Genomic DNA, 52,969 nt, shown 5'->3' with positions numbered 1-52,969 from the left:
AGCCATGGGCCACGAACAACACCGAGGCAGAGGTGGTCACGCCGCTCCTTGCACAACAGGGCAGTCTGGGGGCCAGAACGGGGCGCAGCGGATCAGCCGGCGCACCCCAACATTGATGCGATCCATGGTCGCGGTTGTGCCATTCGATGCCTGCCGCAGTGGCTTTGGGCTGGGGCGGAAAGGACCGGCCGGATCAGGCTGTTGGCCAGCGATTTCAGCCAACGCCATGCTCCGGATCCACGGCAACCGCGACAGCCTGCTGGCAGCCCTGGCCGCCCACTGGGCCGACCAGCAGCTGCAGATTCCGACGATGCTCAAGCCCGTGGTGCAGCCGATCCGCCGCCAGCCTCGGCCGATGCGCTGAACTCACTGTGAGCCTCACGGCAAGGCCCCTCCAGAGGCAGCGCCTCCTGAGGAGATCGGTTCGGTCCGTGACGTGCTGGGACCACTGACCGACGGATGCGGTGGGTTTGGGATGGCCAGCTGGCGAACTTCGCTCCAATCGGCGGACGCCCCCCGCTCAAGGAAGGGGGCCGTAGCCCCCTGCTGCTCAGAGCACCTGCACCCTGCCCTGGCAGCCGAGAACCCTCCGCTGATTGGCGGCCATGATCAGGGCCTCCTCAAGGGCCATGAAGTGGGGCTCGCCGGCGGCATCCAGGAGATGCACCGAGATGATGCGGATCGGGCACGAGCAGCTGAGGGGAATTGCGGCCATGGCTGAGCTGGCGAACGACGCCGCCCCTGAGCCCCGGCGCAGCCAGCGCCGCGCAAGCCGGGGCAGGCCGGGTGGCGTGAACGCCAGACCCCAGGGTCTGCCCTCGAAAAGCAGGCTCAACCCCCATCCGCCTCGGGCTCGGGCGCGTCCGGGCAGACCAGATCGGCGGCTTCGCGGGCATCGCTGAGCACCTGGAGAAGCACCCGCGGGGAAGCCTTGAGCAGCTCCACCCAGTGGCCCAGATAGGCAGCGTGATTGGCCATGGCACTGCCGATCTCCAGGCGATCGCCCACTAGCACCGCCCCCAGCTCGGCCACCAGCTCTTCACGGGCATAGGCCTTGCCGCCATCGCCCTCAGCCCCCATGCCACCGGAGAGATCCCTGGCCAGCCGGGAGCTGTGGCCCGAGGAGTGGATCGCCTCATGGGCCCAGGTGGCATAGAGGGCCGCTGCCGAATGGAAAGCGGCGCGATCCGGCAGCTGGATTCGATCAGGACCCGGCAGATAACAGGCCCGATCGCCGCCATAGCTCACCGGAACCGGCCAGCTGCTGAGCACGGCCTCAGCCGCCGCCAGCCGCTCGGGCTCAGGCCGCTGGATCACCCCCTCGGCCTGGCGGCGCTTCTGGATGAGCCCTTCCAGGGCCTCGCCCTCCAGATCGGCGGCATTGAAGACCGCCACCGGCCGGTAGCTCACCCAGCTGCGCCCAGCCTTAGCCACTTCCTGGCCAGCACTCCCACTCCCGCTCGTGCCAACCGCATCGGCCGGAGCAGCCTCGGCCAGCCGGCCTTCTCCACGCTGATGCACCTGGGGCCGCAGCACATGCACGGCCTTGCTGCCCTTGCGGGGGTAGATTCTGAGCGCCTTGGCCTCGGCAAAGCCGCACCAATAGGGCAGGGCTGAACCCCGCAGGTGCATGCCCAGGGTGAGCAGCACCGGATTGGCACCGCGGTAGCGCCGGCCGGAGAGCAGATTCACGTGGTGCCCGCCAGCGGCGGCATCCCACTCGCGCCGCCAGGGGGTGGTGCCCGCCTCCAGCAGGGCGACCAGGGAGGCCACCAGCTTCTCTTCGGACGAGACCTTGGGGCCGGGAGTGCCTTTCGGTGTTGAGGTGGATCGGGATGTGGAAGCAACAGCCACGGGTGGCAAGCGCAGGACCGCAAGCGCCAGCGCGGCCAGCGTCAGGGGCCGGCCGCAGCGCTTACAGAAACCAATGCCCCCAGGCGTCTCATCTCCTGCGGCGGGCCGGCTTGCAACGCTCTTGCGCGGCCGCTCAAGCTGAGGAGTCCTGCGCGCCCAACCCTTCAAAGATTAAGCCGCTCCGTGCCCTGGCCTCCATCGCGTCGAGCCAGCTGCCCATCAGTTCAACCTCACCACGCCTTTGACGTGCCTGGCATCGAGGCTCTTCTCCAGCAGCTCCCGGGGATCGCAGCGTGGGGGCGCCATCCTTCAGATCACCTCAGGATTCCCACCGCTGACGGTCCTGACGGGGTGACGGTGCATGGCGCCAGGGTGTGCGGCGAGGATCCTGGGCAGAGTGGGCGCTGCAGGCCCCGATCATCCCGGCGTCCCCCCCCCCCCTGATGCCCCGCTCCTCTGCCCTGGATGCCAAGACCCTGCTGGCCCTCGGGCCGGAGCGCCTCGCCGAGCTGCTGCTGGAGCTGGCCGCCAGCGATCCGGCGATCAAGCGGCAGATCAAGCTGGCCGTGGCCTCCTCCTCCAGCCCCCAGCAGGCCGCCGCCCAGGTGCGGCAGCGGCTGGTCACGATCGGCCGTTCCAGGCGTTTCCTCGAGCGCGAGCAGCGCCAGCTGATCCGCAAGGACCTCACAGCCCAGCTCGACGCCATCACCGGGCCGATCGCCCAGGGCGATGCCGCTGCCGCCCTGGAGTTGCTCTGGCAGTTCCTGGAGCTGGGGGACAACGTGCTCGGCCGCTGCGATGACAGCAGCGGCCTGATCGGCGACATCTTCCGCGACGCCATCCGCCAGCTGGGCCCGATCGCCACGGCCGCCAGACCCGAGCCGCTGGCCCTGGCGGAGCAGGTGTTCGAGGCCTTCTGCCACAACGGCTATGGGGTGTTCGACGACGTGATCCAGCAGCTGGCCGAGACCCTCGGCCCGGTGGGACTGGCAGCGCTCAAGCAGCGCTTCCAGCAGCTGGGCGAGCAGCCGGTGCCGGTCCCGCCCCGAGAGGAGAGCTCTCGCCAGTGGACCGTGAAGCTGGGGCTGCAGGCCGTGGCGGAAGCCAGCGGCGATGTGGATGGCTTCATCGCCCAGTACACCCCGGAGCAGCAGCGCTTTCCCCGCATCGCCGCCGAGATCGCCCAGCGCCTGCTGGCCGCTGGCCGCGCCGAGGACGCCCTGGGCTTCCTCACCAGGGCCACCCCCGATCGCTCGCGCTGGCCCGAGATGACCTGGGAGCACACCCACATCGCCGCGCTGCAGGCGCTGGGACGCACAGAGGAGGCCCAGGCGGCCCGCTGGAACTGCTTCGAGCGCTGCCTCGACGGCACCCTGCTGCGCGCCTACCTCGATCAGCTGCCGGCCTTCGAGGACGTGGAGGCCGAGCAGCGGGCGATCGCCCATGCCCTGGCCTATCCGAGCCTCACCCAGAGCCTCTGTTTCCTGCTCAGCTGGCCCTCGGCCCTGGCGCACACCGCCGAGCTCGTGGTGAAGCGGCGCAGCGAACTGGAGGGCGCCCAGTACGGGGTGATGGGGGCGGCGGCCGAGAAGCTGAGCAAGGACCACCCCCTGGCGGCCACGCTGGCGCTGCGGTCGATGGTCGACTTCAGCCTCGCCGAGGCCCGCTCCAGCCGTTACGGCCATGCGGCCCGCCACCTGCAGACCTGCGCGCTGCTCAGCCAACGCATCGACGGCTGGGGCGACATCCCCAGCCACCAGGACTACCTGGCCGCCATCCGCTCGGGCCATGGCCGCAAGAGCGCCTTCTGGCAGCGGATGCGGGAGCTGAGGCAGAGCTGATTCAGTTGCTCTCCTGTGGCGACGGGAGGCCGCTGTCGGCTTGAGATCGCTCGGCATGGCGACCTTGCTCAAGCCGCTCCGCGAGCCAGACCTTGATGATCGACTGGCGGGTCACGCCGAGCCGAGTGGCTTCATGGTCGAGCTGCTCCACCATCCAGAGGGGGAAATCCACGTTCACGCGCTTCTGCTGCAGACGGGATCGACGGGCACCGTCGAGATCGAGCGCCTCCACCACGGACTCGCCGGCATCGAAGCGCCGATCGAATTCAGAGCTGTTCATAGAGCTGGACCTCCTCCAGGCGGGAGCGACGGACGGAAATGAGACGGATCGTCTGGCCGCGATAGGTGATGACGGCCGACCAGTGCTTGCGGTGGATCCGGCCGATCACGAGGAACCGCGGCTCATCGGTGGTTCGGGCTGGGATCTCCAGCAGGGCGGGATCGCTCCAGAGGGCTTGAGCATCGAGGAAATCGATGCCGTGCTTGGCCTGGTTGGCCGCGCTCTTGAGCGGGTCGAACTCAAAGTCCATGCAGTGCAGATTTTATACCTTTTCCGCTCTTCGGTGGTGCTCGTGGTCATGCCGCCACCCGTTGGTGCTGCACCAGGAAGGCCTCAATCCAGTCGTGATGACGCTTCTGGAGGATCCGATCGGCGATGGAGGTGGCCTCCTCCGGCACCTGGAACCGCTTGCGGAAGGCCTTGGTGAAGCCTTCCAGCACCGGCCTGGGCAGGCCGCGCAGGGAGGCCAGGATCTGGCGGATGACGGCCGGGTCGAGCGGCGTGAGGCCAGGGTCGTCGCTGGCGCTTGGGGCAGCAGACGAGGGGCTGCGATGGATCGATCGCATGCCGTTGCTTGCACTTGCAGTCCGAGGAGCGCTGCTCTCCCCTGTCGACTGGGTGACCTCCCGTTGCTGCTTGTCGTAGAGGGCAAGGCCGAAGGGGTTCCCGAAGGTCATCAGCGCCCGCTTCATGGCGTCGGTCTCGGCCTCCTTGAGGGCGGATTCATGGGCCTGGCCCAGGGCGGCGTCGATGCCGTGGCCAGCACCGCAACCCTCCCGGATCACCGCTGCTGCACTGGTGGGGCCGCCGACGGTGACGCGGACACGGGCGGTGTAGTGACGCCCCAGCCGGTCCTCTGGTCCCGCCCAATGGTGCGCTCAGCCTGGCTGACGCAGCGGACCTCGATGGTTTCCCGCTGCCAGCCATCGAACCCGAAGATCCGATTGGCTTCTGCGATCACTTGCCATCCCTCCAGATAGGAGACCTTGGAGCTGCCCTGCTCGCGCTGACGCACCTTGGCGCGATCGAGGGGGGCAGACAGGGAAGCGATCTGCTCGGAGAAGAAGGTGCACGGCATGGCTTCGATGGGGGGTGAGGGGGAACAGGGACCGGAATCAGTGGGTGGAGGTTTGAGGCGGCAGTGGCTCGATCAGCCCCCAGCAGGGCGGCTCGCTGCAGTGGATGTGATCGGGCGAAGGCCGGCGGCCGGGCTTGCGGGTGATCGGCACCACCCAGCTGGCCAGCCGTGTGGACCAGATGTGGCCCCTGCCCCGTCAGTGGATGCGCCAGGAGCGGCGGGAGACGAGCTGGGCGCCGGGGATGAGGTGGCCGGCCTTGAGGGCCTCCTTGATGGCGGTCTTGTCCGGCTGGCTGGGAGAAGCGGGTGGCGGTGGGCTGCGGGCGGGTGAGCACCAGCACCAGCGATTCCTCCAGGGCATCGGCCCGGCCGGCATCGGAGCGCGATAGCTCGGTGAGCCGCTTGGCCTGCTGCTGGCGGTAGGCGGCCTGGCCGCGCAGGTGCTCGATCACCCAGCAAGTGGCGTCGGCCTTGGCAGCGAGGGCCGCTTTGTTGCCCTCTTCGGCCAATAGGGCGGCCTCCAGCTCGGCGAGGGCCTGGGCGCTGGTGTCGTGGTCATCGGCTTCCAGCTGTTCGGCGAGCAGGCCGATGGCGGTGGTGAGCTCCTGGGCCTCAATACCCAGCTGCCAGAGGGAAGCAGATTGGCCAGGCGCACCTTGCGGTGCGACGCGCTGCAGCGAGCAGACCGGACCTGCTGCTTCTGCAGCGGAGGTAGGGACAGAGGAGACCTCGGTGGGGATAGGGGTGAGAACGGGCATCGCAGTGCGTGGGGAATGGATCGGCGGGCGCCCATGGGCGCGGGAGCCTCAGGAGCAGGTGGATGCAGCGGGCACGGCCCAGAGACCGGCGGATGGACTGACCTCCACAACGGCGAGCGGAACCGGGGACCGGGTGGCCATGCGGCGGGCCTGCCGCACCAGTGACGCGGTGCCGGAGCCGCCGGGAAAGGCCACAACCAGCAGTGAGGTGGAGACGACCGGGGAGGAATGGGCCAGGGCCTCGGCAACGGCCAGCCCAGCTGATGGGCAGCCCGGGCGATGGCGGCATCGGCCCCGTGGGCACCGCCATGGAGCAGCAGATGGACAGGCCGACCGCCGCTGCGGGCCAGCAGCTCTGCGGCTACCCGCTGGTGGGGCCAGGCCAGATCACGGCCGCCGCCGGCTGCGATCACAAGGCAGCGGGCGGGGCCTGAGCCCTGCCCGGATGAATGACAAACAACCATGGAATCAGTTGCCTTGAGGGACAACTGATCGGGGCATCATGCTGCTGGTGAGAGTGCGGCGGTGATGGCGAGATCAGGGGATGACGTTGCCGCAGGCGATGGGCTCGGGGCCTTTGGCGCAGCCCCTGTTCTACCAGTACAAGTGCACCCATGGGCGTGCAGAGCCGCTGTGGGGCAAAGGATCTGCACAAAGCGGAGTCACGCGAAGGGGGGCGACTCGCTGAGTATCAGGACAGCTAGATCCGGGCCCAATCGACCGGCGCCCGCGCAGACGCGCGAGCCAACCTGGGACATCCCTCCCTCCCCCCTGCCCGCCACCCCCAGCACCGGCTTCGGAGCCCTGGGGTGCCTGCTCCGGCCTCAGTCAGTGCCTGAATTCAGATCGGGGGTTAGGCAGAGTGATCAAGTGATCAGAGTGGTTCGGTGCCTTCACTAAGGATCGCCAGATAGGCGTCATAGGCGAACAGCCGATTTCGATGCCCTCCAGTGATTTCCCGGGCGATGCCGAGGCCCACCAGGGTTTCGATTGCCTTGCTTGCTGGCTGTTGGAGCACTCAGACCGCTCAACTCCCTGAGCTGGTTGATGCTGGTGAGCGGTCGTCGGCGCAGGGTTCTGTAGCACAGCTGCACACTCACCCCGGAGCGGCCGAGCCCCATCAGTCGTGCCTCATCGACGCGGAACAGCTCCAGCAACCGCTGGGCCTTCGCCACGGCGCCCGATGCCGTGCTCTCGACCCCCTCGAGAAAAAAATCGATCCATGTCTCCCAGTCGCCGTTCTGACGCACGCCGTCCAGCAGCTCGTAGTAGCGGCTTCGGTGCTGCTTGAAGAACAGGCTCAGGTAGAGCAGCGGTTGCCCCAGCACGCCTGCCTCAATCAGCATCAGCACGATCAGCAGCCGGCCAAGGCGGCCGTTGCCGTCGAGGAACGGGTGGATCGTCTCGAACTGCACGTGGGCCAGGGCGGCGCGCACCAGCACCGGCAGGGCGTGCTCGCCCTCGGGCCCGCCATGAATGAACTGCTCCAACGCGGCCATGCAGTCCTCCACCAACCCCGGTGGCGGAGGCACGAAGCTGGCGTTGCCCGGCCGGGTGCCGCCGATCCAGTGGGCCAGCAGCCGGGCGTGGATTTCCCGCAGCAGCCGTGAGGACAGCGGGAATCCTTCCGCATGCCTGGTCAGGCCGTGCTCCAGCGTTTTGCTTGTTGAGAAGTCAGACAGTGCAATGAGACTGGATGATTCATGGTTCAGCCTTCCAGGCTGATGATGCGGGTTCGATTCCCGCCGCCCGCTTCCTGTCTCAACCCCACGTCGCCTCGATCAGATGGGGCGACAGCAGCAGCATCAGGCTGCGGCCCCTGAGGGGGGCCTCGGAGGCCCCCCAGGCTGAGGGGCGCTCGGCCAGCCCGTCGCCCTCCGCCTGGCCGGTGTCGATCACCAGCTGCCAGCCCCCAGCGGCCTCGGGCAGCTGGAAGGTCATCGGCTGGTAGTAGGCGTTCATGCCGCACCAGAGCAGGGGGCCATGGCGCAAGTCGTGCAGGCTCCAGGCCAGGCTGTGGGACCAGCTGCCCCAGTCGGGCTGGAGAAGTTTCACCCCGTGCCATTCGCGCCAGATCAGGTCCCGCTCGCCGGGCCTGGATGGTGGGGCGTCGGCATGGGGGATCTCGGGATTGAGCAGGCCGTCCAGCCGGCGACGCAGCCGCACCAGGCGGGTCACGAACCGTCGCAGGCTCCGGTCGTCCTCATCGGGGCGCCAGTGCATCCAGCCCAGAGGGTTGTTCTGGCACCAGGTGTTGTTGTTCCCCCCCTGGCTGCGGCGCACCTCATCGCCCATCAGCAGCATCGGCACTCCCGGCGCCAGCAGCAGGGTGGTCAGCAGGTTGCGGATCTGGCGGTTGCGCAGCGCGTTGACATCAGGATCGCTGCAGGGCCCCTCCACCCCGTGGTTCCAGCTGTTGTTGTGGTTGTCGCCGTCGCGGTTGTCCTCGCCGTTGGCCAGGTTGTGCTTGCCGTCATAGCTGACCAGATCGGCCAGGGTGAAGCCGTCGTGGGCGGTGATGAAGGTGATGCTCCGCCCCGCCGTGGCCGGTCGTCCGCCGTAGAGATCGGGGCTGCCGGAGAGCCGCTGGGCCAGTGACCAGCTGCAGTGGTCGTCCCCTTTCCAGAAGCGGCGCACGTCGTCGCGGAAGCGGCCGTTCCAGGTGCCCATGCGACGCGCCGGGAAATCCTGGAGCCGGTAGAGACCGCCGCAGTCCCAGGGTTCACTCACCAGCTTGAGGTCGCTGAGCTCGGGGTCGGCCTCGATCTCCTCGAACAGGGGCGGTTTGTCGAGGGGCGCCAGCTCCTCGCCGCGGCTGAGGGCGATGCCGAGATCGAAGCGGAAGCCGTCGATGCCCAGTTCCAGGGCCCAGCACCGCATCGACTCCAGCAGCAGCCGCCGCACCAGGGGGCGGTTGGCGGCGATGGTGTTGCCGCAGCCGGTGACATCGAGGTAGTCGCCCCTGCCGTTCTGGTGGTAGTAAAGACGGTCCGCCAGCCCGCGCCAGCTCAGGGTCGGTCCGTCCTGGTTGCCTTCGCTGGTGTGGTTGTAGACCACGTCGAGCAGCACCTCCATGCCGGCCTGGTGGCAGGCGGTGACCAGCTGCCGCACCTGCTGGCGGCCTTGCAGCGGGTCGTTTCCCACCAGGTAGCCCTGGTGGGGGGCCATCCAGCTCAGGGGGCTGTAGCCCCAGTAGTTCTGGCGGCCGTGGGGAGCGTCCTGGGGATCGAAGGCCATCACCGGCAGCAGCTCCAGGGCGGTGACGCCCAGGCTTCTGAGGTAGGGCAGGGAGTCGATCAGGCCCAGCAGGCTGCCCTGGTGATCCGAGGCCACGGGGCTGCCCAGGCCCCGGCTTAGCCCGCCCACGTGCAGCTCGTAGATCACCGTGTTCTGCCAGCTGTGGCGGGGCCTCGGCGCGGCCACGAAATCGAAGCGATCCCGCTCCGTGACCACACCCTTCAGGCAGCTGGCGGTGTTGGGGATGGCGCCGATGGCGTCACCGCGGCGGTAGACGTCCCAGCCGCTGATCGCCCTGGCGCAGGGATCGAGCAGCACTTTCGACGGATTGAAGCCATGGCCGCCGGGCATCAGAGGCCCATAGACGCGGTAGCCGTAGCAGGTGCCGGCGCCGATCCCCTCCACTTCCACATGCCAGTGGTCGCCAGAGCGATGGTGCAGATCGAGGGGGATGATCCGGAAGGGCTCAGGCGAGCTGCCGCGGGCGAACAGCAGCAGCTCCACCCGGGTGGCCGATGGGGCCACCAGGGAGAAATTCACCCCCCTGGCGGTGAGCGCAGCCCCGAGGGGCCAGGGATGTCCGAGCAGGATCGAAGACAAGGACCCGGGTCACCTGACGTTTCAAACTAGTGCTGTGCAGGGGCGATGGTCCTCGGGAGGCGGCCATGCCGGCGGAGGACAGCGGCGAGATGACCCTGGAGGTCGGCCGGCCGCCCACGCCCGTGCTGACGGGCCTTTGGGTGTTCGCCCCCAACCGCGACACCCTGGGGGGAACCTCCTGGCTGCTGGCGCCCCGGGGCCGGGCACCGCTGCTGATCGATGCACCGGCGTACACGGCCGCCAACCTTGAAGCACTGCGCAGGGCCGGAGCCGGAACGATCCTGCTCACCAGCCGAGAGGGCCATGGCCGCTGCCGCCGCTGGCAGGAGGCGCTGGGCTGGCCGGTGCGGCTCCAGGAACAGGAGGCCTACCTGTTGCCGGGCGTGGCGGATCTCTGCCCCTTCGGCGAGGCGATCGACCTTGGTGAAGGGGTGCGGGCGCTCTGGACACCGGGACCCACCCCGGGGGCCTGTGTGGTCCATGCCGCCGGGGAGATGGACGTGCTGTTCTGCGGCCGTCTGCTGGTGCCGACCGCACCGGGTGAGGCCCGTCCACTGCGCACGGCCCGCACCTTTCACTGGGCCCGGCAGGGGCGCAGCCTCGACGCTTTGCGCCGCTGGCTGCCTTCCGGTTCCCCCCGCTGGATCGCCACGGGAGCGGGTCTGGGGGCTCTGCAGGGGGAGAAGCTGATCGAAGGAGGCCGCGCTCTGCTGGATGGCCTGCTGGATCGTCCCTGAGGCTCCGCTGGGCGGCCAATGGGGGCCGGAATGGGTGCGATCGGAGCGGATTCGGCCCCGAACCGTTGTTCAGGCGTGGTTTCTGGTTGCCCAGACCGTCCTTCCCCCATACGATTGGCGCGCTCTACCGTTCCGGCGCAGGCGAGAGGGTGTTTTTCCGCTCCGCCCAGCTCCCGCACTCTCCTGAAGTTTTCGCCTCCGATGAACAAAGCTGATCTCGTCAACCTCGTTGCGGTCCGCACCGAATTGACCAAGACCGAAGTGTCCAAGGTCGTCGATGCCGCGATCGACACCATCGTCGACTCCGTCGTCGAAGGCAAGAAGGTGTCGATCCTTGGCTTCGGTTCCTTCGAGGCCCGCGAGCGCTCCGCCCGTCAGGGCCTCAACCCCAAGACCGGGGAAAAGATCAAGATCCCGGCCAAGCGCGTGCCGGCCTTCACCGCCGGCAAGCAGTTCAAGGACAAGGTCCAGAGCTGAGCCCTGGGGCTCCCCCTCCCCGCCCATCTCGAGCGACTGATCGAGGCGGCTGATCTGCACCGGCTTGAGGGAGCCACCGGGCGTTTCGCCCCCTCCCCGAGCGGTCCGCTTCACCTGGGCAACCTGCGCACGGCCCTGTTGGCCTGGCTGCAGGCCCGCCTGAGTGGAGGTCGCTTTCTGCTTCGCCACGACGACCTTGACCGCCCCCGCCAGCGTGCCGGGGCCATCGAGGCGATCGAGGCCGACCTGCGTTGGCTGGGGCTCACCTGGGATGGTCCGGCCCTGCGCCAGAGCGAGCGCACCGGGCTCTACGCCACAGTCCTTTCCGCCTTGCGCCGCGGCGGAGCCCTCTATCCCTGCCGCTGCAGCCGCCGGATGCTGGCCCATCTCTCGGCGCCCCATGGGGGCTGGCCTCTCTACCCCGGCACCTGCCGGGATGGGGTCCAGGGGTGGGGGGTTCAGCAGGGGCGGCTGCCCAGCTGGAGGCTGAAGCTGGAGCCCGGCCCCTTGCGCTGGCAGGAGAGGATCGGGGCGGAGGGCTGTCTGGAGTCGGCCACGGAGGTGGGCGATGTGGTGCTGCGCCGCGCCGATGGCTTCCTGGCGTACCACCTGACTTCGGCGGTGGATGACCTGCTGCTGGCCGTGACCACGGTGGTGCGGGGTTCCGACCTGTGGCGCTCCACGGCCCCGCAGGTGGCGGTCAGTGAGCGGCTGGGGCGGCCGTTCGCCACAACCTGGCATGTGCCCCTCTGGCTGGATGAGGCCGGAGAGCGCCTGGCCAAGCGTGGGGGAGCGCAGGGCCTGGATCCCCTGCGTCAGGAGGGTCTTGACGCGGCGGCAGTGATCGGGCGGATGGCCTCCAGCCTGGAGCTGGTGCCCTCGGGCAGCCGCCTGAGCGCCCAGGAACTGCTGCAGGAGCTCGACCTGGACCGCCTCGAGGCGCAGCTGCGACAGACGGGCTGAGGCCTGGGCACTCTTAAGGAAGGTTTCGGGATCAAAGGCGCAGAGTTCTGACCAGACTGGACAGCAACGACTACGAGCCAGTCTTTGTGTCCAGCTCCACCCCGAATCGTCCTGTCAGTGAGCGGGGACCCACGTACGTGGTGGTGTCTTTCCCCACAGCCCCTTTTGCCGCTCCTGAATCGAGCGAACCCTGTTCCTTCACTCACGTTCTCACCCATCCGGCCCGCACTGCCTGTTCAGTGAGGGGTTCCGAACAGACCTCCCTCAGGAGCTGCAACCATTGCGGTGGCAGCGGGGTTCTGCGGCTGGGCGGACACCGCTTCCGGACCTGCCTCGATTGTCTGGGCCAGGGCAGCCTTGCCGATCATGGAGTCGCCCCCCACGACATCAGCGCTGCTTGAGTTTTTTCTGGCGCCAGATGAAGAAGGCGGCGGTGGCCACCACCACGCCAAGGGGGATGGCCGTGAGCAGCAGCAGGATGACGGCGGTCCAGTCGGTGTACATGACTGCTCGAAGGAACAGATCCCATCATCCCAGCCCCCCGGGCGCCGTCACGATGGGGTTGCCTTGGCTGAGCTTCTCCTTCAGCAGATGCGGGGCAACATCTCTCCACGGCCCGGCTCCAGGGGGCGGCGCACCCCCAGGGCGGTCTCCAGCAGCAACGCCTGGCCCTCGATCCGGCCGATGATTGCGGCGCTGGGGTTTTCCTGGCGCAGCAGCTCCAGGGCCGTCGGCGCCTGAGGGGCGGGCAGCACCAGCACGAAGCGTCCCTCGTTGGCCATGGTGAGCGGATCGAGCCCCAGCAGCTCGCAGGCCGCGGCCACTGCGGGGTGGATCGGCACCACAGGCTCATGCACCAGGCCCCCCAGCCCAGCCCCGCGGCAGAGCTCGTGCAGGGCGGCCGCCAGCCCACCGCGGGTGAGATCGCGCAGGGCATGAAGCTCGAGGCCGGCGTCCAGCAGGGCCTGGACACTGCCGTGCAGCGGGGCCAGATCGCTCACCAGGGGAGTGCTGAACCCCAGCTCCTGGCGGGCGGCCAGGATCGCCACCCCGTGCCGGCCCAGGTCGCCACTCACCAGGATCGCGTCGCCGCTGCGGATGGCGGCTGGCCCGATCGCCAGCCCGGGGGGAATGCGGCCGATGCCGGCTGTGGTCATGAACAGACCATCGGCCTTGCCGCGCTCCACCACCTTGGTGTCGCCCGTGACGATCGCCACGCCGCAGCGGGCGGCGGCGGCGGCGGCTGACCTCAGCAACCGGCCAAGGGTGTCCAAGGACAGGCCCTCCTCCAGGATCAGACCGAGGCTCAGCGCGAGGGGTGTGGCCCCCAGCATCGCCAGGTCGTTGACGGTGCCGATCACGGCCAACGCGCCGATGTCGCCGCCGGGAAACTCCAGGGGCCGCACCACATGGCCATCGGTGCTGAAGGCCAGTTGACCGGCCTCCGAGCTCAGGGTGGCGGCATCGAGCAGCACGCCGCCACCGGTGCCGAGGGCGGGCAGGATCACCCGCTCCAGCAGCTGCTGGCTGAGCAGGCCACCGCCCCCGTGGCCGAGCAGGACAGCCGGGCCGTCATCGGGGCTGATGGGACAGGGGAACTCCAGCGGGGTGTCCATGGTTCAGGCCCGGGTGCGGTAGCGCCAGTAGGCCGCGCAGGCCCCCTCGGACGACACCATCGGGGCCCCCAGCGGCCGCTCAGGGCTGCAGCCCCGGCCGAAGCGGGGACAGGCATCGGGGCGGGCCAGGCCCTGCAGCACCTGGCCGCTGATGCAATCCTTGGCGCCGGAGTCCGGATCCGGCCGGGGGACGGGCGGGAAACGGTGTTCCGCATCGAGGGCGTCGTAGGGGCGGCGCAGGCGCAGGCCGCTGCCGGGCAGCACCCCCAGGCCGCGCCAGTGCTGATCACTGATGGCGAAGACCTGCTCGATCAGGGCGCGGGCTGTGGCGTTGCCCTCGCCAGCGCCGGCCCGGGGGTAGGCGTCCTCCACCCGCCCCTCGCCCCGCTCCAGCTGGCGCACGGCCCGCAGCATCCCCTCCAGCAGATCGATGGGCTCGAAGCCGGTGATCACGATCGGCAGCCGGTGACGTGCCGCGATCGGCTCGTACTCCTGGCGGCCCATCACGGTGCAGACATGACCGGCCGCCAGAAAGCCCTGAACCCGGCAGTGGGGAGCGGCCAGGATCGCCTCCATCGCCGGCGGCACGCGCACGTGCGCCACGAGCAGGCTGAGGTTCTGAGTGCCGCTGCTCAAGGCCTGGTGGGCGAGCAGGGCCGTGGCCGGGGCGGTGGTCTCGAAGCCCACGGCGAAGAACACCACCTGCCGCTCGGGATGGGCCCTCGCCAGGGCCAGGGCATCGAGGGGGGCGGTCACCAGGCGCACATCGGCCCCGGCGGCGCGAGCCTGGAGCAGGTGGTCGGGGCCGCTGCCGGGCACCCGCAGCATGTCGCCGTAGGAGCAGAGGATCACCTCCGGCAGGGACGCCAGCTGCAGGGCCCGGTCGATCGTCTCGGCCGCGGTGACGCAGACCGGGCAGCCGGGGCCATGGATCAGCTCCAGCTGCCTGGGGATCAGCTGATCAAGGCCGTGGCGCAGGATCGCGTGGGTCTGGCCGCCGCAGACCTCCATCAGCGTCCAGCTGCGGCTGATCTCGTTGTGCAGCGCGTCGAGCAGGTGGTGCACCGGTGCGCTCGCGCTTGACGAGGGGCAGGTGCTCATGGATCCCAGGCCATGCCCAGGGGTTCAACGGAGATGGCCCGCAGGTACTGGGCCCGCTCGTAGCTGGCGGGGTCGGGGCAGCGGCGCTGGCTCATGCAGCCCAGCAGCTCCCGGGCGGAACCATGGCCATGCTCCTCCAGCCAGTGGCTCAACTCGGTGCGGAGGGTGTGGAGGTGCTGCGGCCCATGGCGCAGCAGCGACGAGACCACCAGCGTTGCCCTGGCGCCCACCATCAGCATTCGCACCACATCGGTGCCATGGCTGATGCCGCCGCTGGCGCCGAACTCGAGGGGCACCCGGCCGTGCAGGAGGGCGATCCAGCGCAGGGGTAGCCGCTGATCCGCCGCTGAGCTCAGCAGCAGGTTCGAGCAGGCCTCCAGGGTCTCGATGTCGATGTCGGGCTGGTAGAAGCGGTTGAACAGCACCAGGGCGCGGGCGCCGGCGGCCTGCAGCGCGTGGGCCAGGTGGCTGAGATTGGTGTAGTAGGGGCTGAGCTTCACCGCCACCGGCAGGCGCGTGGCCGCGCAGACGCTCCGCACGATCGCCACCTGGGCCGCCTCCATGGCGTTGGCGTCGAGGCTGCTGTCGGTGGGGACCGCATAGAGGTTGAGCTCGATCGCGGCGGCACCGGCCTGTTCCACGGCCCGGGCGATCGCTTCCCAGTGGCCCTCCTCCGTGCCGTTGAGGCTGGCGATGATCGGGATGTCGACCTGCCGGCAGGCGGTTTCGATTTCGTGGAGGTAGCCCTCGATTCCGAGGTGGCGCGGCTCGAGGCTGGGCTGGTAGCTGAGGGCTTCGGGGTAGCTCTCGCTGCCCAGGTGCCGGTGGTGGTCCCAGTCCTGCCAGTCGCGCTCGATCTGCTCCAGGAAGAGGGAGTGGAGCACCACCGCGGCGGCGCCGGCCTCGGCCAGGCGGGGGATCCGATCAGGGTCAGCGCTGAGGGGGGCGGCCGCCCCCACCACCAGCGGCGAGTCCAGGGTCAGGCCGAGGTAGTCGATGCTGAGGTCGGGTCCGCTCATGGCTCCGCCATCCGCTGATAGCGCTCCCAGTGCTGGCGCGCCTCCTGCTGGGCCTGACGGGTGAGGTCCCGTGCCTGCTGCGGATGGCTGTAGGTCAGCATCCGGAAGCGGTTCTCGCTGGCCATCGCCTCCGCCATCGGCAGCGATGGGGCCCGCGAATCCAGGACCAGGGGGTTCTCACCCCGCTCGGCCCGGCGCGGGTCGTGGCGGTAGAGCAGCCACCGCCCCGACTCCACCGCCCGCTTCTGCTGCGTCATGCCCTGGGCCATGTCGATGCCGTGGGCGATGCAGTGGGAGTAGGCCAGGATCAGGGAGGGTCCCGGGAAGGATTCCGCCTCCAGAAACGCCCTGAGGGTGTGCTCGTCGCGGGCCCCCATCGCCACGCTGGCCACGTAGACGTGGCCGTACGACATCGCCATCAGCCCCAGGTCCTTCTTGGCGCTGGTCTTGCCCCCGCTGGCGAACTTGGCCACGGCCCCCCGGGGGGTGGCCTTCGACATCTGGCCGCCGGTGTTGGAGTACACCTCGGTGTCGAGCACCAGGATGTTCACGTCGGCGCCGCTGGCCAGCACGTGGTCGATGCCGGCCGAGCCGATGTCGTAGGCCCAGCCGTCGCCGCCGATCAGCCAGACACTGCGCCTGACCAGATCGTCGGTGATGGAGAGCAGGGCGCGGGCGGCTTCCGCCCGGGGATATCTCCCGTTGGACGACTGCGCTTCCTCCAGGCGCCGCTCCAGCAGCGTCCGCAGCTCAACCACCCGCAGCCGCTGCTCGTGCAGGCCCGCCTCATCGCTCTGATCCGCCCCGATCAGGGCCTCCGCCAGAGGCTCCGGAAGCCAGGCTTCAGCGGTGGGGCCGGCGAGCTCCAGCAGCCGTTGCTGGGCGATGGCACGGCGCTGGTCGAAGGCGAGGCGGAAGCCGAGGCCGAATTCGGCGTTGTCTTCGAACAGGGAGTTGCTCCAGGCGGGGCCGCGGCCCTCGCCATTGGCGCTCCAGGGGGTGGTGGGCAGGTTGCCGCCGTAGATCGAGGAGCAGCCGGTGGCGTTGGCCACCACCATGCGGTCGCCGAACAGCTGGGTGGCGAGCTTGATGTAAGGGGTCTCGCCGCAGCCTGCGCAGGCGCCTGAGAATTCGAACAGGGGCTCCTGCAGCTGCTGCTGGCGGATGTGGCGGAGGTCGAGGTCCCGCCGGTCGGGGCTGGGCAGCCCCAGGGCGTAGTCCCAGTGGCGGCGGAGCCTCTGCCGCAGGGGACGCTGGGGGGCCATGTTGATCGCCTTCCGCCGGGGCTCGGTGCGGTCGCGGGCCGGGCAGACCTCCACGCAGAGGCTGCAGCCGGTGCAGTCTTCGCCGGCCACCTGCAGGGTGAAGCTGAGGCCGCTCCAGTGGGGGTCGCGGGCGGCCGTGCTCGCGAAGCCCTCGGGCGCGTCCGCCAGGGCCGACGGCTCCACCACGTTGGCCCGGATCGCGGCGTGGGGACAGACCATCACGCACTTGCCGCACTGCACGCAGAGGTCGGCTTCCCACACCGGGACCGATTCGGCGATGTTGCGCTTCTCCCAGCGGGCTGTCCCGCAGGGGAAGGTGCCATCCGGAGGAAGGGCACTGACGGGCAGGCGATCCCCCTGGCGTGCCAGCTGCGGCGCGATCAGCTCATGAACCCATGCCGGCGCTGAGACCAGGGGGTCCGGCAGTGCCTCCTGCTCGGTCCCTGCCGCGCTCTCGCCCACCGCACCGATCGGCACCGGCCGCAGGCGGCTCAGGGCCGTGCCCACGGCCGCCAGGTTGCTGCGCACCACCCGCTCGCCCTTGCCGCCGTAGCTGTGGCGGATCGCGCCGCGGATCGCCTCGAGGGCCTGCTCCAACGGCAGCACCCCGGCGGCGGCGAAGAAGGCCACCTGCATCACGGTGTTGATGCGCCCGCCCAGACCGAGCTCCCTGGCGATCGCCGAGGCCTCGATCGCCAGCACCCTGAGATCGCGCTCGACGATCCGCTCCTGCACCGCCCGGGGCAGCCGTGCCCAAACCTGCTCCGCTGGCCAGGGACTGTTCAGCAGCAGGGTGGCCCCGGGCAGGGCTTCGGCCAGCAGATCGAAGCGCTCGAGGAAGTCCCAGTGGTGGCAGGCCACCAGGCGGGCCTGGCGCACCAGGTGGGTGGAGCGGATCGGCTCCGGCCCGAAGCGCAGGTGGGAGACCGTGACCGCCCCCGATTTCTTGGAGTCGTAGACGAAATAGCCCTGGGCGTGGAGCGCGGTGGCCGCCCCGATGATCTTGACGGTGGACTTGCTGGCCCCCACCGTGCCATCGGAGCCGAGGCCGTAGAGGATCGCGGCGAAGGGCGCACCGGGGTCATCGCCCGCTTCCCGCTCCTCCTCCAGCGGCAGCGAGCGGTGGGTCACGTCGTCGTCGATGCCGACGCTGAAGGGGTTGGGGGTGCCGGGTCGCTCCAGAGCCGCGAACACGGCCCGCACCATGGCTGGGGTGAATTCCTTGGAGGCCAGGCCGTAGCGGCCGCCCAGCAGGCGCGGCAGGGAGGAGCCGGTCCAGCCCTCGCGCACGGCATTGGAGACATCGAGGTAGAGGGGTTCGCCGCCGCTGCCCGGCTCCTTGCAGCGATCGAGCACCGCGATCGCCCGGGTCGTGGCCGGCAGGGCCCGCAGCAGGCGCGTGCCATCGAACGGCCGGTAGAGCCGCACTTTCAGCACCCCCACCCGGGCGCCGCCGGCCGTGAGCGCGTCGACGGTTTCGTGGGCTGTTTCGCAGCCCGAGCCCATCAGCACCAGCACACGCTCGGCCTGCGGGTGGCCGTGGTACTCGAAGAGCTGATAGGCGCGGCCACTGAGGCCGGCGAAGGCATCCATCGCGTCCTGCACCAGCTGGGGTGCGGCGTCGTGGAAGGGGTTGGCGGCCTCGCGGGCCTGGAAGGCCACATCCGGGTTCTGGCTGGTGCCCCGGATCACCGGGTGATCGGGGCTCAGCCCACGCCCGCGGTGGGCGGCGATCAGTTCCTCGGGGATCAGCGCGCGCAGCAGGTCATCGTCGATCAGCTCCACCGTCTGCAGTTCGTGGGAGGTGCGGAAGCCGTCGAAGAAGTGCACCACCGGCAGACGGCTGCGCAGGCTGGCCAGGCTGGCGATGGCGGCGAAATCACCGGCCTCCTGCACCGAGGCCGAGCAGAGCAGGGCGCAGCCCGTGCCGCGTACGGCCATCACGTCGCTGTGGTCCCCGAAGATCGAGAGGGCCTGGCCGGCGAGCGCGCGGGAGGCCACATGCACCACCGTGGAGGTGAGTTCCCCGGCGATCTTGTAGAGGTTGGGGAGCATCAGCAGCAACCCCTGGGAGGCGGTGAAGGTGGTGGTGAGCACCCCGGCCTGCAGGGCGCCGTGCAGCACCCCCGCGGCCCCGCCCTCGCTCTGCATCTCCACCACCCGGGGCACCGTTCCCCAGAGGTTGGGGCGGCCCTCGGAGGCCCAGCTGTCGGCCCATTCCCCCATCGGCGAGGCCGGTGTGATCGGGTAGATCGCCATCACCTCATGGAGCCGGTAGGCGACGCGCGCCACCGCTTCGTTGCCATCCAGGGTCGCCCGGGTCATGCGCTCACTCGCTTCATGGCGGAAACCTCCTCAGGGGTGGACGATGCTCAGGGCGAAGCCCACGTGCACCAGCAGCCGGTCGCCGATCACCGCTTCGGGCACGCAGGCCAGGCTCACCTCGCGGCGCACGCCCGAGAACTCCACCAGGCCCATGCGCCAGAGGGCGGGGTCCTCCTGGGGGCGATCCGCGGGGTGGCGATCCTCGATCCGGATCAGCTCTCCCGCCATGGCCAGACACATCGGAACCTCCCTGACGCCAGCGCGGCCCTGCCGTGCCTGCCCTGGTTCTAGCCAGAGCGTCCGAGGCTGACCGCCACCAGCTGACCCAGGGCGAGGCCGCCGTCGTTGCAGGGAATCCGCCGGGGCCAGAGCGGCTCGATGCCCACCCGCCGCAGGCCCTCCACCGTCAGGCGAAGCAGCAGGCGGTTCTGGAAGCAGCCACCGCCCAGCAGCAGCCGCTCAAGATCGAGCCTCTGCGCCAGGGCCACCAGGGCTTCGGCGAGGGCGTGGTGGAAGCCCAGGGCGATGGCCTCCGCTTCCACGCCCCGGCGCCGGTCGTCGAGCAGATCCTGGAGCAGGGGCTGCCAGTCGATCAGCCAGGGCCTGGTGGCGGTGCGCAGGGGCAGGGCGTAGGGCCTCCGGGCGCTGGCGGCGGCCTGGCTGGCGGAGGCCTCCAGGCGCAGGGCCGCCTGGCCCTCGAAGCTGCAGCGCTGCTGCAGGCCCAGCAACGAGGCCACCGCATCGAACAGACGACCCACGCTGGAGCAGAACGGGCTCTGCAGCTCCTGCTCCAGCATCCGCGTCAGCACCTGGCGTTCGCCGGCTGTGAAGGCTTCGAGCGGTGCCAGCCCCGCCGCCTGATCCAGCCCCTCCGATCCGCCGACGGCGAAGAGCAGCCCCAGGGCCGCCCGCCGCGGCTCCCGCAGCGCCCGCCCCGCCCCAGGCAGGGGAAAGGGCCTCAGTCGCGCCCCCGCGCAGAAGCCGTTCTGCTCGAGCCGCAGCACCTCTCCGCCCCAGAGGGTGCCGTCGCTGCCCTGACCGGCCCCGTCCCAGGCGGCTCCCGCCTGGGGCGGGGTGAGGCCATGCTCCGCCAGGCAGGCCAGCAGGTGGGCGTGGTGGTGCTGAACCGCCAGCGGCGCGGCGCGGCCGTTGGTGCTCGCCAGCTCAAGGCCGATGCGGCGGGAGCGGTAGCCGGGGTGCTGGTCGACCGCGTAGCTGGCCGGATCGAGACCGTGACGCGCCAGGGCGGCCTTCAGGCTGCGTCGGTAGTGGCGCTCACCGGCCTCCGTGTCGAGATCACCGAGGTGGGGACCCAGCAGGGCCCGCCGGCCCCAGCCGTAGGCGAGAGCGCTCTTGAGCTGCCCGCCCAGCGCCAGTGCGGCGGTGGGGCCTGGCAGGTCCACGGCAGTGGGCGCGTAGCCACGGGCGTGGCGCAGCAGCATCGGCTCGCCGCAGACCACCTGGGCAACGGAGTCATCCACCGGATTGAGGATGGCGCGGTCGTGCACGAGGAACCCATCGGCCAGGCCCGCCAGCTCCTGCCGGGCGGTGGTTTCGTCGTGGCAGAGCGGTTTCCCCGAGCGGTTGCCGCTGGTGGCGACCAGCGGTTCCCCCAGCAACTCCAGAAGCAGCAGATGCAGGGGGCTGGAGGGCAGCATCACCCCCAGCCAGGGATTGCCGGGGGCCACGGCGTCGCAGACCCCGGCCTCTCCGCGGCGGCGCAGCAGCACGATCGGTGCCGCCGGTGAGTCGAGCAGCTGCGCTTCCTCCCGGCTCAGCTGGCAATGGCGCCGCACCCAGGCCAGGTCCGGAGCCATCACCGCCAGAGGTTTCTCGGGGCGGCCCTTGCGCCGCCGCAGCTCGCTCACCGCCGCCTGGGACCTGGCCCGCACCAGCAGCTGGAAGCCACCGACGCCCTTGAGGCCCGCGATCTGATTTCGGTTCAAGGCGGCTGCGGCCGCCTGCAGGCATGGGCTGGCGCCTCCGGGAGAGGGCTGGCGGGGGTCGGTGATCTGCTCCCCCGCCGCGTTCCACCAGCTCAGCCGCGGTCCGCAGCGGGGGCAGGCGACCGTCTGGGCGTGGCAGCGGCGATCGCCTGGATCGTCGTACTCCTTCTGGCAGGCGGGGCAGAGCGGAAACGCCGCCAGGCTGGTGTGCACCCGCTCAAAGGGCAGCGCTCCCACCAGGCTGTAGCGAGGGCCGCACTGGACGCAGCTGATGAAGGCATGGCCGCAGCGACGGTTGGTGGGGTCGCGCAGTTCGGCGCGGCAGGCCGGGCAGGGGGCCAGATCCGGCTGGATCAGGGCCCAGCGCACCGAGGGTTCATGGCTCTGGCCTGCCGGAGCCTCGATCAGCGCGGGCTTGATCCCGAAGCCCCTCTCCCCCTCCTGAAGGGGTAGCCCCAGGCGGTGGATCCGGTCGATGCGGCCGTTGGCAGGCAGCTGCCGTTGCAGCCGCTGCAGCAGGGTGTCGAGCGCTTGAGTGGGCCCTTGCAGCTCCAGCAGCACCCCGCAGCCGGTGTTGCGCACCCAGCCCGAGAGGCCCAGCTCCCGTGCCAGCCGCATCACCAGCGGCCGGAAGCCCACCCCCTGCACCAGCCCCTCGATCTCCAGCCGCAGGCGGCTGATCACACCGGCATCCCCTGGCGCTGGTGGCTCAGCCAGTGCAGCAACGGCTCCATGCCGGCGCCCGTGCGCGCCGAGACCTCGAAGATCCGCGCCTGGGGCGCCACCCCGGCCAGGTTCGCCAGCGCCTGGGGACGATCGAAGCCCACGGCTTCAGCGAGGTCAACCTTGCTGATCACCACCGCATCGGCCGACTGGAACAGAGCCGGGTACTTGAGCGGTTTGTCTTCGCCTTCCGTCACCGAGAGCAGCGCCAGCCGCTGGCGCTCCCCCAGATCGAAGGCGGTGGGGCAGACCAGATTGCCCACGTTCTCGATCAGCAGCAATTCCATGCCTGTGGTGTCGAGCTGATCGAAGGCCCGCCCCACCAGCGACGCCTCCAGGTGGCAGAGGTCGCCGGTCTGGATCTGCACGGCGCGGGCGCCTGAAGCCTGCAGGCGGCGGGCGTCGTTGTCGGTGGCCAGATCACCCACGATCACCCCCACCGGGCCATGGTCCCACTGACGGGCGAGGCGCTCGAGCAGGGCCGTCTTGCCGGCGCCGGGACCCGAGAGCACGTTCAGCACCAGCAGACCGGCGGAGGCGAAGCGCTCGCGGTTGCGCTCGGCGTTGGTGTCGTTCCGCTCCAGCAGGCTGTGGCGGAGCTTGAGGGTGCGGGTGGGCTGGCCGCAGGAGCATTGGGAGCACATGGCGGAGCCGGGGGCGGTGCTCTCAGTCTGAGGACTGGATCGGGGACAGGCCAGGTGGCTGTCGTGGAGGACCGCATCCGCCTCAAATCCCTGGTGCGCTTCCTTGTTGGTGAGTGGCGATTCCTTCCTTTGAGACGGGCCGGTTGAGCACTCTGGTGGCCACTCAGGAGCGGTGCCTTGATGCTGCTGCCGGCAACTTGGTGGATGATCTCAGCTGAACCTGAGCCAAGCCCATGTCGCCGTAGCCCTGACCACCCTCTGGCCTCTTGAGGTGTCCAATCCCATGAACCCGTACTTCATTGTTGATACGGCCAAATCGTTCGAGAAGGCAAGCGCCGATCTTCAGCTTGCTGTGGCAGCGGATGGGTTCAGTGTGTTGGTTGTGCTGGATCTCGGCGACAGCCTGCGCAGTAAAGGCATCAGCCTTGCCGAGCAATGCCGGGTATTTGATGTGTGCAATCCCCAGCAAGCGGCCAAGGTGTTGATGAGCGACATGAAGCTGAACATGGCACTTCCCTGCCGGATCTCCGTCTACAGCGAAGCTGGCCAGACCCGGATCGGCATGATCCGGTCGGAGGGCATGCTTCGCAATCTGTCCTCAGAGCCAGACTTGATGGAGGTGGCACAAGAGGTTGAATCCTCGGCTGCAAGAATCAGCCAGGCAGCAGCGCTGAACAGCCTGGTGTGACTTCAAATCCAAAGCCCTCTCTCTTCACTGTCTGGCGAGTACGCAACAGCCCTTTCGGCCATCCTGCACGAGCGTGCCAGAAATAGGGTTTCATTTCTACTGCTGACCGCGTTTCCTTCCCGCATGGATCGCCTCCTTCACGACACCTCGAGGCCGATCAGCTCCAGCTCCCGCCCCGCCAGCACCTCAGCGGCCGGGGCCCCGCAGTGCGGACAGACCAGGATCAGATCTTCCGGCTCGAACGGCGCGCCACAGGGCCCGCAGCGGCAGCGGCTGGGCACCACCTCCAGCTCCAGTTGTGCGCCGCTGGCCATCCCTTCGGCCATCACCACCTCGAAGGCGAAGCGGAGCGCCTCGGGATCCACTCCGGAGAGCCGTCCCACCCGCAGCCGCATGGCGTGAATCCGGCGGGCCCCCTGGGCCGCCGCCGCCGCCAGGGCGATCCGGCGCAGCTCCTCCATCAGGGCCAGCTCATGCATCGCCGCACCAGCGCCCCACCGCCGCCAGGGCTTCGGGCAGCAGGGCGGCGGTGGCGGCGCTGAGGCCCGTGCCCATCTCGCAGCTGTGGGCCCGCAGCAGCAGCTGCCAGGCGGGCGGGGTGCGGCCGTAGAGGCTGCCGGCCAGTTGCAGCAGGGCGCCGGGGCTGGCGTGGTGGCTCAGGCGTTCGGCGCCGGCCGCCTTGGCCCCATCCGCTGGAGTGTCCAGTTGCTCGAGCCGCCAGCCCGGGTCTGGGCAGGCCGGCGCCAGGGCCGCGTCCACGAACAGCACCCGTTTCGCCTCCGCCACCATCGCTGCCAGCTCAGGGGTGAGCTGGGTGATGGCCAGCACCGTGAGCCCCGGCCGGCTCCAGCCCTCCACCCGCTCGGCGATGGCGAGGCCCACGCCGTCGTCCTGGCGCAGGCCATTGCCCCAGCCGATCAGCAGATCGGCTCGCTGCTGCCGTGCACCTGGGCTCAATCCCGCCACCGTTCGCGCAAGACCTCTCCTTCGGGTCCGATCAGCTGCACGTGCAACGGCATCTGGCCGGCGGCGTGGGTGGAGCAGGAGAGGCAGGGATCGAAGCAGCGGATGCCCGCCTCCACCCGGTTGAGCAGCCCCTCGGCGATCTCCGGCAGCTGGTCGCCGGGGCCCGCTTCAGCTGGACCCGCCTGGATGTGCTGGCGGGCGATCTGGGTGATCGTGCGGTTCATCGCCCGGTTGTTCTGGCCGGTGGCGATGATCAGATTCACCGCCTCGATCAGACCGCCTGAATCGACGCGGTAGTGGTGGAAGAGGGTGCCGCGGGGCGCTTCACTCACGCCCACCGCCTCGCGGGCATTCACCCCGGCGTGGGCGCGCACATGGGTGTCGCTCAGTGCGGGGTCATCAAGCAGCGCCTCGATCGCCTCCAGGGCAGCAAGGATCTCGATCAGCCGGGCCAGGTGGTAGTGAAAGGAGCTGGTGACCACCCGGCCGCCGCGCTGGCGCAGCTCCAGCAGCTCCCGGTCGGCCCGCTCGTGGCCGATCCGCTCGCAGACGTTCAGGCGCGCCAGGGGGCCGACCCGGTAGCTGCCGGCCTCCGGGCCCAGCGGCTTGTGGTAGGGGAATTTCAGGTAGGTCCAGGGTTCCACGGCCTCGGCCAGCAGGTTGTCCAGCTGCTCCGGGCTGAGCCCATCGGAGGGAAGATCACGGCCCACCGGTGCCCCCGTGCTGTCGATCAGGCGCAGCTGGCCGCCGTAGTGCTCCCAGCGGTCGTCTGGCCCCACCAGCGCCAGGAACAGGGAGGGGAAGTCGCCGAAGTCGCCGGCCTCGGCGGCCAGCGGTCCATCCAGCAGGCGCTTGAACAGCTCGAGGGCGCCCTGGGTGGTGGCGACGGCCTCGCTCAGGCGGGAGCGGATCCAGTCGCGGTCGTCTGGCTGCATGGAGCTGCGCACGCCACCGGGCACCGCCCAGGCCGGGTGGATCTTGCGCCCCCCCAACCGCTCGATCACCGCCTGGCCGAACTGGCGCAGGCGGATGCCGCCACGGGCCAGCTCGGGATCGGCGGCGATCAGCCCGAAGACATTGCGCTGGGCGGGGTCGCTGTCCCAGCCGAGCAGGAAATCGGGGCTGCTGAGGTGAAAGAAGGAAAGTGCATGCGACTGGATGATCTGGGCCAGGTTCATCAGCCGCCGCAGCCGCTCGGCCGCCGGCGGGATCGAGACCGCCAGCAGCTGGTCGCCGGTCTTGGCGGCGGCCAGCAGGTGACTCACCGGGCAGATGCCGCAGATCCGTGCCGTGATCGCCGCCATTTCGCTGAAGGGGCGCCCGACGCAGAAGGCCTCGAAGCCTCGGAATTCGCCCACGTGGAAGTGGGCGGTGCTCACAGCGCCGCTGGCGTCGAGGTGGATCGAAATCTTGGCGTGGCCCTCGATGCGGGTGACCGGATCGATCAGGATGGTGCGGGTCATGGTTCAGCCGAAGCGGATCATCTCCGCCCCCTCCATCTGTGGCTGCTCGCCCCGCAGCAGGGCTTCCAGCACGGCGCGGATGCGCTCGGCGGGTGGGGGGCAACCCGGCAGGAACAGGTCCACCGGCACCAGCTCATGCACCGGCAGCACCCGCTCCAGCAGCTCCGGCACCAGGCCCGGAGCGTGGGGCCACCGGGCCGAGCCGTCGGCCAGCTCCAGGTAGGAGCGATCCAGCACCGCCGCCGGGCCAGCGAGCGGGTTGCGCAGGCCGGGCACGTTGGCGGTCACGGCGCAGTCGCCGAACGACACCAGCAGGCGGCTGCGCCGCCGCACCTGGCGGATCAGGTCGAGGTTCTCGCTGGTGCCCACGCCCCCCTCCACCAGGGCCACATCCACGGCTTCGGGGTAGGTCTTGATGTCGGAGGCGATCGGTGAGAAGACCATCTCGATCTGGGGGGCGAGCTCGATCAGCCACTCGTCGAGGTCGAGGAACGACATGTGGCAGCCGGAGCAGCCCGCCAGCCAGACGGTGGCCAGACGCAGCTTCGCGGGCTGGCTCATGGGGCCTCCTGCCGGGCGCGGCGGGCCTGCAGCAGGGCTGCGAGGCGGCTGGGGTCCTCGTGTTTCTCCGCCACGCTGTCGCCCTTGTGGAACAGGGCGCCGGTGGGGCAGACCATCACGCACTTGCCGCAGTCGGTGCAGGCATCCACGGCGCCCCAGGGCTGATCGAGCCCGGCGATGATCCGGCAGTGCTCCCCCCGCCAGGCCATGTCCCAGACGTGGGCGCCCTCCACCTCGTCGCAGACGCGGACGCAGCGGCTGCAGAGGATGCAGCGGTTGTGGTCGAGCCCGAAGCGCTGGTGGGAGAGATCCACCGGACGATCGGGGAAGCGGTAGGGCAGGCGGGCGTGGTCCATGCCCACGTCCACGGCGCGGTCCTGCAGTTCGCAATGGCCGTTGGCCACGCACACGGCGCAGACGTGGTTGCCCTCGGTGAACAGCAGCTCGATCACCGTTCGCCGGATCTCCCTGAGGCGTGGTGTGGCGGTGTGGACCACCATGCCCTCGCTCACCGGGGTGATGCAGGCGGGCTGGAGCTTGTTGCTGCCCTCGATCTCCACCAGGCAGAGCCTGCAGGCGGCCACGGGCGAGAGCCCCTCCAGGTGGCAGAGGGTGGGGATGGCCACGCCGGCGTCGCGGGCGGCCTCGAGCACGGTGGTGCCCTCGCCGCTGGCCACATCGCGGCCGTCGATGCGCAGCGTGCGCACGCTCATGGGGCCTCCAGCCGGGCGAGGTAGTCGCCGCGGAAGTAGCGCAGGGTGCTCAGCATCGGCTTGGGTGCGCTCTGCCCCAGGCCGCAGAGGCTGGTGTCCATCACCATCGCGCCGAGCGTTTCGAGCTGATCGAGGTCGGCGCGGCTGGCGCTGCCGGCGAGGATCCGCTCCAGCAGGCCGTGGAGCTGCACGGTGCCGGCGCGGCAGGGCACGCACTTGCCGCACGACTCCTCGCGACAGAAGGCCATGAAATAGGCCGCCAGGGCCACCATGTCGGTGCTCTGATCCAGCACCACCATGCCGCCGGAGCCCATGATCGTGCCCAGGGCCTGGAGGCTTTCGTAATCGAGGGGTGTGTCGAGCCGATCGGCGGGCACGCAGCCCCCCGAGGGGCCGCCGGTCTGCACCGCCTTGACGGCCGATCCCTCCGGGGCCCCCTCTCCCATCTCCAGCACGACCGTGGTCAGGCTGGTGCCCATCGGCACCTCCACCAGGCCGCCGCGGCGCACGTGGCCGGTGAGGCTGAACACCTTGGTGCCGGCGCTGCCGGCGGTGCCGATGGCGGCGAACCAGTCGGCGCCTTCCCGCAGGATCGGCGCCACATTGGCCAAGGTTTCGACGTTGTTGATCAGGGTGGGCTTCCCGCCCACGCCCCGCTCAGCGGGGTAGGGGGGCCTGGGGCGCGGCGTTCCGCGTTTGCCTTCGATCGAGGCGATCAGCGCCGTTTCCTCGCCGCAGACATAAGCACCGGCCCCCACCCGCAGCTCCACGCTGAACCCGAAGCCCGTGCCGAACAGTGCCGGCCCGAGACGGCCGCGGCGGACGGCCTGATCGATCGCCAGGCGCAGCCGCTCGATCGCCAGGGCGTACTCGGCGCGGATGTAGATGAATCCATGATCGGCCCCCACCGCATAAGCGGCGATCGCCATCCCCTCCAGCACCCGATGGGGATCGCCCTCCAGCACGGCCCGGTCCATGAAGGCGCCGGGATCGCCTTCATCGGCGTTGCAGACCACCACCTTGCGGGCCCCGGGCATGCGGGCCACGGTGGCCCATTTCAGACCGGTGGGATAGCCGGCGCCGCCACGGCCGCGCAGGCCGCTGCGCTGCAGTTCCGTCAGCACCCGCTCCGGGCTCCAGCCCTGCAGCACCCGCTCCAGCTGGCCGTAGGCCCCCACGGCGATCGCCTGCTCCAGGTCGGTGGGATCGATCAGGCCGCAGTGCTCCAGCACGATCCGCCGTTGCCGCTGGAAGAACGGCGCCCTGAGATCCAGGCGCTCGCCCCTGGCGGGGGCCCACTCCAGCGGCGTCGCCTGGTCAGAGCCCTGATGCAGCCGCCGGGCCAGAGCGGCCACCAGGGTTTCGGCGTCCTGCGGGCCCACACCGGCATAGAGATCGCCATCGGGATCGAGGGCCAGCAGGGGGCCCTGGCTGCAGGGGCCAAGACAGCCCACCGGGCGCAGCTGGATCCGATCACCCAGTTCAGCTCTGGAGATGGCCGTTTCGAGGGCCCCGATCAAGGCACCGGAGCCCCTGGCCAGGCAGCCGGCCGAGGCGCAGCAGCGCAGGCCGTTCATGGCTCCAGCTCCTGCAGCCAGCGGCGCAGGCCATCGCTGCTCTGCTGGCGGCCGACGGTTCCATCGATCAGCACGAGGGGCGCGTCGCTGCAGGTGCCCAGGCAGCGCACCTCCGAGAGGCTGACCCAGCCATCGCCGCGGCGGTCGCCCATCTGAAGCCCCAGGCTCTCCTCCATGGCTTCGATCAGGGCCGAGGCCCCCTGGATCTGGCAGGCGGTGCCGGTGCAGACCACGCAGCGGTGGCGGGCCGGTGGCTGGAACCGGAAGAGGTGATAGAAGCTGGCTGTTCCCTTGACCCGGCTGAGGGGGAGCTTCAGGCGCGTCGCCACGTGGCGGAGCAGGGGATCGCTCAGATAGCTGTAGAGATTCTGGGACTGGTGCAGAATCTCGATCAGGCTGTCAGGGCTTCGGTGGTGCCGAAGAAGTACCGCCTCGAGCGCCATGAATGACTCGGGTTTCGTGGGCACTGGCATGGCGATGCCGTTTCACCTAGTCATCACCGTAGGGATCCAGTGAAGCCTGAGCGTCCTCGCAGGGATTTCTTTGGGATTCCATACGGATTTTCCGCTGGGGAGGCAGCTCTAGCTCTGATGCTTCTGCAGGGCCAGGCTTATCCCATTGGCCTTGGAAGAGGACAGTCGACTATTTTCTCTCCCTTCCAATCAGTGAAAACAGTTTCGCTAAGGTAGTGACGAGGTGTTTGAAGCATGGTCCGCCAGGCCTCAGAGGCGTCAATCAGATTGTAGCGATCTGGATAAAGTTCTTGCAGTAATTGTTGCACCATTGGATAATAGTCTGAATTTATGCCGGGGAAGACATGATGTTCGGTATGATATGAAAAGTTAAAGTGGAGTTTGTCGATGAAGGCTGGGACCCGTAGGGAGAGGCTGTTGGCCAGGGGGTCGTTCACAGGGGTGAGACTTGAGATCATGTGGTTGGTGTAGATATAAAACATGACTCCTGCGTAGCCGATCCAGATCGGAAGAAGATATCCAAGGATTAACCCAATTGGATTAAAGCCGATGTAGGCGATAATTGAGAAGTGAAGCGCTGCGATTGCAAGAAGTTCGTAGGTAATATTTCTGCGTTCCTTCGGACTGACCTTGAAAGCGGCAGGCGGGTGCTGGGCTGAGCCGTCCACGAACAGCAAGACGGAGCTGAGATTGCGAAAGGCGTGGATTCCCCACGCCTGCGTCATGCCGATCGTGAGAAAAACGGGGTTGACATCCGAGGAAGGGACAAACAGATTCTGAATCCACTTTCCCCAGCTGAAGGGCTGGCTGTGCAGATAGTTTCGATCGGGATCCTGGAGGGAGTTGGTCTTTCGGTGATGTTCGCGGTTGTGGACCGCCTTCCACATGGTGGGTGGCATCCAAAGCAGGGTGAGGCCTGCTAAGAACAAGGGCCGTTTGATGAGTGGATGTCTGATGGCGCTGGAATGCATCAGATCGTGCGTGCTGAATAGCAGAACGACCACGCTGTTGCCCATCGCCAGGGCAAACGGCAAATAAAGCCAGAGCCACTGCCAGTTCCACTGGTCAAGCTGCCGGGCCATGGTCCAGCCCAGGATGAGGATGGCCAGATTGATCAGGAGGATCCAGGCCTTGCTGCGATCAGGAAGAAAGGCTTGGGGGGGGAGAAGGGGGCGAAGTGTTGCCACATAGTCGGCTTGGGGCAAAAGCTTCTTTTGGCTTATAGCCTGCATCGAGATCGTTGAAATGGTGAAAAAATCAAACACAAAGACAGAACGTCTTTGTGTTTGCCTGGGCGGGATCAGCTAGGAAAGAATTCCTGAATCTTGCGATCAACTGATTGGAGTCTGGCGATAGCCGGGGTTGCTTTTATCGATGACAGGGCAACCATTGCTGATGATGAAAGCAGGGGAAGCGCCTCATGGGGATACTTTCAGGGCGCAGAACTCGTATGACTTCCCTGGTGGCGTCGTGCAAAGTGGAATCACAGACAATCTGCATCCTAGTGGACCACTGCCTGAGCCGCGCCAGCCGACCTTGGAGGGGGGGGATTGCGCGATGTTTCACATGTGATTCTTCCTTGGAAGCTCGTGGCGTCGTCGATCAGTGCCATCGGCCGCCGACGTCTTGTCTTTAGGTGCTGGGTCCTGATGGCATCAGGACACCGTTTGAGGCCTATCGCCTGTCATGGCCCGCCACTGCGCCTGCAGGCTATGGGGAAGTGGCCGTGGCTTGTAGTCGCGCGGGTCGGGTGGGCCGTGGCGCAGCACGGCATTCACTACCGTGGCGTAATGGCGGCTGTTGTTGACCGCCCCGTGGGGGACGCCAGGGGGGATGCGCACCAGCATCGGTTCGTCTTCCCGCAGGGGAATGAGCACGAGCCGGCCGCCCTCCAGCACCACCAACTCGAGGGAGCCGCGCAGCAGGATCAGTTGATCGGTCTGGCGGCGGTGGCAGAAGATCGAGACGGGCTGATGGGGGGCGAGATCGGCGATCAGGGTTTCGTCGCTGGGCTGGGCCTCGCTGAAGAGTGCATTGCCTGAGGAGGTGCGCTCCAACGGCAACAGTTCGACGCGTCGTGTGAGGGCCATGGCGGCGGAGCTCACGGATTCAGTGGATTTATCAAGATTGTTGACAAATCGCTGGTTCGGTCGGCGCTGCTGCTACCGAATCGCTGCGAGGTCAGGGAATGCTGGTGAGGCTTCTGGCGCGCCAGAGGCTGGGGGATGGGGGAACGGGCCGTGCTGGATTCGAACCAGCGACCGTGCGATTAGAAGTCGCATGCTCTATCCAGCTGAGCTAACGGCCCACCCGTGCAGCCTAGATTGGGAGGCTGCGCAACTTGCTCGATGGCGGCCTCCCGGCTCAGTGATGCCCAGAAACAGGAGCTGGTTCGGCGGTGGAGGGCTGGTGAATCCAGCGCGGCCCTCGCTGATGCCTTCGGCTGCAGCCCCAACACCGTGACCCGGGTGGTGAAGGGCGCCCTCGCGCCCGAGCTCTACGAGCAGCTCAAGAGGGAGCGAGGCCGCCCGGTGGCCCAGCTGGAGGCTTCCCTCGAGGCGCTCACCCCGGTGGCCGCTGCGGCGCCGGACGAGGATTCCGATCAGGACCGCGACGACGGTGCCCCCGAGGTCGATGAGGAGGCTGAACGCCCTGGCGTGCTGGCGATCGATGACGCCGATGACTTCGGGGATGACGGCGAGGGCGACGAGGAGAGCGACGCTGACGACAGCGATGGCGACGACACCGACGCTGAAGGGAATGTGTTCACGATGGTGCCGGTGGTTGCGGGCGCCAACCTCGGCGCAGGGGTTGAGCAGCGGCCCGCTGTGGTCTGCCAGCCGCTGGAGAGCGCACCCCTGCCCGACAGCCTCTACATGCTCGTCGACAAGACCGTGGAGCTCCAGGCCCGCCCCCTCAGTGACTTCCCCGAGCTGGGTGCCCTCCCCGACGAGGAGCAGGCCCGCCACGCCCTGGTGGTGTTTGCCAATCCCCGCCAGGCCAAGCGCCAGTGCGGCCGCAGCCAGCGGGTGATCAAGATGCCCGACAGCCAGGTGATCCAGCGCACGGCCACCTACCTGGTGGGGAAGGGCATCACCCGGGTGGTGCTGGAAGGGGCGCTCTACGCACTCCCCGGCGGCTGATCCCGGCGGGGCAGCAGCAGGGCAGTGGCAGAACCGCCGCTGATCACCCCCGCCGCCAGGGCCAGCCCCACCAGGAAGCCGCTGGGCAGGGGGGCGCTGCGGCCGATGCCGAGCCGCAGAGTGGGGCGCTCCTCCAGGTTCTGGGCGCCGAGGCAGAGGATCAGCAGGAGCAGAACCCCGCCGCCAAGGCTGGTGAGCAACAGGCGCAGGCGCAGCAGCATGGCCGGGGCGATGGGACTGGGGGGCAGCTCGTCCTTCAGCATGGTCCATCCCCCGCTGGGGTTGCTCACTCCGGCCGGTGGAGCAGGGCGTAGAGGCTGCGGCGCGAGAGGCCGGTCTCAGCGGCCAGCTGGCGGGCTGCATCACTGGCGCTCAGGCCTGATGCCACCTTCTCGCGCAGCTCCAGGGTCAGCTCGGCGTCGCTGCGAACAGGTGGTTCCTCAGGGGCGGCACCGCCCAGCACAAGGGTGCACTCCCCCCGGGGCGGCACCCTGCGGAAGTGCTCAAGGGCCGCGCTCACGCTGGGACCGATCTGCTGCTCGTGCCGTTTGGTGAGTTCCCGCGCCACCTGCAGGGGACGGTCGCCCAGGGTGCTGTGCAGGTCTTCGAGCAGCTCGATCAACCGGTGCGGTGCTTCGAACAGCACCAGCGTGCGCGGTTCGCCGGCCAGCTCCTGGAGCCGCTGGCGGCGAAGACTCACCTTGGCCGGCAGGAACCCCTCGAAGCAGAAGCGGCCACTGGGCAGGCCGCTGCTCACCAGGGCGGTGGTCACGGCGCAGGGGCCGGGCACGCAGATCACCGGATGGCCGCCGGCTCGGGCGGCTGCCACCAGCGCCTCGCCCGGATCGGAGATGCCCGGCAGGCCCGCATCACTGATCACCGCCAGGCTTTCCCCGGCGGCCAGGGCGGCCAGCAGCTCGGGGATGCGGGCGGTCTGGTTGTGCTGGTGAAAGCTGAGCAGGCGGCAGCGGATGCCCAGGCCGGCCAGCAGCTGACCGCTGTGGCGGGTGTCTTCACAGGCGATGCGGTCGACGCCCTCCAGCACCCGGCGGGCCCGGGGAGAGAGGTCCCCCAGGTTGCCGATCGGTGTCCCCACCAGGTACAGCACCCCGGCGGCGGGTTCGCTGGCTTGCTCCACAATGCGGCTCTGAACGTGTCCCTGGCCCCGCCCATGATGGCTGCCCCCTCCCTGCCCGCCGGCGTCGACGTGGAGGAGTTGCTGGCGCTGCTGCGTCAGCTGAGCTGGGACTCGGCCGCGATTCTGCGGGCCTACGCTCGCGGCGAGCAGCCACCCTTCGGCTACGACGCGGCCCTGAGCGTGGATGAGGGCGGCGAGGGTCCGGTGACGGCGGCCGATCTGGCGGTGAACCAGCACCTGCTCGACGGCCTTGCCCAGGCCTTTCCCAACGCCCCCTGGACCCTGCTCAGCGAGGAGACGGCCAAGGACCAGCTCAGGGCAGGGCTGCCTCTGGAGGCCGAGTGGCTGTGGATCCTCGATCCGCTCGATGGCACCAAGGACTTCATCCAGGGCACGGGCGAGTACGCGGTGCATCTGGCCCTGGTGCATCGGGGGCAGCCCGTCCTGGGCGTGGTGCTGCTCCCCGAGAAGGAGGAGCTGTGGTTCGGTCTGGTGGGGACGGCCGCCGAGGGATTGATCGGCGGCGCCTGGCGGGAGAACCCTTCAGGGGAGAGGTTTGCGCCCCAGCTGAGCGAGCGGCGCGAACCTCGCGAGCTGGTGCTGGTGGCCAGCCGCAACCACCGTGACCAGCGGCTGGAGCAGCTGGTGCAGGCCCTGGAGCTGGGCCCCTCGCTGGCGGTGGGCAGCGTGGGCTGCAAGGTGGCCACGATCCTGCGCGGTGAAACCGACCTGTACCTCTCCCTCTCCGGCCGCAGTGCCCCCAAGGACTGGGACATGGCGGCGCCTGAGGCGGTGCTGCGAGCGGCGGGCGGGGCCTTCAGCCATGCCGATGGCCGACCCCTTCACTACAACAATGGCGATGGACTGCAGGCGGGCTGTCTGATCGCCAGCCATGGTCTGGCCCACAGGGAACTGTGCGAGCGGGCGGCCGCCGCCCTGGCGCGCATCGATCCGGGTTTCATGCTCTGAGGGCTTCCGGTCCCAGCCGCCTGGGGGCCTGCTTGAAGCCCTTCGGGCCGCTCGCTGGCCTCGGGTTTGCCTCAGATCTTCGATGTTTGATCCTGACCTTGAGGTCCTTCAGGCCCAGCAGATTCTCAACGACTTTCTGGCTGAGCAGGGTCAGCCGGCGTTTGTGGATCCGGCCCTGAGCGGGAACTTCCTGGTGGGGGAGGAGATCACCGGCACCGAGGGCAACGACACCCTCACCGGCACCGAGGGCGACGACACGATCCGTGGCCTTGGCGGTGAGGATCTGCTGCTGGGCCGTCAGCTTGATGATGTGCTGCGGGGCAACGCCGGCAGCGACACCCTGCGCGGTGGATCCGGCTTTGATTCCCTCTCCGGAGGCAAGAACAACGACTGGCTCTTCGGTGGTGAGGGTGATGATTTTCTCAACGGCAACCGCGACGATGATCGCCTCTTCGGTGGCCCGGGAGGTGATCGTTTCGCCCTCTCCCGCGGCAACGACCGCATCGAGGATTTCAATGCGGCTGAGGGCGACAAGGTGCTGATCTACAACGTCGGTCCCTATGACAACGTGATCACCTACGAGCAGGTGGCCGATGGCGTGGAGATCAGCCGCTTTGAAATTCTCACCGACAGTCAGGGTCGCCCCGTGCTCGATGAGGATGGATTCCGACAGATCGGTCCTGAAATCGGAGCGACCACGATCGTTGGTGCTGATGTGTTTGTGTGGGATCCCAACATTGAGCGGGAGCTGGGCGATCCTGCCTTCGATCCCACGCTGCAGATTCTGACGGTGGGGAACAACCTGTTTCAGCTCTGATCGCTCATCCCAGACATTGTTACCAGGCTTGTTTCAGGCCTGGGGTGGAGGGCAGGGTGATCCAGGGCATGTCCCTGAATCCCCCCCACCTTCCTTGGCTGTGATCAGGCCACCGGCACCTGCTCCTGGGCCACGCCGCGCAGGGTGAGGTTGATGCGGCCGCGGTTGTCGATTTCGCGCACGCGCACGGTCACGGCATCGCCCACCTTGACCACGTCTTCCACCTTCTCGACCCGTGCTTCCGAGAGCTGGGAGATGTGGATCATGCCTTCCTTGCCGGGGAGGATCTCGACGAAGGCGCCGATCGGAATGATCCGGGTGACGGAGCCGTTGAACATCTCCCCTTCGCTGACGCGACGGGTGAGGCCCTCGATGATCCGCTGGGCTTCCTCGGCCGCGGCACCGTCGTGGCTGGCGATCGTGACGATACCGCCGTCTTCGATGTCGATCTTGGTGTTGGTGCGCTCGGTGATGCCCTTGATCGTGCGGCCGCCGGGGCCGATCACGGTGCCGATCAGTTCCGGGTCGATGCGGAAGCTGAGCAGGCGTGGGGCGTGGGGGGAGAGCACATCGCGGGGCTTGCCGATCGCCTCGAGCATCTTCTCGAGGATGTGCAGCCGGGCCGGGCGGGCCTGGTTGACGGCCTCGGCCACGGTGCTGACCGCCAGACCGCTGATCTTCATGTCCATCTGCAGGGCGGTGATGCCCTTCTCGGTGCCGGCCACCTTGAAGTCCATGTCACCGAGAAAGTCTTCGATGCCCTGGATGTCGGTGAGGATGCGCACCTGATCGCCCTCCTTGATCAGGCCCATGGCGGCACCGCTCACGGGAGCCTTGAGGGGCACGCCGGCATCCATCAGGGCCAGGGTGCTGCCGCAGACCGAGCCCATCGAGGTGGAGCCGTTGGAGCTGAGGCATTCCGAGACCACGCGCAGCACGTAGGGGAAGCTCTCCTTGGGAGGGAGCACGGGCACGATCGCCCGTTCGGCCAGGGCACCGTGGCCAACCTCACGGCGGCCGGGGGAGCGCATCGGCCGGGTTTCGCCCACCGAATAAGGGGGGAAGTTGTAGTGGTGGAGGTAGGTCTTCTCACCGATGGGGTTGAGGTCATCCATCTCCTGGGCATCGCTGGGGGTGCCGAGGGTGGCGGTGGAGAGCACCTGGGTGAGCCCGCGCTGGAACAGGCCGGAGCCATGCACCCGCTTGGGCAGCACGCCCACGGCGGCGCTGATCGGGCGCACTTCATCGAGGTTGCGGCCATCGACCCGCTTGCCATCGCTGACGATCTGGGCGCGCATCAGCTTCTTGGTGATGCCCTTGTAGGTGTTCCCCAGGGCCTTGCCGGCGGCGGCCACGCGGATCGGGTCGTCGTCGGAGAGGGCGGCGATCTTCTCGGCCACACCCGCCTTGATCCCGTCGAGTTGGGCGTCGCGCTCGGCCTTGGTGAGGCTGAACTGCTTGAGCACCTCACCGATGCCAGCGCCACATTCCTGCTCCAGGAAGGCCGGCAGGGCAGGGTCCTGAACCTGGGGTTCGGGGAACACCTGCTCGATGCCGAGGTCGGCGAGAAGCTTCTGCTGGGCCTTGATCAGCTCGCCCACGGCTTCGTAGCCGAAGTCGATCGCCTCGATCACATCCTGCTCGGGCAACTGGTTGGCGCCCGCTTCCACCATCACCACACCGGCGGGGGTACCGGCCACCACCAGATCCAGCTCGCTGCGCTCGATCTCGCGGTAGCTGGGGTTGAGCACGAAGTCGTCGCCGAGCAGGCCCACGCGCACGGCCGCCATCGGGCCCTGGAAGGGAATCTTCGCCAGCAGGGTGGCGATCGAAGCGCCGGTGACAGCCAGCACATCGGGCGGCACCCGTTCATCCAGCGACAGGCAGGTGGCCACCACCTGCAGGTCGTCGCGCAGCCAGGAGGGGAACAGGGGCCGCAGGGGGCGGTCGATCAGGCGGGTGGTGAGGATCGCGCGCTCGGGGGGGCGGCCTTCGCGGCGGAAGAAGCTGCCCGGGATGCGGCCGGCGGCGTAGAGGCGCTCCTCGTAATCACAGGTGAGGGGGAGGAAGTCGATTCCTTCGCGACCCTTGGAGCGGGTGGCCGTGACCAGCACGGCGGTGTCCCCGCATTCGATCAATACTGAGCCACCCGCCTGGGGGGCATACAACCCTGTGGTCAGCCGGATCTCCCGACCATCGAAGGAGACCGTCTGAATCTGTCCTGGCACGTCGGTTTATGTCCGTTTTGTATCACGTACCATCCTCGCATTCGGGCCTGCAGGGGTGGCGCGCGCAAAAAAGGGTGGCCACTGGCCACCCGGAGCAGGCCGTTGGTGGGTGGCCTACCAGCTCGACTTGACCACGCCGGGCAGCAAGCCCTTGTGGGCGCGCTCGCGCAGCTGGTTGCGGCAGAGGCCGAAATCTCTGTAGAAGCCGCGGGGCTTGCCGGTGGCCCAGCAACGGTTGCGCACGCGGGAGGGGGCGCTGTTGCGGGGCAGATTCTGGATCTGGCGGTGGATCTCCAGCCGCTGCATCGGATCGGCGGCCGATTCGAAGGCAGCCTTGAGGGCAGCGCGCTTGACGGCGAAGCGTTCCACAATTTTCTTGCGCTTGACGTCGCGCGCAATCATCGACTTCTTCGCCATGCGGCTGCTGCAGCTCTTTCAGTGAAGAGCAAGCTTACCGTGTGGCTGATCGCCCAGCCCGCCGGCCGCTTGGGCCATGGTCTGGATGGCTGGGGCAGAGATCGGCCAGGGGGCAGCCCGCGCACAGGGGCTTGCGGGCATTGCAGACGGCGCGCCCATGGAAGATCAGCCGGATCGAGAAGTTCTCCCACTCCGGCTGCGGCACGAGCTTCATCAGCTCCGGCTCGATCCGGCGTGGTTCGCTCTCTCGCGTCAGCCCGAGCCTGTTGCTCAGCCGACGCACATGGGTGTCGACCGTGACGCCGGCGTTGATGCCGAAAGCATGGGCCAGCACGACGTTGGCGGTCTTGCGCGCCACCCCGGGGAGCTCCAGCAGTTCCTCCATCGACGCCGGCACCGCGCCGCCGTGGCGCTCGATCAACAACTGGGAGGCGGCCACGATGTTCTTCGCCTTGTTGCGGAAGAAGCCGGTGGATTTCACATAGGGCTCCACCTCAGCGGAGCTCACTGCGGCGGCCGCGGTGGCATCGGGGAAGCGCTCGAACAGGGCCGGGGTGACCAGATTGACCCGCTCATCGGTGCACTGGGCCGAGAGCATCGTGGCCACCAGCAGCTCCCAGGCGGTGCGCCAGTTCAGGGAGCAGGTGGCGTGGGGGTAGTGGAGGGCCAGGCGCTCCAGGATCAGCGGCGTCCGCTGCCGGGCCGTGGCCAAACGGGGCACCTCAGTGGCCGAGCAGCTGCTGCACCACCGAGAGCTGGCTGGTGTCCTTGACGATCAGCACCACGCTCAGCCCCACCAGCAGCAGAAAGCCCGACTGCATGAAGGCCAGCTGCAGGCGGTCGGGCAGGGGCCGGCCGCGCAGCCCCTCGAGCAGAAGCAGAACGAACTGGCCGCCATCGAGCAGGGGAAGGGGCAGGGCGTTGAGCACCGCCAGGTTGATCGAGATCAGCGCGGCGAACACGAACAGGCTGCCGCCGCCCTGGCGGGCCAGGCTGGCGCCCATCTCCACGATCTTCACCGGTCCCGACACCTGGGGAGCGGTTTCCCCGAAGTGGGTGACCAGGGCCACGAAGCCATCGACAGTGCGCCGGATCAGCTGCACGAAGACGCGGTTGGTCTGACCGAGCAGCTCCAGGGGCCCTTTGGCGGGGCGGAACACCTCGCTGCCGTTGGGCTGGAGCTGGGCGCCGATGCGGCCGAGGCCGTCGCGATCGGAGGGGGTGAGCCGCAGGCTGACGGTCTGACCAGCCCGGTCGGCCTCGATCTGCAGGGTGCGCTCGGGTGCCCCCTGGATGTCGGCCACCAGATCCACAACGGCCTTGGAGCCGCCGCCCACGGGCACACCGCCGAGGCTGAGGATGCGATCACCGGCCATCAGGCCCGAGGTGGCGGCGGGCTGGCCAGGCTGCACCGCCGCCACCAGCACGCCGGGGGTGGCACTGAAGCCGGCGGGAATGCCCACCACCAACCCCTGACCGAAGAGCACGGCCCAGGCCAGCAGCAGGTTGGCGATCACCCCGGCCGCGATCACCAGGGCCCGCTGGGGCAGGGGTCGGTTGCGCAGGAGGTCGGGATCATCGCTGGGGATGTCGCTGTCCTCGTCGTCGTCGGGGAAGGCCACGTAGCCGCCGAGGGGGATCGCCCGCAGGGCGAACTGCACGCCGCGGCGCTGGCGCTGCAGCAGGGCCGGGCCGAAGCCGATCGAGAAGCCGCTGACGCGGATGCCCTGCCAGGTGGCAGCGAAGAAGTGGCCGGCTTCGTGCACCACGATCAGGGCCGCCAGGATCGCCAGTGCCGAGAGAACACCCATTCAGGCTGTGTTGCGCAGGGCACCCATTCTGGGGGGTTCAGCCCTGGGGCGTTCCTTTCAGGGTTCCGGCACGAGGCGATCGGCACCCATGTAGGGCACCAGGGCCTGCGGCAGGAGCACGCTGCCGTCGGCCTGCTGGCCGGTTTCGAGCAGGGCGGCCATGGTGCGCCCCACCGCCAGGCCGCTGCCGTTGAGGGTGTGCAGCAGGCGGGTTTTCTTGCCGTCCTTGAAGCGGATCGAGGCGCGGCGCGCCTGGAACTCGCCGCAGGTGCTGCAGCTGGAGATTTCGCGGTAGGTGCCGGCGCCGGGAAGCCACACCTCCAGATCGAACGTGCGTGCGGCCGAAAAGCCCAGATCACCGCAACAGAGATCGATCACCCGGTAGGGCAGCTCCAGGGCCTTCAGCACAGCTTCGGCGTCGGCGGTGAGCTGGGCGTGGGCCGCTTCGGATTCGTCGGGGTGGCATAACCAGTAGAGCTCCACCTTGTTGAACTGGTGCAGACGGATCAGGCCGCGGGTGTCACGGCCGTAGGAGCCGGCTTCCCGGCGGAAGCAGGGGGTGTAGGCGGCGTAGCGCAGGGGCAGCTGCTCGGAGGGAATCAGCTCGTCGCGGTGGAACGAGGTGATCGGCACCTCGGCGGTGGGGGTGAGCCAGAGGTCGTCGCCAGAGCAGTGGAAGCTCTCCTCGGCGAACTTGGGCAACTGGCCGGAGGCGGTGAGGCTGGCGCTGTTCACCAGAATCGGTGGCAGCACCTCACGGTAGCCGCGGCGGGTGTGCTGATCGAGCATGAAGCTGATCAGGGCCCGCTCCAGCCGTGCCCCCTGGCCGAGCAGGGTCACGAAACGGCTCTGGGCGATGCGCACCGAGCGCTCCGTGTCGATCAGACCGAGGCGTTCGGCGATCTGCCAGTGCTCCTCGAGGGGTGGCTCCCCGGCCACCGGCTCCCGGGGGGTGCCCCAGCGACGCCGCTCCACGTTCTCGGTTTCACCGGCGCCGTCAGGGCAGAGGGGGGAGGGCAGGTTGGGGAAGGCGAGCAGCTGATCGCGCAGGCGGGCTTCGAGGGATTTCTCCTCCTCCTCCAGCACCGTCACCTGCTGCTTGATGGTGTTGCCCCGATCGCGCAGGGCCTGCACCTCGGGGCTGTGGGGCGCCTCACCGGCGCGGATGCGTTCACCCACCTGACGGCCAATGCGGTTGCCCTCGGCCTGCAGATCGCTGCGCTGCTGCTCGAGATCACGCTCCTGGCGCGCGATCATCTGCAGGCCCGTGAGATCGAGAGCGATGCCGCGGCGCCCCAGCTGCTCGACGATCAGCTCGGGATTCTCGCGCAGCAGGCGCTGATCCAGCACGGCTCCAGGTGCAAGGGCGCGTGCAGCCTACGGAGCGGCGACAACTGTCTCAGCACATTCCCCTTGTTCTTTTCATGACAGTGGTCATGCCAGTGAATGGTTTAATTGGCTCGGTGATTTGTCTTCGCAGCGGCCTTGTCCATCAAAATTCCATTTCTGAACGCTCCAATTGTGGTTGGGGCCGCTATTACGTTGGTGCCGATGGCCTTCATGCCTGCACAGGCGCTCACCTACACCTTCCAGAACGCCACCTTCCCCACCCCCGTAGGCCAGATCAGCGGATCTTTCGATTATACCCCCACCTCGGGCGTCACCAATTTCTCCAGCATCACCGTCAGCGCGTGGATCCAGGGTACCCAAGCCCAGTCTGCAACGTACGACGCAAACGCCCAACGGCTGGAATTCTCCAGAGTTGGCTCAAGCCAAAATGATAGGCAGTTTTTCCGAATTAGCGGCCTCGCCCTGACGAACCCCACCGTGTCGCTCAATGGACTGCCAACCCAACTGGTGAGGTGCACTCGCAGCAATTGCGAGGGGAGACCTCCTCGGACGCAAAGCTTCAATGTGACGTTCAGTGGGAATGCCGAGCTCACCGCGGTTCCCGCCGGCTCGGCGGCAGCGGGTCTACTGCCTCTCGCTGCGCTGCTCGCCCGCGGCCGGAGTCGCTACACCGCCAAGGCATAGCGACTCCGGCCCGGCCGGGCGGGCTCAGAGCACCTGCACCACTTCGTTCACCTCCGGAATCGCCTCGCGCAGCTTGCGCTCGATGCCCATCTTCAGGGTCATGGTGCTGCTGGGGCAGCTGCCGCAGGCGCCCTGCAGGCGCACTTTCACCGTGGGACCGTCGATCTCGACGATCTCGACGTTGCCGCCATCGGCCATCAAGTAGGGGCGCAGCTCATCGAGGACGCGCTCGACGTTCTCGATCGTGAGGGCGCGGGGGTCGTTGATGGCTTCGGCGCTGGAGCTGGTGTCTGTTGTGGCGGTGTCGGTGCTCATGGACGTGGGGATCTTTTCAAAGACTTTAAGAAGCCACCGGCATGACCTGCCTCGGTTTCTGGTCAGACGATCTGCACGGTGGACCCGTTGGCGGCCAGCTGGCGATCGACGCTCAGCAACAGCAGGGGTTCCAGACGGCTCTGGGCGATCAGCAGCCGATCGAATGGATCGCGGTGACCGAGAACGGTCTCCAGTTCGGCCACGGCCAGCAGATGGGCGTTGCTCAGGGCCAGCCAGCGAAAGCCCTGCTGGGGAATCGCCTGCTCCGGACGGACCAGATCCACTGAGAGACGTCCGAGCCCCTGTTTGATGGCGATCTCCCAGAGCGATGCCTGGCTGACGAACATCGTGTTGGCCGGGTCCCTCACCAAGGGAAACAGAGCGGCTGGAAGACGCGGGTCAACGGTGAGCCATCACAAGACCAGATGGGTGTCCAGCAACAGCCGCGCCATCGCTCAGCTCGCGAGGCTGTCGAACAGCTCCTCGAGGGGTGGTCGAAATCGTCGGCCAGCGTGATCGCACCGGCCAGAGCGCCGGGTGGCGCCACCCCCTGGCTGGGGGGCCTCCAGGGAACCAGCCGGGCGATCGGCACGCCGGAGCGGGCGATCACCAAGTCGTGGCCGGCCTCCAAGTCGTGGAGCAGGCGCGACAGCTGGCTCTTGGCCTGGTGCACATTCACCTGTTGGGTGCCGGCCGGCTCTGAACCGGCTGGCTCCGAGCTGGCTGGCTCAGAACGGGTCTTGGGGAGGGGCGATCCCATCTCAGCGAGACTGGACCAAGATTGACCCTGGTTTGATCCGAAACGCCTGCCTAGGATCTCCTGAACTTTCGGCAGCCTTCAGGGGTTGTCGGGCCTACGACGCGCATGACCGACGTTCCCGTTCAGCGGATCCGCAATTTCTGCATCATTGCCCACATCGACCACGGCAAGTCGACCCTGGCCGACCGGTTGCTGCAGGACACCGGAACGGTGGCGGCGCGCGACATGCAGGCCCAGTTCCTCGACAACATGGAGCTGGAGCGGGAGCGGGGGATCACGATCAAGCTCCAGGCCGCGCGGATGGAATACACCGCGGCCGATGGCCAGACCTACATCCTCAACCTGATCGACACCCCCGGCCATGTGGATTTCTCCTATGAGGTGAGCCGCAGCCTGCAGGCCTGTGAGGGGGCCTTGCTGGTGGTGGATGCCAGCCAGGGGGTGGAGGCGCAGACGCTGGCGAATGTGTATCTGGCGCTGGAGAATGATCTGGAGATCATTCCGGTGCTCAACAAGATCGATCTGCCCGGCGCCGATCCCGAGCGGATCAAGGAGGAGATCGAGGCGATCATCGGGCTGGACACCTCAAAGGCGATCGATTGCTCGGCCAAGACGGGGCTGGGCATTCCTGAAATTCTCGAAGCGATCGTGGAGCGGGTGCCGCCGCCGCCCGACCGCGTGAATGAGCAGCTGCGCGCCCTGATCTTCGATTCCTACTACGACGCTTACCGGGGCGTGATCGTGTACTTCCGGGTGATCAGCGGCCAGGTGGGGCGCAAGGACAAGGTGCTGCTGATGGCCAGCAAGACCAGCTATGAGCTGGATGAGGTGGGGGTGATGGCGCCGGACCAGCGTCAGGTGGAGAGCCTGCATGCCGGCGAGGTGGGTTATCTCTCTGCCTCGATCAAGGCCGTGGCCGATGCACGGGTGGGCGACACGATCACCCTGGTGGCCGATCCGGTGAGCGAGCCGCTGCCGGGGTACACCGAGGCCAAACCGATGGTGTTCTGTGGCCTGTTCCCCACCGATGCGGATCAGTACCCCGACCTGCGCGAGGCGCTCAACAAGCTCAAGCTCTCCGATGCGGCACTGAACTACGAGCCGGAGACCAGCAGCGCCATGGGCTTCGGCTTCCGCTGTGGCTTCCTGGGCCTGCTGCACATGGAAATTGTGCAGGAGCGGTTGGAGCGGGAGTACAACCTCGATCTGATTGTGACCGCCCCCTCGGTGATCTATCGAGTGAACATGCTCGACGGCAGCATCTTGATGGTGGACAATCCCGCCACGCTGCCGGATCCGCAGAAGCGTGAATCGATCGAAGAGCCCTATGTGAAGCTCGAGATCTACACCCCCAACACCTTCAACGGCACCCTGATGGAGTTGTGTCAGGAGCGGCGGGGTGAGTTCATCGACATGAAGTTCATCACCACCGATCGGGTGACACTGCACTACGAGATGCCGCTGGCCGAAGTGGTGACCGACTTCTTCGATCAGATGAAGAGCCGTACCAAGGGCTATGCCTCGATGGAGTACAGCCTGATCGGCTACCGGCGCAATGAGCTGGTGCGCCTCGATGTGCTGATCAACAGCGAGAAGGCCGATCCGCTCACCACGATCGTGCACCGCGACAAGGCCTACAACGTGGGCAAGAGCCTGGTGGAGAAACTGAAGGAGCTGATTCCGCGCCAGCAGTTCAAGATTCCAATCCAGGCCTCGATCGGCAGCCGCATCATCGCCAGCGAAAGCATCAGCGCCATCCGCAAGGACGTGCTGGCCAAGTGCTACGGCGGCGACATCTCCCGCAAGAAAAAGCTGCTGAAAAAACAGGCCAAAGGCAAGAAGCGCATGAAGGCGATGGGCAAGGTGGATGTGCCCCAGGAAGCCTTCATGGCGGTGCTGAAGTTGAATCAGTAGGGCTGTCGCTCAATCCGTGAGACAGGCCAGATCGAGCGCAGCGGGAAGGCCAGGCAGCGGCTGCTGGAGCTTGCGAAGAAGCCGCTGATCCGCCGTGATCAGGGTGGCCCGTGTCTGTTCGGGTTCGGCCAGGGCCACGTAAAGGCAGTCATAGGCGGGGTGATCAAGCTCCAGGCACCAGTGCGCGGCACGAGCCAGCAGCGCGGTGGATGGGATCAGGCGGCTGAACGGTTTGGCGGCGCGGTTCGCCAACACCTGGAACTGTTCGGAGCTGATCGCCCCCAGCCGAAGACTTTTCCAGCCCGCGTTCAGCAGTTCCACCAGCACCAGGTCGGGTGCCAGTCGCAGGGTGGCGGGTCCGCCGTCGAGCAACCGGGCGGCCTGCTCGGAGCCCGGCACGGCGGCAAACCAGGCGAAGGCCACCGAAGCGTCCACTACCCAGGGGCCGGATTCAGCGGCCATCCCGGTCCTCGCGGATCAGGGCCGCCACATCAAGGTTGCGGCCCGCAGGCGGTGTGGTGGCCCGCAGGCGAGCCAGCTCGCCTTTGAGGGCGTCGTCCTGCCGGGCCGCGGCGGTGAGGAGGTCGCGAAGGCTCTGCTCTAGGGAGAGGCCCTGAGCCCGGGCCCGGGCCCTGAGCGCGGCCACCACCTGATCATCCAGCTGCCGGATCAGGAGCTGCGCCATGGCGCCTTAAGGATTGCTATCAATTCATGATAACGATGTTCTGAATCAGTAGAGCTGGCGGTGGCGCGGGGGTGGTCCGATCTGGGTCTCCGAGCCGCCCATGGGGACCAGCCGGCGTGAGCGTTCCCGCTCGATCAGGGCCTTGAGGGCCTCGCGGATCAGCTGGGTGCTCTCCTTGATGCCGCTGAGTTTTCCGGCCTGAGCGAGCAGATCGTCGTCGAGGGTGAGGGTGGTGCGCATGCCCGATTCAGCCGCCGAGACGTGGGACTTAAACCCTGACAGCCCGGGCCGAGCGATGTCGTTACGGTGAGGTTCACGAGGGGGAAGCTTCATGACGCTGGCCCAGCCACTCCCATCTGCGGCCCTGCAACCGCTGCAGCTGCCCTGGGATCTACGGCTCAACCCCGATCAGTTCGAGCTGGTGTGCCAGGCCAATCCCGATGCGGTACTCGAACTGATGGCCGATGGCCGCCTCATTGCCATGACCCCCACCGGCAGCGAAGCCGGCGCCCGCAACCAGGCCCTTGGGGCGTTGCTCTGGTGGGCGGTTCGCCGGAGTGGCCTGCCCATGAAAGCGTTCGACAGCTCCAGCGGATTTCGCCTGCCCGATGGCTCGGTGCTGAGCCCCGATGCCTCGCTGGTGCATCTGGATCGGTGGCAGGCGCTCACCCCCGAGCAGCGCCGTGGCTCTGCGCCCCTCTGCCCCGATCTGGTGGTGGAACTGGCCAGCGCGTTAGGCGAAGGGCCCCGTGGCGTCAGTGCGCCCCCAGAAGATGGACGCCTACCAGGCCAATGGGGCGCAGCTGGGCTGGTTGTTGCTGCCCGAGGAGAGGGCGGTGGAGATCTGGCGCGCGGGGGCCGCCTCCACCCCTGAGCGCCTCAACGACGCCAAGGAGCTGGATGGAGGAGATCTGTTCCCTGCCCTGGTGCTGGATCTGGCTCCGATCTGGGACGTCTGAGCAGGGCCTGTTCCATGCCACAGCGATCATCGAGTGGGTCCGTGCTGCGCTGGCCCAGTTCCAGGCAGCGATCTGGATCTGCTGCTGGTGCTGCGGCAGTGCGAGCTGCCGATCTGGGAACGCCTGCGCCCCTGGGACACGGCCGATCTTCCGCTGGCCACCGATCTGCTCGTCTACAGCCGCCGGGAGTGGGAGAGCCTCCCCCAGTGGAACCCGAAGCTGGCGGCAACGCTGAATCAGTAGGCCAGGCGACGCGGGATGGCTTCGAGCTGGGGCTCAGAACCACCGAGTGCGGCAAGCCGGCGGGCGCTTTCTCGTTGCACGAGGGCTTTGAGCGCTTCGCGGACCAGCTGGGTGCGCTCACTGATGCCGCTGATCAGCTGAGCCTGCTTGAGGAGGTCGTCGTCGAGATTGAGAGTGGTGCGCATGCCACATATTGATGCGCAGCTCTGAGTCCATGCAACGTTTGTTGAAGCCAGCGCCCAGCCCCGCCTGAACCGGGGAGCACCACGCCCCCGGCTGGGAACGCTTGGGGGATCGTGGATTGAGGAGTCCGCCGATGGCGGTTCCATGGACGGTGAGAAGCTGTAGGGCCCTGGGGATCTGGCGCAGACAGGCGCCGGAGGGTGAGCAGGGTTTTCTGCTGCCGCTGGCGTTCGGGGTGTCGCTGGTGTTGATGCTGAGTGCGCTGTCGGTGCAGACGGTTGCGCTGCAGGGCAGCCGGCTGGCGGCGGCGGAGCTGGAGCAGCGGCGGCTGGAGGACGCCCTGGCGTCGGCGGCGGAGCAGGTGGCGAGCAGCTTGAGCGGTGAGCACGCCTGCCTGTTGCCCCTGGCCTCCAGTGCCTGGATTGCGCCGGTGCCCGGTTGCGGGGCAGGGCTTGATCCAGCGCCTCTGCTGAGCGGACGGGTGGGAGAGAGCGACTACCGGCTGGTGTCGTGGACACCTGGGGTGCCGGGCGTCACAGGCCATCCGGGTGAACTGCGGCTGGAACTGAGCGATGGGGCTGTGCAGCGGTTGTATGCGCTGGAGCTGGCGGGGGAGGCCCCACAGCCCCTGCGCGTGGCGGGTCTGCGGGGGATGGGGCGATGACGCTGGTGGAGGTGATGGTGTCGTCGGTGGTGTTCGCCCTGGCGGCGAACGGTTCAGTGCAGCTGTGGGGATCGGCCCTGGCCTGGAACCATCGCGCCCAGCAACGGCAGGAGCTCCTGCGCCAGATCGACATGGAGCTGTTGCAGCGGGAGCGGGCGATGCGCCTGGCGGCCGCTGCGCAAGTGGAGGCGGCGGGGGCCGCAGGAGCGGAGGTGCCGATGAGCTGCGCCAATGCGGCGGAATGGATGGGCTTGCAGCTGAGCACCGCCCGTTCCTCCCTGCCTGCGGGGATCGTGCTGACGCCAGAATCGGCTGAGACGGAAGGAGCCGGTGCCCTCTGGTTGACGGCGACGGCCGATGGCATCGAGCGCAAACGCCTGTTCGCTCCGGCGGCCCATGGCCTGTGCAGGCCATGACCAGGCGATTCAACGGGTCAAGGGTCGCCGCTCAGGGCTTTTCCCTCACCGAGCTGCTGGTGGGGGTGTCGGTGCTGCTGGTGCTGGCAGGGCTGGCGATTCAGGCCGGGGGCGAATCGATGGCGCGGCAGCGGCTTGAGGTGGCCACCCGGCGGCTGGTGCTGGGGATCGAGCGGGGCCGTGCGGAGGCGGAACGGCTGGGACGCCCCTGTGGCCTGAGCCTTGCACCAGGAGGCTGGCAGGCCCCATCCAGTGGATCGCTGATCGGTTGCGAGCGGGCGGCGATGGCCCTGGGGGAAGGGGTGGAGAACGGCTCGATCGAGCTGAACCACAACCTCCCAGACACCCTGCGCTTCAGCAGCAACGGCCTGGTGCTGGACGGGGGCACGGTGGTGCTCACCAGTGCCGGCACCGAGCTGCGCCGCTGCCTGGTGATGGCCCTGCCCCTGGGAGTGGTGCGCCTCGGCCGCTATGGCGGCGCTGCCGGCGGCCGCCCCGACAGCACGGCCTGCAGCCCTGACCCAACCCTTTGACGCTGATGACGATCACCACGGTTCAGAGAACGCTTCGGCAGCGCAACGCAGGTTTCGGGCTGGTGGAGTTGCTGCTGGCCATGGCCCTGGGCCTGCTGGTCTGCGGTGTGGTGGTGCAGGCGCTGCTGGGGGAGGGGCGCAACGCGCGGCAGTTCTCCCGGCTGGTGCGGGAGCGCAGCTACCAGCGGCGTGCCCTGGCCCTGATCCGGGCTGATCTGGAGGGGGCGACGGACGTGGTGAATGAGCCGGCCTCGCTACCGGTGAGCTGCGGAACCTCCGGACGGCGGGTGGTGCTGCAACTCCAGCGCCAGGGCCAGCTGATCACCTATTCGGTGGGGGCGCCACCGAGCGGGATCTGGCGCGGCCAGGTGCTGGTGCGCTGCGGACCGGCCTACGGACTGGAAGGGCGCATCGAAGACGGCACGACAGCGCAGAGCCGCGTGGTGCTCGATGGCCTGGCGGCCCAGCCCAATGCCTGGACGGGTTGTGGCGGCTTGAGCGGTGCCCAGGAGATGAACAGCTCCTCAGGCTTGCCTTTCTCCGCCTGCCTGGATCCAGCGACCCAGCTGGTGGCCATGCGGCTGGAGCAGAGTTTCGCCGACGGCGGCGGTCCGCTGCAGCGGGTGCGCAGTGAGCTGGTGGCTGGGGCGGGTTGAGGGTTGAGGGTTGAGGCAGAGCCACTGTTCGACACTTGATCCATCGCCACGGGAGTTGAACGATCAACTGACAGGAGACAGAAAATCTGTCCCAGAATCGTCAGGAAAAGCTCCTAATTTCTGAAGCCTTGGCAAGGTATTGCCATAACAATCGTCTCTGGGCTTTCGCGGAAAACGTGGTAGTGTTGTTGATCCTTTGATGGGCTCTTGCGTTGAACCCCTGACGGTGTCTGCGGTCTGATGCAGGCCGCTCTGCAAGCAGAGGACCCCATCCCAGAAGATGATGCGCAATGCAGCACTAAATCCCCAATGCGGCTGTGATGCTCTGGGCTAGAAGTCCTGTCTTCGGTGTTAAGTATTTGAGGCGACATCCGATCCACTGCTTAGCCAATAGGAAGCAAGAAGTTGCTGCTGGCGCTACTCAGACGGGTCCCGACGAATCAGGCATGACCCAGATCGCCTGCCTCATTTCCTCTGGGATGCCGGCCGCAGCTTTCCAGGAGCACAACCAACCGCGAGGCAAGCGATGTGGCTGAAGCCGGCATCGTTCCGTTCAGGTGATTAGTGAATTCAAAAGAGAGAGGAATCGCCGATAACTTGTGGGGTTGGGCCCCAGGTCAGTTGGAATGCAGCCGACGACTGGTACAAGAACGTCTGTATGGTCTTGAACGACGTTGCTGCTCCGGCACCCCCAGCCGCTGTTCTGGGGTTGAAGACCACAAATTGGGTTCCCTAGATTGCCAACGATGCTGAAGTGACGTCAGGGACGGTCTGAACCCGTCCCCTTAGTCCTGCTCTCACCAGATCTTCTTTTCACCGCCCCAGGTGTGTTCAAGTGCCGAAGGAGGGATGATGGAAGGGCAGATCAACCGTGCGCTGCCGGTAATCCCCCTCAAGATCGAATGTCTTCACTCCGCTCCCTTGGGCTTAGCCCTGCGCCTGGGCTCACTCAGATATGTCAGTGAGGCCAGGTTTGTGCGTTCGCGACCCTCCAGCAACAGCTATGTCCTGATGGCAGCTGATAGCTCCCTGAGCGAGCGCCTTCCAATGCATCGGATCAAGGACTGGGTGGAGTCGCTCGGGCAGCCGATTCCGCCAGGACGATTCGGGGCCAGGGACCTGATGGCCATCTTGTTGCGCCAGAGGCGGGTTACAGCAACACTCAATCCTGTCGATGGGGCCTTTCTGTGCCCGGTGGGCCAATGAAGCCAAACCTCCCCAGTGCGTCATTGCGTCGCCGCTTGCAGACCAGCAGCCTGCTGGCGGTGCTTGCCGGTCTTGCCCTTTTGGTTCTGGTGCAGCGTGAATTGCTGAGTCGATCTCGAGCCCAGCGCCTTCAAAAGGCTGCTGACCTGGTCCGTCAGGACCTGGCGGAGCTCTCCCCCAGTGCTGGCCCTGCGGAATTCCAGTCCAAGCTGGATGAGGTCTTGTCTCCAGGCCGGCTGCTGTGGCTGGAGCTGAAGCCGGGGCGTCCCTATCGCTGGCCTCGCCCCAACGCCAGGGTTCCTCTTCCGGTGCCACTGCCGGAGCTGGTGGGTAAAGCCGAAAAGCGGTGCCCTGTGGGCACCCCCTTGGTGAGCTTGTCTGTCGGCAAGAGCCAGTTTCTGTGCAGCAGCAAGGCGCTCAGTTTCTCTGGGCGGCCTGCATCCTTGGTGGTGGTGGAAGACATCACGGCCGATGAGGAGCGTCTCAACACTGTGCTGTTGCTGCTGTTGGCCTCTGCAGGGCTTGCGTCCCTGCTCACAAGCGCCTTGCTGCGGTTGGTGTTTCATCGCACGTTGCTGCCGCTGGATCAGCTCAGCACCCAGCTGAGACGGATCGATGTCGAGCGGTTGGAGCAGGCACGGCTGTCCGCCAGTGGGCAGCCGCAGGAACTGCAGCCGATCGTGGCGTCCTTCAACGCCTTGCTGGATCGCTTGGCTGCTGGACGCAAGCGGCAGCAGGCCTTCGTGGATGGGGTGGCCCACGAACTGCGCACACCGATCACCCTGATCAGCGGCTATGCGCAGAGCTTGAAGCGCCAGGGCAGTCGCCTTGACGGCGGCCTCGAACTGGATCTGATTGTGCGCGAAGCCAGGCGAATGGGCCGGCTGGTGAGCGAGTTGCTCGACATCGCCCGAGAGGAGGCCGGTCGCCTTCGGCTAGTCCGCGATCAACTCGATCTCGACGATGCCCTGCTGGTGGCTTTCGAGCGACTTGAGCCCCTGGCCGATGCACGCCTGCGGCTTCGCGCCCCGGGTGAAGGATCACCTCCGCTCGGCCTGGGCGACAGCGAGAGGCTTCAGGAGTGCCTCACCAACCTGGTGGAGAACGCTCTCAAGTACACGCCGCAGGGCACCCCGATCGAGCTGTTCAGCTCCACCACTGCGAGCAAGGCGGTGTTGCACGTGCTCGACCACGGCCTCGGTGTACCCCTAACGGAGCGGGAGCGCATCTTCGAGCATTTCGTTCGGGGCTCCTCTGAAGCCAATGCCAGCGGAAGCGGAATCGGCCTTGCGATGGTGCGGCTGCTGATGCGCCGCATGGGTGGTGAGGTGCGGTTGTTGGACGCCCCCGGTGGCGGGGCCGACTTCCAGCTGGTACTGGAGCGGGTGCAGTTGAGTTCTTCTACTTGCTCTTCACCAGTGTAGAGCCGACAACGTGCACGGTCTGCATCCGGGTGGGCTCGCCGGGACGCTCGAACTTCTTGTGAAGGTAGAGGATGTAAACATTGAGCAGCTTGGCAAGGTGCTTGTTCGAAGACGATCTGGTTGAGGTGTCGCGCTGCTCTAACAACCCACCGGCTGACGAGTCGACATCTATCCCGCTCGGCTCCAGGCCAAGTGTGCAGTGGCATAGGGAGGTGCTCATGCTTCCACGTCTCGGCGGTGGTACGTCTTGACACTTCAATGACAGAAAGCAGAAATGCTGAGATTCTTCTGAAAGTATGATGAGGCCACTTGCAGGTTTTCTCAGGATAAGCCTGCTACAGGCTGCGGATCCATTCCAGTGCAACAGGTTATGGGGGCGAAGAGTGCGCTAACTGCCGAATTGACATGGCTTCATGGATCGTTCACCACGGTTGACATGGCTGGCCTGAGAGAAGAAGCTATTCAATGAAACAGGCGTTGCCATCAGTGACGTCTTTCTCTGTCCATTAATCTGGCTAACATCATGAACAAGAAGATGCAGCTTCTGTTGCTTTCTCAAAGGCGTCGGCGTCATGCTCTGTCCGACGGATTCACCTTGGTAGAGTTGATGATCGTGGTAGCCGTTGTCGGTATCTTGGCTGCTGTTGCCCTGCCCCAGTACCTTAGGGCTCGAGATGCCGCTCAGGCTGGTGCTCTAGTCGGAGAGGCAATTGGGCTTGGCAAGGAATGTGCAGTTATTGCCGCCTCGGACATTGCAGCCGGAATAACTGCGACCGCAGCCTCCGCCAGTGTGCAAAATAATTGTGATGCCGCAGGTGGCGGTGGAACTGTTGTGGCCACGATGCCTTCAGGAACGATGCCAACTGGAATTCGCTGCCTAGACCAGACGTCAGTTGATGGCAATACAGTTGCCACGATTACGATTGGCGCCGCTGGAGCTTTGAGTTGCGCCTTCAGCTAGGCGACAAGTGTGTTGTCTCTCATTCTTCTCAACTATAGTTGTAGAAAACCTCTCTTCATCCAGCGGCTTTGCTGTTGGATGTTTTTTTTGTTGTAAGAGGGCTGCGCGGAGCTCCGGTTTTCGACTTGGTGGTTCCTGCTGCGCCTCCAGGCGTTGGCTTCAAGTTATGGGTTGTGGAGACTATTGGTTCAGTCTATTATGCATTTGTTCCCATTTAAGATAGCAAATTTATATTTTTGATTGGGCGGTGATCGGTCGGATTTGACTCCTGCTCCTCGTAACGGTAATTCTACTGCCAAGTTTCTTTCTGCTTGTGATCAACGCTGGCGGCATAGACGGCTGGTCCTCAATAGCGTTCTTGTCTGTGTCTTGCTGGAGTCTGACTTTTCTGGCGTTAAGTCCTAAAAGTTCTTTTCTGGTTGCAGGGATTGCGACACGCTTGGTTGGCAGAGCTAGGGAGCCTCTGGAAAACCCCACCACCCTGCGCGAGAATGGCCTTGTGATCCCAACCGTTTACAGGCTTCATGGGCGTCAAGCAGTTCGGTTTTGGTGATTACGAGCAGTCCACAGCCAAAAAGCGGACCCGGC

Annotated in this window: 61 protein-coding genes and 1 tRNA gene (1 of these 62 cut by a window edge); 21 read left to right on the top strand and 41 right to left on the bottom strand. The window is 67.4% G+C overall.

The genetic code is table 11. From position 1 onward, the window contains the following. On the bottom strand, positions 1-40 hold the 5' portion of the coding sequence (locus FPZ61_RS10280; protein ID WP_185466405.1) for a class III extradiol ring-cleavage dioxygenase. The gene continues 758 nt to the left of window position 1, outside the view; only the first 40 of its 798 coding nucleotides appear in the window; the start codon lies at positions 38-40; its stop codon lies off the left edge, out of view. A 186-nt stretch (positions 41-226) separates the two neighbouring features. On the opposite strand from FPZ61_RS10280, the gene FPZ61_RS10275 reads away from it, so the two are divergent. Beyond that, positions 227-364: a hypothetical protein gene (locus tag FPZ61_RS10275; RefSeq protein WP_185466403.1), complete on the top strand. Its 138-nt coding sequence runs from the start codon at positions 227-229 to the stop codon at positions 362-364. A gap of 186 nt (positions 365-550) precedes the next feature. Here FPZ61_RS10275 and FPZ61_RS10270 read toward each other — a convergent pair whose 3' ends face one another. After that, a complete protein-coding gene (locus FPZ61_RS10270; RefSeq protein WP_185466402.1) occupies positions 551-835 on the bottom strand; it encodes a hypothetical protein in 285 nt (94 codons plus the stop codon). Then, on the bottom strand, positions 832-1,773 hold the full coding sequence (locus FPZ61_RS10265; RefSeq protein WP_185466400.1) for a zincin-like metallopeptidase domain-containing protein: 942 nt from the start codon (positions 1,771-1,773) through the stop codon (positions 832-834). Before FPZ61_RS10265 ends, FPZ61_RS10270 begins: the two co-directional genes overlap by 4 nt. 524 nt (positions 1,774-2,297) lie before the next feature. Here FPZ61_RS10265 and FPZ61_RS10260 point away from each other — a divergent pair. Continuing rightward, positions 2,298-3,695 carry a DUF6880 family protein gene (locus FPZ61_RS10260; protein WP_185466398.1) on the top strand — a complete coding sequence of 466 codons (1,398 nt, stop codon included), beginning with the start codon at positions 2,298-2,300 and terminating at the stop codon, positions 3,693-3,695. A gap of 1 nt (position 3,696) precedes the next feature. On the opposite strand, the gene brnA is transcribed toward FPZ61_RS10260, so the two are convergent. From brnA to FPZ61_RS15320, 6 genes are all read right to left on the bottom strand, one after another. Continuing rightward, positions 3,697-3,975, bottom strand: coding sequence for a type II toxin-antitoxin system BrnA family antitoxin (brnA, locus tag FPZ61_RS10255; RefSeq protein ID WP_185466396.1), 279 nt, complete (start codon positions 3,973-3,975; stop codon positions 3,697-3,699). Continuing rightward, complete coding sequence (locus FPZ61_RS10250) at positions 3,962-4,225, bottom strand: BrnT family toxin (RefSeq protein ID WP_185466394.1); 264 nt, start codon at positions 4,223-4,225, stop codon at positions 3,962-3,964. The genes brnA and FPZ61_RS10250 overlap by 14 nt, the downstream gene beginning before the upstream one ends. A gap of 46 nt (positions 4,226-4,271) precedes the next feature. Next, on the bottom strand, positions 4,272-4,823 hold the full coding sequence (locus FPZ61_RS10245; protein WP_255441539.1) for a Rad52/Rad22 family DNA repair protein: 552 nt from the start codon (positions 4,821-4,823) through the stop codon (positions 4,272-4,274). Continuing rightward, positions 4,757-5,053, bottom strand: coding sequence for a Rad52/Rad22 family DNA repair protein (locus FPZ61_RS15560; RefSeq protein WP_255441530.1), 297 nt, complete (start codon positions 5,051-5,053; stop codon positions 4,757-4,759). Before FPZ61_RS15560 ends, FPZ61_RS10245 begins: the two co-directional genes overlap by 67 nt. Before the next feature lie 196 nt (positions 5,054-5,249). After that, the gene (locus tag FPZ61_RS15555) at positions 5,250-5,414 is read right to left on the bottom strand and encodes a siphovirus Gp157 family protein (protein ID WP_255441529.1); all 165 of its coding nucleotides are present in this window, start codon (positions 5,412-5,414) and stop codon (positions 5,250-5,252) included. A gap of 445 nt (positions 5,415-5,859) precedes the next feature. Continuing rightward, positions 5,860-6,006 (bottom strand): hypothetical protein, encoded by a 147-nt coding sequence (locus FPZ61_RS15320; RefSeq protein WP_221629987.1) that lies wholly within the window; start codon positions 6,004-6,006, stop codon positions 5,860-5,862. Positions 6,007-6,074: 68 nt separating this feature from the next. Between FPZ61_RS15320 and FPZ61_RS15315 the strand changes: the two genes are divergently transcribed. Beyond that, positions 6,075-6,245, top strand: a complete 171-nt coding sequence (locus tag FPZ61_RS15315; protein ID WP_221629985.1) for a hypothetical protein — start codon at positions 6,075-6,077, stop codon at positions 6,243-6,245. A 483-nt stretch (positions 6,246-6,728) separates the two neighbouring features. On the opposite strand, the gene FPZ61_RS10230 is transcribed toward FPZ61_RS15315, so the two are convergent. Next, positions 6,729-7,376: a Fic family protein gene (locus FPZ61_RS10230; protein ID WP_370593425.1), complete on the bottom strand. Its 648-nt coding sequence runs from the start codon at positions 7,374-7,376 to the stop codon at positions 6,729-6,731. A gap of 196 nt (positions 7,377-7,572) precedes the next feature. Beyond that, a complete protein-coding gene (locus FPZ61_RS10225; protein ID WP_185466392.1) occupies positions 7,573-9,648 on the bottom strand; it encodes a glycogen-debranching protein in 2,076 nt (691 codons plus the stop codon). A 65-nt stretch (positions 9,649-9,713) separates the two neighbouring features. Between FPZ61_RS10225 and FPZ61_RS10220 the strand changes: the two genes are divergently transcribed. The 3 genes from FPZ61_RS10220 (at position 9,714) to gluQRS (ending at position 11,825) form a co-directional block, all read left to right on the top strand. Further along, positions 9,714-10,385, top strand: coding sequence for an MBL fold metallo-hydrolase (locus FPZ61_RS10220; protein WP_255441528.1), 672 nt, complete (start codon positions 9,714-9,716; stop codon positions 10,383-10,385). A 201-nt stretch (positions 10,386-10,586) separates the two neighbouring features. Then, on the top strand, positions 10,587-10,862 hold the full coding sequence (locus tag FPZ61_RS10215; RefSeq protein ID WP_185466390.1) for an HU family DNA-binding protein: 276 nt from the start codon (positions 10,587-10,589) through the stop codon (positions 10,860-10,862). Between the two features lie 3 nt (positions 10,863-10,865). After that, positions 10,866-11,825 (top strand): tRNA glutamyl-Q(34) synthetase GluQRS, encoded by a 960-nt coding sequence (gluQRS, locus tag FPZ61_RS10210; protein ID WP_185466492.1) that lies wholly within the window; start codon positions 10,866-10,868, stop codon positions 11,823-11,825. Positions 11,826-12,409: 584 nt separating this feature from the next. On the opposite strand, the gene hypE is transcribed toward gluQRS, so the two are convergent. From hypE to hypB, 7 genes are read right to left on the bottom strand one after another with little or no spacing between them, the layout of a single operon-like run. Then, entirely contained in the window at positions 12,410-13,441 is a 1,032-nt protein-coding gene (gene hypE / locus FPZ61_RS10205) for a hydrogenase expression/formation protein HypE (protein WP_185466388.1), read from the bottom strand. Between the two features lie 3 nt (positions 13,442-13,444). Then, positions 13,445-14,542: a hydrogenase formation protein HypD gene (gene hypD / locus FPZ61_RS10200; RefSeq protein WP_185466386.1), complete on the bottom strand. Its 1,098-nt coding sequence runs from the start codon at positions 14,540-14,542 to the stop codon at positions 13,445-13,447. Continuing rightward, entirely contained in the window at positions 14,539-15,561 is a 1,023-nt protein-coding gene (locus FPZ61_RS10195; protein ID WP_185466384.1) for a dihydroorotate dehydrogenase-like protein, read from the bottom strand. The genes hypD and FPZ61_RS10195 overlap by 4 nt, the downstream gene beginning before the upstream one ends. Then, a complete protein-coding gene (nifJ, locus tag FPZ61_RS10190) occupies positions 15,558-19,151 on the bottom strand; it encodes a pyruvate:ferredoxin (flavodoxin) oxidoreductase (RefSeq protein ID WP_185466381.1) in 3,594 nt (1,197 codons plus the stop codon). The genes FPZ61_RS10195 and nifJ overlap by 4 nt, the downstream gene beginning before the upstream one ends. Before the next feature lie 30 nt (positions 19,152-19,181). Beyond that, positions 19,182-19,391, bottom strand: a complete 210-nt coding sequence (locus FPZ61_RS10185; protein WP_185466379.1) for a HypC/HybG/HupF family hydrogenase formation chaperone — start codon at positions 19,389-19,391, stop codon at positions 19,182-19,184. Between the two features lie 47 nt (positions 19,392-19,438). Beyond that, entirely contained in the window at positions 19,439-21,781 is a 2,343-nt protein-coding gene (gene hypF / locus FPZ61_RS10180) for a carbamoyltransferase HypF (RefSeq protein ID WP_221629974.1), read from the bottom strand. Next, positions 21,778-22,464, bottom strand: coding sequence for a hydrogenase nickel incorporation protein HypB (gene hypB, locus FPZ61_RS10175; protein ID WP_185466377.1), 687 nt, complete (start codon positions 22,462-22,464; stop codon positions 21,778-21,780). The genes hypF and hypB overlap by 4 nt, the downstream gene beginning before the upstream one ends. 283 nt (positions 22,465-22,747) lie before the next feature. Here hypB and FPZ61_RS10170 point away from each other — a divergent pair, with 283 nt between their 5' ends. Next, on the top strand, positions 22,748-23,152 hold the full coding sequence (locus FPZ61_RS10170; RefSeq protein WP_185466376.1) for a DUF302 domain-containing protein: 405 nt from the start codon (positions 22,748-22,750) through the stop codon (positions 23,150-23,152). 137 nt (positions 23,153-23,289) lie between these two features. Here FPZ61_RS10170 and hypA read toward each other — a convergent pair whose 3' ends face one another. The 10 genes from hypA to FPZ61_RS10120 form a co-directional block, all read right to left on the bottom strand. After that, on the bottom strand, positions 23,290-23,631 hold the full coding sequence (gene hypA, locus FPZ61_RS10165) for a hydrogenase maturation nickel metallochaperone HypA (protein WP_185466373.1): 342 nt from the start codon (positions 23,629-23,631) through the stop codon (positions 23,290-23,292). Then, positions 23,624-24,109, bottom strand: a complete 486-nt coding sequence (locus tag FPZ61_RS10160) for a hydrogenase maturation protease (RefSeq protein WP_185466371.1) — start codon at positions 24,107-24,109, stop codon at positions 23,624-23,626. Before FPZ61_RS10160 ends, hypA begins: the two co-directional genes overlap by 8 nt. Continuing rightward, a complete protein-coding gene (locus FPZ61_RS10155; protein WP_185466369.1) occupies positions 24,106-25,581 on the bottom strand; it encodes a Ni/Fe hydrogenase subunit alpha in 1,476 nt (491 codons plus the stop codon). Before FPZ61_RS10155 ends, FPZ61_RS10160 begins: the two co-directional genes overlap by 4 nt. 3 nt (positions 25,582-25,584) lie before the next feature. Beyond that, positions 25,585-26,142: an oxidoreductase gene (locus FPZ61_RS10150; RefSeq protein ID WP_185466367.1), complete on the bottom strand. Its 558-nt coding sequence runs from the start codon at positions 26,140-26,142 to the stop codon at positions 25,585-25,587. Further along, positions 26,139-26,855 (bottom strand): bidirectional hydrogenase complex protein HoxU, encoded by a 717-nt coding sequence (gene hoxU / locus FPZ61_RS10145; protein ID WP_185466365.1) that lies wholly within the window; start codon positions 26,853-26,855, stop codon positions 26,139-26,141. Before hoxU ends, FPZ61_RS10150 begins: the two co-directional genes overlap by 4 nt. Further along, a complete protein-coding gene (locus FPZ61_RS10140) occupies positions 26,852-28,432 on the bottom strand; it encodes a NuoF family protein (RefSeq protein WP_185466363.1) in 1,581 nt (526 codons plus the stop codon). Before FPZ61_RS10140 ends, hoxU begins: the two co-directional genes overlap by 4 nt. Beyond that, positions 28,429-28,905 carry an NAD(P)H-dependent oxidoreductase subunit E gene (locus tag FPZ61_RS10135; RefSeq protein WP_185466361.1) on the bottom strand — a complete coding sequence of 159 codons (477 nt, stop codon included), beginning with the start codon at positions 28,903-28,905 and terminating at the stop codon, positions 28,429-28,431. Before FPZ61_RS10135 ends, FPZ61_RS10140 begins: the two co-directional genes overlap by 4 nt. A 137-nt stretch (positions 28,906-29,042) precedes the next feature. Beyond that, positions 29,043-30,170 carry a fatty acid desaturase gene (locus tag FPZ61_RS10130; RefSeq protein WP_370593420.1) on the bottom strand — a complete coding sequence of 376 codons (1,128 nt, stop codon included), beginning with the start codon at positions 30,168-30,170 and terminating at the stop codon, positions 29,043-29,045. 390 nt (positions 30,171-30,560) lie between these two features. Then, the gene (locus FPZ61_RS10125) at positions 30,561-31,010 is read right to left on the bottom strand and encodes a cupin domain-containing protein (RefSeq protein ID WP_370594283.1); all 450 of its coding nucleotides are present in this window, start codon (positions 31,008-31,010) and stop codon (positions 30,561-30,563) included. 129 nt (positions 31,011-31,139) lie between these two features. Then, positions 31,140-31,213: transfer RNA gene (locus FPZ61_RS10120), tRNA-Arg, on the bottom strand. A 40-nt stretch (positions 31,214-31,253) separates the two neighbouring features. On the opposite strand from FPZ61_RS10120, the gene FPZ61_RS10115 reads away from it, so the two are divergent. Beyond that, positions 31,254-32,048 (top strand): helix-turn-helix domain-containing protein, encoded by a 795-nt coding sequence (locus FPZ61_RS10115; protein ID WP_185466357.1) that lies wholly within the window; start codon positions 31,254-31,256, stop codon positions 32,046-32,048. Here FPZ61_RS10115 and FPZ61_RS10110 read toward each other — a convergent pair. Together FPZ61_RS10110 and rsmI are read right to left on the bottom strand one after the other, a co-directional pair. Then, positions 32,027-32,269, bottom strand: a complete 243-nt coding sequence (locus tag FPZ61_RS10110) for a hypothetical protein (RefSeq protein WP_185466486.1) — start codon at positions 32,267-32,269, stop codon at positions 32,027-32,029. The genes FPZ61_RS10115 and FPZ61_RS10110 overlap by 22 nt on opposite strands. Positions 32,270-32,334: 65 nt before the next feature. Then, complete coding sequence (gene rsmI, locus FPZ61_RS10105; RefSeq protein WP_185466355.1) at positions 32,335-33,186, bottom strand: 16S rRNA (cytidine(1402)-2'-O)-methyltransferase; 852 nt, start codon at positions 33,184-33,186, stop codon at positions 32,335-32,337. Between the two features lie 33 nt (positions 33,187-33,219). Here rsmI and FPZ61_RS10100 point away from each other — a divergent pair, with 33 nt between their 5' ends. After that, entirely contained in the window at positions 33,220-34,155 is a 936-nt protein-coding gene (locus tag FPZ61_RS10100) for a 3'(2'),5'-bisphosphate nucleotidase CysQ (protein ID WP_185466353.1), read from the top strand. Positions 34,156-34,237: 82 nt separating this feature from the next. Next, a complete protein-coding gene (locus FPZ61_RS10095) occupies positions 34,238-34,972 on the top strand; it encodes a calcium-binding protein (protein WP_185466351.1) in 735 nt (244 codons plus the stop codon). Positions 34,973-35,076: 104 nt separating this feature from the next. On the opposite strand, the gene FPZ61_RS10090 is transcribed toward FPZ61_RS10095, so the two are convergent. The 5 genes from FPZ61_RS10090 to serS form a co-directional block, all read right to left on the bottom strand. Then, on the bottom strand, positions 35,077-37,200 hold the full coding sequence (locus FPZ61_RS10090) for a polyribonucleotide nucleotidyltransferase (protein ID WP_185466349.1): 2,124 nt from the start codon (positions 37,198-37,200) through the stop codon (positions 35,077-35,079). A 114-nt stretch (positions 37,201-37,314) separates the two neighbouring features. Then, positions 37,315-37,617 (bottom strand): 30S ribosomal protein S14, encoded by a 303-nt coding sequence (rpsN, locus tag FPZ61_RS10085; protein ID WP_185466346.1) that lies wholly within the window; start codon positions 37,615-37,617, stop codon positions 37,315-37,317. Between the two features lie 34 nt (positions 37,618-37,651). Beyond that, complete coding sequence (nth, locus tag FPZ61_RS10080; RefSeq protein WP_185466345.1) at positions 37,652-38,338, bottom strand: endonuclease III; 687 nt, start codon at positions 38,336-38,338, stop codon at positions 37,652-37,654. A 1-nt stretch (position 38,339) separates the two neighbouring features. Then, positions 38,340-39,428 (bottom strand): RIP metalloprotease RseP, encoded by a 1,089-nt coding sequence (gene rseP / locus FPZ61_RS10075; RefSeq protein WP_185466343.1) that lies wholly within the window; start codon positions 39,426-39,428, stop codon positions 38,340-38,342. A gap of 57 nt (positions 39,429-39,485) precedes the next feature. Next, complete coding sequence (serS, locus tag FPZ61_RS10070; RefSeq protein WP_185466341.1) at positions 39,486-40,778, bottom strand: serine--tRNA ligase; 1,293 nt, start codon at positions 40,776-40,778, stop codon at positions 39,486-39,488. Between the two features lie 135 nt (positions 40,779-40,913). On the opposite strand from serS, the gene FPZ61_RS10065 reads away from it, so the two are divergent. Then, on the top strand, positions 40,914-41,462 hold the full coding sequence (locus tag FPZ61_RS10065) for a hypothetical protein (protein ID WP_185466339.1): 549 nt from the start codon (positions 40,914-40,916) through the stop codon (positions 41,460-41,462). 24 nt (positions 41,463-41,486) lie between these two features. Here the strand turns inward: FPZ61_RS10065 and FPZ61_RS10060 are convergent, their stop codons facing one another. Both FPZ61_RS10060 and FPZ61_RS10055 read right to left on the bottom strand, forming a co-directional pair. Next, the gene (locus FPZ61_RS10060; RefSeq protein ID WP_221629973.1) at positions 41,487-41,777 is read right to left on the bottom strand and encodes a NifU family protein; all 291 of its coding nucleotides are present in this window, start codon (positions 41,775-41,777) and stop codon (positions 41,487-41,489) included. A 62-nt stretch (positions 41,778-41,839) separates the two neighbouring features. Next, positions 41,840-42,148, bottom strand: a complete 309-nt coding sequence (locus FPZ61_RS10055) for a type II toxin-antitoxin system VapC family toxin (protein ID WP_255441527.1) — start codon at positions 42,146-42,148, stop codon at positions 41,840-41,842. A gap of 494 nt (positions 42,149-42,642) precedes the next feature. Here FPZ61_RS10055 and lepA point away from each other — a divergent pair, with 494 nt between their 5' ends. Next, a complete protein-coding gene (lepA, locus tag FPZ61_RS10050; protein ID WP_185466337.1) occupies positions 42,643-44,451 on the top strand; it encodes a translation elongation factor 4 in 1,809 nt (602 codons plus the stop codon). A gap of 9 nt (positions 44,452-44,460) precedes the next feature. On the opposite strand, the gene FPZ61_RS10045 is transcribed toward lepA, so the two are convergent. Genes FPZ61_RS10045 through FPZ61_RS10035 form a run of 3 tightly spaced genes read right to left on the bottom strand, consistent with a single transcriptional unit; the run spans position 44,461 to position 45,376 of the window. Beyond that, a complete protein-coding gene (locus FPZ61_RS10045; protein ID WP_185466335.1) occupies positions 44,461-44,913 on the bottom strand; it encodes a type II toxin-antitoxin system VapC family toxin in 453 nt (150 codons plus the stop codon). Next, positions 44,903-45,136 (bottom strand): hypothetical protein, encoded by a 234-nt coding sequence (locus FPZ61_RS10040; RefSeq protein WP_185466333.1) that lies wholly within the window; start codon positions 45,134-45,136, stop codon positions 44,903-44,905. The genes FPZ61_RS10045 and FPZ61_RS10040 overlap by 11 nt, the downstream gene beginning before the upstream one ends. Positions 45,137-45,181: 45 nt before the next feature. Continuing rightward, positions 45,182-45,376 carry a type II toxin-antitoxin system VapB family antitoxin gene (locus tag FPZ61_RS10035; RefSeq protein ID WP_185466331.1) on the bottom strand — a complete coding sequence of 65 codons (195 nt, stop codon included), beginning with the start codon at positions 45,374-45,376 and terminating at the stop codon, positions 45,182-45,184. 91 nt (positions 45,377-45,467) lie between these two features. Between FPZ61_RS10035 and FPZ61_RS10030 the strand changes: the two genes are divergently transcribed. From FPZ61_RS10030 to FPZ61_RS10025, 3 genes are read left to right on the top strand one after another with little or no spacing between them, the layout of a single operon-like run. Then, complete coding sequence (locus tag FPZ61_RS10030; RefSeq protein WP_370593419.1) at positions 45,468-46,010, top strand: Uma2 family endonuclease; 543 nt, start codon at positions 45,468-45,470, stop codon at positions 46,008-46,010. Next, positions 45,949-46,095 carry a hypothetical protein gene (locus FPZ61_RS15895; protein WP_370593418.1) on the top strand — a complete coding sequence of 49 codons (147 nt, stop codon included), beginning with the start codon at positions 45,949-45,951 and terminating at the stop codon, positions 46,093-46,095. Before FPZ61_RS10030 ends, FPZ61_RS15895 begins: the two co-directional genes overlap by 62 nt. A 33-nt stretch (positions 46,096-46,128) precedes the next feature. Further along, the gene (locus FPZ61_RS10025) at positions 46,129-46,338 is read left to right on the top strand and encodes a hypothetical protein (RefSeq protein ID WP_221629963.1); all 210 of its coding nucleotides are present in this window, start codon (positions 46,129-46,131) and stop codon (positions 46,336-46,338) included. On the opposite strand, the gene FPZ61_RS10020 is transcribed toward FPZ61_RS10025, so the two are convergent. After that, positions 46,332-46,523: a type II toxin-antitoxin system VapB family antitoxin gene (locus tag FPZ61_RS10020; RefSeq protein WP_185466329.1), complete on the bottom strand. Its 192-nt coding sequence runs from the start codon at positions 46,521-46,523 to the stop codon at positions 46,332-46,334. The two genes, FPZ61_RS10025 and FPZ61_RS10020, sit on opposite strands and share 7 nt — an antisense overlap. Positions 46,524-46,672: 149 nt before the next feature. On the opposite strand from FPZ61_RS10020, the gene FPZ61_RS10015 reads away from it, so the two are divergent. From FPZ61_RS10015 to FPZ61_RS15805, 6 genes are all read left to right on the top strand, one after another. Continuing rightward, on the top strand, positions 46,673-47,185 hold the full coding sequence (locus FPZ61_RS10015) for a hypothetical protein (protein ID WP_185474819.1): 513 nt from the start codon (positions 46,673-46,675) through the stop codon (positions 47,183-47,185). Further along, positions 47,182-47,601, top strand: a complete 420-nt coding sequence (locus tag FPZ61_RS10010; protein WP_185466325.1) for a hypothetical protein — start codon at positions 47,182-47,184, stop codon at positions 47,599-47,601. Before FPZ61_RS10015 ends, FPZ61_RS10010 begins: the two co-directional genes overlap by 4 nt. Continuing rightward, a complete protein-coding gene (locus tag FPZ61_RS10005; protein WP_185466323.1) occupies positions 47,598-48,134 on the top strand; it encodes a GspH/FimT family protein in 537 nt (178 codons plus the stop codon). Before FPZ61_RS10010 ends, FPZ61_RS10005 begins: the two co-directional genes overlap by 4 nt. 5 nt (positions 48,135-48,139) lie before the next feature. After that, complete coding sequence (locus tag FPZ61_RS10000) at positions 48,140-48,790, top strand: prepilin-type N-terminal cleavage/methylation domain-containing protein (RefSeq protein WP_185466321.1); 651 nt, start codon at positions 48,140-48,142, stop codon at positions 48,788-48,790. 1,202 nt (positions 48,791-49,992) lie between these two features. Beyond that, entirely contained in the window at positions 49,993-51,420 is a 1,428-nt protein-coding gene (locus FPZ61_RS09995; RefSeq protein WP_185466319.1) for a sensor histidine kinase KdpD, read from the top strand. A 523-nt stretch (positions 51,421-51,943) separates the two neighbouring features. After that, positions 51,944-52,381 (top strand): type IV pilin protein, encoded by a 438-nt coding sequence (locus tag FPZ61_RS15805; RefSeq protein WP_304623095.1) that lies wholly within the window; start codon positions 51,944-51,946, stop codon positions 52,379-52,381. Positions 52,382-52,969 lie beyond the last annotated feature (588 nt).

Origin of the sequence: Synechococcus sp. BSA11S (assembly GCF_014224355.1) — a bacterium.
Taxonomy (GTDB): Bacteria; Cyanobacteriota; Cyanobacteriia; order PCC-6307; family Cyanobiaceae; genus Regnicoccus_A.
This window is presented reverse-complemented; position numbering and strand designations above follow the sequence as displayed.

Bases quoted from the DNA above. Each gene is read 5' to 3' on its own strand.
- FPZ61_RS10275 (WP_185466403.1), top strand. From the start codon at position 227: ATGCTCCGGATCCACGGCAACCGCGACAGCCTGCTGGCAGCCCTGGCC.
- FPZ61_RS10260 (WP_185466398.1), top strand. From the start codon at position 2,298: ATGCCCCGCTCCTCTGCCCTGGATGCCAAGACCCTGCTGGCCCTCGGG.
- brnA (WP_185466396.1), bottom strand. From the start codon at position 3,975: ATGAACAGCTCTGAATTCGATCGGCGCTTCGATGCCGGCGAGTCCGTG.
- FPZ61_RS10250 (WP_185466394.1), bottom strand. From the start codon at position 4,225: ATGGACTTTGAGTTCGACCCGCTCAAGAGCGCGGCCAACCAGGCCAAG.
- FPZ61_RS15560 (WP_255441530.1), bottom strand. From the start codon at position 5,053: ATGCCGTGCACCTTCTTCTCCGAGCAGATCGCTTCCCTGTCTGCCCCC.
- FPZ61_RS15555 (WP_255441529.1), bottom strand. From the start codon at position 5,414: ATGCCCTGGAGGAATCGCTGGTGCTGGTGCTCACCCGCCCGCAGCCCA.
- FPZ61_RS15315 (WP_221629985.1), top strand. From the start codon at position 6,075: ATGGGCAGCCCGGGCGATGGCGGCATCGGCCCCGTGGGCACCGCCATG.
- FPZ61_RS10220 (WP_255441528.1), top strand. From the start codon at position 9,714: ATGCCGGCGGAGGACAGCGGCGAGATGACCCTGGAGGTCGGCCGGCCG.
- FPZ61_RS10215 (WP_185466390.1), top strand. From the start codon at position 10,587: ATGAACAAAGCTGATCTCGTCAACCTCGTTGCGGTCCGCACCGAATTG.
- hypE (WP_185466388.1), bottom strand. From the start codon at position 13,441: ATGGACACCCCGCTGGAGTTCCCCTGTCCCATCAGCCCCGATGACGGC.
- hypD (WP_185466386.1), bottom strand. From the start codon at position 14,542: ATGAGCACCTGCCCCTCGTCAAGCGCGAGCGCACCGGTGCACCACCTG.
- FPZ61_RS10195 (WP_185466384.1), bottom strand. From the start codon at position 15,561: ATGAGCGGACCCGACCTCAGCATCGACTACCTCGGCCTGACCCTGGAC.
- nifJ (WP_185466381.1), bottom strand. From the start codon at position 19,151: ATGACCCGGGCGACCCTGGATGGCAACGAAGCGGTGGCGCGCGTCGCC.
- FPZ61_RS10185 (WP_185466379.1), bottom strand. From the start codon at position 19,391: ATGTGTCTGGCCATGGCGGGAGAGCTGATCCGGATCGAGGATCGCCAC.
- hypB (WP_185466377.1), bottom strand. From the start codon at position 22,464: ATGTGCTCCCAATGCTCCTGCGGCCAGCCCACCCGCACCCTCAAGCTC.
- FPZ61_RS10170 (WP_185466376.1), top strand. From the start codon at position 22,748: ATGAACCCGTACTTCATTGTTGATACGGCCAAATCGTTCGAGAAGGCA.
- hypA (WP_185466373.1), bottom strand. From the start codon at position 23,631: ATGCATGAGCTGGCCCTGATGGAGGAGCTGCGCCGGATCGCCCTGGCG.
- FPZ61_RS10155 (WP_185466369.1), bottom strand. From the start codon at position 25,581: ATGACCCGCACCATCCTGATCGATCCGGTCACCCGCATCGAGGGCCAC.
- FPZ61_RS10150 (WP_185466367.1), bottom strand. From the start codon at position 26,142: ATGAGCCAGCCCGCGAAGCTGCGTCTGGCCACCGTCTGGCTGGCGGGC.
- hoxU (WP_185466365.1), bottom strand. From the start codon at position 26,855: ATGAGCGTGCGCACGCTGCGCATCGACGGCCGCGATGTGGCCAGCGGC.
- FPZ61_RS10140 (WP_185466363.1), bottom strand. From the start codon at position 28,432: ATGAACGGCCTGCGCTGCTGCGCCTCGGCCGGCTGCCTGGCCAGGGGC.
- FPZ61_RS10135 (WP_185466361.1), bottom strand. From the start codon at position 28,905: ATGCCAGTGCCCACGAAACCCGAGTCATTCATGGCGCTCGAGGCGGTA.
- FPZ61_RS10115 (WP_185466357.1), top strand. From the start codon at position 31,254: ATGGCGGCCTCCCGGCTCAGTGATGCCCAGAAACAGGAGCTGGTTCGG.
- FPZ61_RS10110 (WP_185466486.1), bottom strand. From the start codon at position 32,269: ATGCTGCTGCGCCTGCGCCTGTTGCTCACCAGCCTTGGCGGCGGGGTT.
- FPZ61_RS10100 (WP_185466353.1), top strand. From the start codon at position 33,220: ATGATGGCTGCCCCCTCCCTGCCCGCCGGCGTCGACGTGGAGGAGTTG.
- FPZ61_RS10095 (WP_185466351.1), top strand. From the start codon at position 34,238: ATGTTTGATCCTGACCTTGAGGTCCTTCAGGCCCAGCAGATTCTCAAC.
- rpsN (WP_185466346.1), bottom strand. From the start codon at position 37,617: ATGGCGAAGAAGTCGATGATTGCGCGCGACGTCAAGCGCAAGAAAATT.
- rseP (WP_185466343.1), bottom strand. From the start codon at position 39,428: ATGGGTGTTCTCTCGGCACTGGCGATCCTGGCGGCCCTGATCGTGGTG.
- FPZ61_RS10060 (WP_221629973.1), bottom strand. From the start codon at position 41,777: ATGAGCACCGACACCGCCACAACAGACACCAGCTCCAGCGCCGAAGCC.
- lepA (WP_185466337.1), top strand. From the start codon at position 42,643: ATGACCGACGTTCCCGTTCAGCGGATCCGCAATTTCTGCATCATTGCC.
- FPZ61_RS10045 (WP_185466335.1), bottom strand. From the start codon at position 44,913: ATGGCCGCTGAATCCGGCCCCTGGGTAGTGGACGCTTCGGTGGCCTTC.
- FPZ61_RS10040 (WP_185466333.1), bottom strand. From the start codon at position 45,136: ATGGCGCAGCTCCTGATCCGGCAGCTGGATGATCAGGTGGTGGCCGCG.
- FPZ61_RS10035 (WP_185466331.1), bottom strand. From the start codon at position 45,376: ATGCGCACCACCCTCACCCTCGACGACGATCTGCTCGCTCAGGCCGGA.
- FPZ61_RS10030 (WP_370593419.1), top strand. From the start codon at position 45,468: ATGACGCTGGCCCAGCCACTCCCATCTGCGGCCCTGCAACCGCTGCAG.
- FPZ61_RS10020 (WP_185466329.1), bottom strand. From the start codon at position 46,523: ATGCGCACCACTCTCAATCTCGACGACGACCTCCTCAAGCAGGCTCAG.
- FPZ61_RS10010 (WP_185466325.1), top strand. From the start codon at position 47,182: ATGACGCTGGTGGAGGTGATGGTGTCGTCGGTGGTGTTCGCCCTGGCG.
- FPZ61_RS10005 (WP_185466323.1), top strand. From the start codon at position 47,598: ATGACCAGGCGATTCAACGGGTCAAGGGTCGCCGCTCAGGGCTTTTCC.
- FPZ61_RS10000 (WP_185466321.1), top strand. From the start codon at position 48,140: ATGACGATCACCACGGTTCAGAGAACGCTTCGGCAGCGCAACGCAGGT.
- FPZ61_RS09995 (WP_185466319.1), top strand. From the start codon at position 49,993: ATGAAGCCAAACCTCCCCAGTGCGTCATTGCGTCGCCGCTTGCAGACC.
- FPZ61_RS15805 (WP_304623095.1), top strand. From the start codon at position 51,944: ATGAACAAGAAGATGCAGCTTCTGTTGCTTTCTCAAAGGCGTCGGCGT.